The 57,495-nt window shown below is 71.0% G+C and carries 46 protein-coding genes, 1 tRNA gene, 1 rRNA gene and 1 pseudogene (1 of these 49 only partly in view); 27 read left to right on the forward strand and 22 right to left on the reverse strand.

What is annotated here, in order from left to right; genetic code table 11:
- The 3 genes from rrf to ACZ67T_RS36205 form a co-directional block, all read left to right on the forward strand.
- A 5S ribosomal RNA gene (gene rrf / locus ACZ67T_RS36195) occupies positions 1 to 94 on the forward strand; the annotation flags it as partial.
- A 114-nt stretch (positions 95 to 208) separates the two neighbouring features.
- Entirely contained in the window at positions 209 to 871 is a 663-nt protein-coding gene (locus tag ACZ67T_RS36200; RefSeq protein ID WP_469990061.1) for a DegT/DnrJ/EryC1/StrS family aminotransferase, read from the forward strand.
- Between the two features lie 85 nt (positions 872 to 956).
- Positions 957 to 1,029 (forward strand) — tRNA-Thr (locus ACZ67T_RS36205).
- A 52-nt stretch (positions 1,030 to 1,081) separates the two neighbouring features.
- On the opposite strand, the gene ACZ67T_RS36210 is transcribed toward ACZ67T_RS36205, so the two are convergent.
- Positions 1,082 to 3,706, reverse strand: coding sequence for a SpoIIE family protein phosphatase (locus ACZ67T_RS36210; protein ID WP_469989941.1), 2,625 nt, complete (start codon positions 3,704 to 3,706; stop codon positions 1,082 to 1,084).
- A 325-nt stretch (positions 3,707 to 4,031) separates the two neighbouring features.
- Here ACZ67T_RS36210 and ACZ67T_RS36215 point away from each other — a divergent pair, with 325 nt between their 5' ends.
- The 8 genes from ACZ67T_RS36215 (at position 4,032) to ACZ67T_RS36250 (ending at position 17,958) form a co-directional block, all read left to right on the forward strand.
- Positions 4,032 to 9,545: a HAMP domain-containing protein gene (locus ACZ67T_RS36215; RefSeq protein ID WP_469989942.1), complete on the forward strand. Its 5,514-nt coding sequence runs from the start codon at positions 4,032 to 4,034 to the stop codon at positions 9,543 to 9,545.
- 274 nt (positions 9,546 to 9,819) lie between these two features.
- Complete coding sequence (locus ACZ67T_RS36220) at positions 9,820 to 10,503, forward strand: response regulator (RefSeq protein WP_469989944.1); 684 nt, start codon at positions 9,820 to 9,822, stop codon at positions 10,501 to 10,503.
- Between the two features lie 115 nt (positions 10,504 to 10,618).
- Complete coding sequence (locus tag ACZ67T_RS36225; protein WP_469989946.1) at positions 10,619 to 13,447, forward strand: DNA translocase FtsK; 2,829 nt, start codon at positions 10,619 to 10,621, stop codon at positions 13,445 to 13,447.
- 279 nt (positions 13,448 to 13,726) lie between these two features.
- Positions 13,727 to 14,608 (forward strand): helix-turn-helix domain-containing protein, encoded by an 882-nt coding sequence (locus ACZ67T_RS36230; protein ID WP_469989948.1) that lies wholly within the window; start codon positions 13,727 to 13,729, stop codon positions 14,606 to 14,608.
- A 78-nt stretch (positions 14,609 to 14,686) separates the two neighbouring features.
- Positions 14,687 to 16,147 carry a 30S ribosomal protein S12 methylthiotransferase RimO gene (gene rimO / locus ACZ67T_RS36235; RefSeq protein ID WP_469989950.1) on the forward strand — a complete coding sequence of 487 codons (1,461 nt, stop codon included), beginning with the start codon at positions 14,687 to 14,689 and terminating at the stop codon, positions 16,145 to 16,147.
- Positions 16,144 to 16,824, forward strand: coding sequence for a CDP-diacylglycerol--glycerol-3-phosphate 3-phosphatidyltransferase (gene pgsA / locus ACZ67T_RS36240; RefSeq protein WP_469989952.1), 681 nt, complete (start codon positions 16,144 to 16,146; stop codon positions 16,822 to 16,824). The genes rimO and pgsA overlap by 4 nt, the downstream gene beginning before the upstream one ends.
- Entirely contained in the window at positions 16,821 to 17,474 is a 654-nt protein-coding gene (locus ACZ67T_RS36245; RefSeq protein ID WP_469989954.1) for a CinA family protein, read from the forward strand. Before pgsA ends, ACZ67T_RS36245 begins: the two co-directional genes overlap by 4 nt.
- A gap of 109 nt (positions 17,475 to 17,583) precedes the next feature.
- Positions 17,584 to 17,958, forward strand: a complete 375-nt coding sequence (locus ACZ67T_RS36250) for a helix-turn-helix domain-containing protein (protein ID WP_100591071.1) — start codon at positions 17,584 to 17,586, stop codon at positions 17,956 to 17,958.
- A gap of 696 nt (positions 17,959 to 18,654) precedes the next feature.
- On the opposite strand, the gene ACZ67T_RS36255 is transcribed toward ACZ67T_RS36250, so the two are convergent.
- The 3 genes from ACZ67T_RS36255 to ACZ67T_RS36265 all read right to left on the reverse strand — a co-directional run bounded on the left by ACZ67T_RS36255 (position 18,655) and on the right by ACZ67T_RS36265 (position 25,400).
- On the reverse strand, positions 18,655 to 19,431 hold the full coding sequence (locus tag ACZ67T_RS36255; protein WP_469989955.1) for an SDR family NAD(P)-dependent oxidoreductase: 777 nt from the start codon (positions 19,429 to 19,431) through the stop codon (positions 18,655 to 18,657).
- An 80-nt stretch (positions 19,432 to 19,511) separates the two neighbouring features.
- Positions 19,512 to 20,345, reverse strand: a complete 834-nt coding sequence (locus ACZ67T_RS36260; RefSeq protein WP_469989957.1) for an Fpg/Nei family DNA glycosylase — start codon at positions 20,343 to 20,345, stop codon at positions 19,512 to 19,514.
- A gap of 147 nt (positions 20,346 to 20,492) precedes the next feature.
- On the reverse strand, positions 20,493 to 25,400 hold the full coding sequence (locus tag ACZ67T_RS36265) for an ATP-dependent helicase (RefSeq protein WP_469989958.1): 4,908 nt from the start codon (positions 25,398 to 25,400) through the stop codon (positions 20,493 to 20,495).
- A gap of 111 nt (positions 25,401 to 25,511) precedes the next feature.
- On the opposite strand from ACZ67T_RS36265, the pseudogene ACZ67T_RS36270 reads away from it, so the two are divergent.
- From ACZ67T_RS36270 to ACZ67T_RS36280, 3 genes and pseudogenes are all read left to right on the forward strand, one after another.
- Positions 25,512 to 26,267 (forward strand): annotated as a pseudogene (locus ACZ67T_RS36270) (AraC family transcriptional regulator); the annotation flags it as partial.
- Between the two features lie 197 nt (positions 26,268 to 26,464).
- Positions 26,465 to 27,301, forward strand: a complete 837-nt coding sequence (locus ACZ67T_RS36275; RefSeq protein WP_469989959.1) for an AzlC family ABC transporter permease — start codon at positions 26,465 to 26,467, stop codon at positions 27,299 to 27,301.
- Positions 27,298 to 27,606: an AzlD domain-containing protein gene (locus ACZ67T_RS36280; protein ID WP_326773814.1), complete on the forward strand. Its 309-nt coding sequence runs from the start codon at positions 27,298 to 27,300 to the stop codon at positions 27,604 to 27,606. Before ACZ67T_RS36275 ends, ACZ67T_RS36280 begins: the two co-directional genes overlap by 4 nt.
- Before the next feature lie 13 nt (positions 27,607 to 27,619).
- Here the strand turns inward: ACZ67T_RS36280 and ACZ67T_RS36285 are convergent, their stop codons facing one another.
- Complete coding sequence (locus tag ACZ67T_RS36285; protein WP_469989961.1) at positions 27,620 to 29,011, reverse strand: alkyl sulfatase dimerization domain-containing protein; 1,392 nt, start codon at positions 29,009 to 29,011, stop codon at positions 27,620 to 27,622.
- A gap of 164 nt (positions 29,012 to 29,175) precedes the next feature.
- On the opposite strand from ACZ67T_RS36285, the gene ACZ67T_RS36290 reads away from it, so the two are divergent.
- Entirely contained in the window at positions 29,176 to 30,360 is a 1,185-nt protein-coding gene (locus ACZ67T_RS36290) for a PucR family transcriptional regulator (RefSeq protein ID WP_469989963.1), read from the forward strand.
- A gap of 19 nt (positions 30,361 to 30,379) precedes the next feature.
- On the opposite strand, the gene ACZ67T_RS36295 is transcribed toward ACZ67T_RS36290, so the two are convergent.
- Positions 30,380 to 31,333 carry a hypothetical protein gene (locus tag ACZ67T_RS36295; RefSeq protein ID WP_469989964.1) on the reverse strand — a complete coding sequence of 318 codons (954 nt, stop codon included), beginning with the start codon at positions 31,331 to 31,333 and terminating at the stop codon, positions 30,380 to 30,382.
- A 79-nt stretch (positions 31,334 to 31,412) separates the two neighbouring features.
- Between ACZ67T_RS36295 and ACZ67T_RS36300 the strand changes: the two genes are divergently transcribed.
- On the forward strand, positions 31,413 to 31,607 hold the full coding sequence (locus tag ACZ67T_RS36300; protein WP_100591081.1) for a DUF3046 domain-containing protein: 195 nt from the start codon (positions 31,413 to 31,415) through the stop codon (positions 31,605 to 31,607).
- 59 nt (positions 31,608 to 31,666) lie between these two features.
- Positions 31,667 to 32,947, forward strand: coding sequence for an AI-2E family transporter (locus ACZ67T_RS36305; RefSeq protein WP_469989966.1), 1,281 nt, complete (start codon positions 31,667 to 31,669; stop codon positions 32,945 to 32,947).
- A gap of 25 nt (positions 32,948 to 32,972) precedes the next feature.
- Here the strand turns inward: ACZ67T_RS36305 and ACZ67T_RS36310 are convergent, their stop codons facing one another.
- Positions 32,973 to 33,791, reverse strand: coding sequence for a hypothetical protein (locus ACZ67T_RS36310; RefSeq protein WP_469989968.1), 819 nt, complete (start codon positions 33,789 to 33,791; stop codon positions 32,973 to 32,975).
- Positions 33,791 to 34,192 carry a hypothetical protein gene (locus ACZ67T_RS36315; RefSeq protein WP_469989970.1) on the reverse strand — a complete coding sequence of 134 codons (402 nt, stop codon included), beginning with the start codon at positions 34,190 to 34,192 and terminating at the stop codon, positions 33,791 to 33,793. The genes ACZ67T_RS36310 and ACZ67T_RS36315 overlap by 1 nt, the downstream gene beginning before the upstream one ends.
- Before the next feature lie 424 nt (positions 34,193 to 34,616).
- On the opposite strand from ACZ67T_RS36315, the gene recA reads away from it, so the two are divergent.
- The 4 genes from recA (at position 34,617) to ACZ67T_RS36335 (ending at position 40,097) form a co-directional block, all read left to right on the forward strand.
- Complete coding sequence (gene recA / locus ACZ67T_RS36320) at positions 34,617 to 35,741, forward strand: recombinase RecA (protein WP_326773806.1); 1,125 nt, start codon at positions 34,617 to 34,619, stop codon at positions 35,739 to 35,741.
- 3 nt (positions 35,742 to 35,744) lie between these two features.
- A complete protein-coding gene (gene recX, locus ACZ67T_RS36325; protein ID WP_469989972.1) occupies positions 35,745 to 36,512 on the forward strand; it encodes a recombination regulator RecX in 768 nt (255 codons plus the stop codon).
- Positions 36,513 to 36,750: 238 nt separating this feature from the next.
- Complete coding sequence (locus ACZ67T_RS36330; RefSeq protein ID WP_469989974.1) at positions 36,751 to 37,560, forward strand: ArsR/SmtB family transcription factor; 810 nt, start codon at positions 36,751 to 36,753, stop codon at positions 37,558 to 37,560.
- A complete protein-coding gene (locus ACZ67T_RS36335; RefSeq protein WP_469989976.1) occupies positions 37,557 to 40,097 on the forward strand; it encodes an FtsX-like permease family protein in 2,541 nt (846 codons plus the stop codon). Before ACZ67T_RS36330 ends, ACZ67T_RS36335 begins: the two co-directional genes overlap by 4 nt.
- A 77-nt stretch (positions 40,098 to 40,174) precedes the next feature.
- Here ACZ67T_RS36335 and ACZ67T_RS36340 read toward each other — a convergent pair whose 3' ends face one another.
- From ACZ67T_RS36340 to ACZ67T_RS36370, 7 genes are all read right to left on the reverse strand, one after another.
- The gene (locus ACZ67T_RS36340) at positions 40,175 to 40,597 is read right to left on the reverse strand and encodes a rhodanese-like domain-containing protein (RefSeq protein WP_469990062.1); all 423 of its coding nucleotides are present in this window, start codon (positions 40,595 to 40,597) and stop codon (positions 40,175 to 40,177) included.
- A gap of 56 nt (positions 40,598 to 40,653) precedes the next feature.
- Positions 40,654 to 41,181: a cupin domain-containing protein gene (locus ACZ67T_RS36345; protein WP_469989978.1), complete on the reverse strand. Its 528-nt coding sequence runs from the start codon at positions 41,179 to 41,181 to the stop codon at positions 40,654 to 40,656.
- A gap of 218 nt (positions 41,182 to 41,399) precedes the next feature.
- Positions 41,400 to 43,007, reverse strand: a complete 1,608-nt coding sequence (locus ACZ67T_RS36350) for an FAD-dependent monooxygenase (protein WP_469989980.1) — start codon at positions 43,005 to 43,007, stop codon at positions 41,400 to 41,402.
- A gap of 225 nt (positions 43,008 to 43,232) precedes the next feature.
- The gene (locus tag ACZ67T_RS36355; protein WP_469989982.1) at positions 43,233 to 44,126 is read right to left on the reverse strand and encodes an amino acid ABC transporter permease; all 894 of its coding nucleotides are present in this window, start codon (positions 44,124 to 44,126) and stop codon (positions 43,233 to 43,235) included.
- Complete coding sequence (locus ACZ67T_RS36360; protein ID WP_469989984.1) at positions 44,123 to 44,770, reverse strand: amino acid ABC transporter permease; 648 nt, start codon at positions 44,768 to 44,770, stop codon at positions 44,123 to 44,125. Before ACZ67T_RS36360 ends, ACZ67T_RS36355 begins: the two co-directional genes overlap by 4 nt.
- A gap of 135 nt (positions 44,771 to 44,905) precedes the next feature.
- A complete protein-coding gene (locus ACZ67T_RS36365; protein WP_469989985.1) occupies positions 44,906 to 45,826 on the reverse strand; it encodes a glutamate ABC transporter substrate-binding protein in 921 nt (306 codons plus the stop codon).
- 62 nt (positions 45,827 to 45,888) lie between these two features.
- Positions 45,889 to 46,665 carry an amino acid ABC transporter ATP-binding protein gene (locus tag ACZ67T_RS36370; RefSeq protein WP_469989987.1) on the reverse strand — a complete coding sequence of 259 codons (777 nt, stop codon included), beginning with the start codon at positions 46,663 to 46,665 and terminating at the stop codon, positions 45,889 to 45,891.
- 292 nt (positions 46,666 to 46,957) lie between these two features.
- On the opposite strand from ACZ67T_RS36370, the gene ACZ67T_RS36375 reads away from it, so the two are divergent.
- Together ACZ67T_RS36375 and ACZ67T_RS36380 are read left to right on the forward strand one after the other, a co-directional pair.
- The gene (locus ACZ67T_RS36375; RefSeq protein WP_469989989.1) at positions 46,958 to 47,644 is read left to right on the forward strand and encodes a response regulator transcription factor; all 687 of its coding nucleotides are present in this window, start codon (positions 46,958 to 46,960) and stop codon (positions 47,642 to 47,644) included.
- Between the two features lie 9 nt (positions 47,645 to 47,653).
- The gene (locus tag ACZ67T_RS36380; RefSeq protein ID WP_469989991.1) at positions 47,654 to 49,060 is read left to right on the forward strand and encodes a HAMP domain-containing sensor histidine kinase; all 1,407 of its coding nucleotides are present in this window, start codon (positions 47,654 to 47,656) and stop codon (positions 49,058 to 49,060) included.
- An 18-nt stretch (positions 49,061 to 49,078) separates the two neighbouring features.
- Here the strand turns inward: ACZ67T_RS36380 and ACZ67T_RS36385 are convergent, their stop codons facing one another.
- The gene (locus ACZ67T_RS36385; protein ID WP_469989992.1) at positions 49,079 to 50,074 is read right to left on the reverse strand and encodes a TAXI family TRAP transporter solute-binding subunit; all 996 of its coding nucleotides are present in this window, start codon (positions 50,072 to 50,074) and stop codon (positions 49,079 to 49,081) included.
- A gap of 147 nt (positions 50,075 to 50,221) precedes the next feature.
- On the opposite strand from ACZ67T_RS36385, the gene ACZ67T_RS36390 reads away from it, so the two are divergent.
- Entirely contained in the window at positions 50,222 to 50,680 is a 459-nt protein-coding gene (locus tag ACZ67T_RS36390; protein ID WP_326710817.1) for a nuclear transport factor 2 family protein, read from the forward strand.
- A gap of 97 nt (positions 50,681 to 50,777) precedes the next feature.
- On the opposite strand, the gene ACZ67T_RS36395 is transcribed toward ACZ67T_RS36390, so the two are convergent.
- From ACZ67T_RS36395 to ACZ67T_RS36410, 4 genes are all read right to left on the reverse strand, one after another.
- Positions 50,778 to 50,927, reverse strand: coding sequence for a hypothetical protein (locus ACZ67T_RS36395; protein WP_326710816.1), 150 nt, complete (start codon positions 50,925 to 50,927; stop codon positions 50,778 to 50,780).
- 65 nt (positions 50,928 to 50,992) lie between these two features.
- Positions 50,993 to 51,925, reverse strand: a complete 933-nt coding sequence (locus ACZ67T_RS36400; RefSeq protein ID WP_469989994.1) for an MBL fold metallo-hydrolase — start codon at positions 51,923 to 51,925, stop codon at positions 50,993 to 50,995.
- The gene (locus tag ACZ67T_RS36405) at positions 51,922 to 52,476 is read right to left on the reverse strand and encodes a flavin reductase family protein (protein ID WP_469989995.1); all 555 of its coding nucleotides are present in this window, start codon (positions 52,474 to 52,476) and stop codon (positions 51,922 to 51,924) included. The genes ACZ67T_RS36400 and ACZ67T_RS36405 overlap by 4 nt, the downstream gene beginning before the upstream one ends.
- A gap of 71 nt (positions 52,477 to 52,547) precedes the next feature.
- Positions 52,548 to 53,333: an SDR family NAD(P)-dependent oxidoreductase gene (locus tag ACZ67T_RS36410; RefSeq protein ID WP_266559239.1), complete on the reverse strand. Its 786-nt coding sequence runs from the start codon at positions 53,331 to 53,333 to the stop codon at positions 52,548 to 52,550.
- Between the two features lie 206 nt (positions 53,334 to 53,539).
- Here ACZ67T_RS36410 and ACZ67T_RS36415 point away from each other — a divergent pair, with 206 nt between their 5' ends.
- The 3 genes from ACZ67T_RS36415 (at position 53,540) to ACZ67T_RS36425 (ending at position 56,600) form a co-directional block, all read left to right on the forward strand.
- Positions 53,540 to 54,031: an SRPBCC family protein gene (locus ACZ67T_RS36415; RefSeq protein ID WP_469989997.1), complete on the forward strand. Its 492-nt coding sequence runs from the start codon at positions 53,540 to 53,542 to the stop codon at positions 54,029 to 54,031.
- On the forward strand, positions 54,028 to 55,176 hold the full coding sequence (locus ACZ67T_RS36420) for an acyl-CoA dehydrogenase family protein (RefSeq protein WP_469989999.1): 1,149 nt from the start codon (positions 54,028 to 54,030) through the stop codon (positions 55,174 to 55,176). Before ACZ67T_RS36415 ends, ACZ67T_RS36420 begins: the two co-directional genes overlap by 4 nt.
- Before the next feature lie 158 nt (positions 55,177 to 55,334).
- Complete coding sequence (locus tag ACZ67T_RS36425; protein ID WP_469990001.1) at positions 55,335 to 56,600, forward strand: cytochrome P450; 1,266 nt, start codon at positions 55,335 to 55,337, stop codon at positions 56,598 to 56,600.
- An 84-nt stretch (positions 56,601 to 56,684) separates the two neighbouring features.
- Here ACZ67T_RS36425 and ACZ67T_RS36430 read toward each other — a convergent pair whose 3' ends face one another.
- Both ACZ67T_RS36430 and ACZ67T_RS36435 read right to left on the reverse strand, forming a co-directional pair.
- Positions 56,685 to 57,260: a hypothetical protein gene (locus ACZ67T_RS36430; RefSeq protein ID WP_469332473.1), complete on the reverse strand. Its 576-nt coding sequence runs from the start codon at positions 57,258 to 57,260 to the stop codon at positions 56,685 to 56,687.
- Positions 57,253 to 57,495: the final stretch of an NAD(P)/FAD-dependent oxidoreductase gene (locus tag ACZ67T_RS36435; RefSeq protein WP_469990003.1), read on the reverse strand. The gene runs 1,074 nt beyond the window's last position; only the last 243 of its 1,317 coding nucleotides appear in the window; the start codon falls outside the window, past its right edge; it ends in the stop codon at positions 57,253 to 57,255. Before ACZ67T_RS36435 ends, ACZ67T_RS36430 begins: the two co-directional genes overlap by 8 nt.

Genomic DNA, 57,495 nt, shown 5'->3' on the forward strand with positions numbered 1-57,495 from the left:
AACGCCCGGTTACATTCCGAACCCGGAAGCTAAGCCTCACAGCGCCGATGGTACTGCAGGGGGGACCCTGTGGGAGAGTAGGACGCCGCCGAACTCCTTTTATAGAGCTGGTCCCTGAACTTCGGTTCAGGGACCAGCTCTTTTTTGTTTTGTGTCACTTGTCGTTCACGTTGCGCAGCCAACATCCCGTGTCATGGGGACAGTTGCAATGCTGAGGGCCGCCGGTATCGGAACCGGTGACGAGGTCATCGTGCCCGCCTACGGAAACGTCGAGGTCGCGGAGGCCGTCGAACTGGCCGGAGCCAGGCCCGTGTTCGCGGACATAGATCCGGACACGTACTGCCTCGCCCCCGCCTCGGTCGAGAGCGGCGTCAGCGCACACACCGCGGCGATCATCGCCGTGCACCGCTTCGGGCAGCCGGCCGATGTGGCGCGGCTTCGGGAGATCGGTGGGCGGCGCGGGCTGCTCGTCCTGGAGCAGGGCGAATCGGAGCAGCCGCACGACGGGCTCGCCGAGCGGCGGGCGCACGCCGGATATCTGAACGCGCGGCTCAGCGGCGTACAGACACCCGCCTGGAGCGAGCGGCACACCTACCAGCAGTACGTCGTCCGGGTGCCCGGCAACGGGCGGCCCGACCGTGACGCGTTCGCGCATGCCGTGCGGGCCAGGGGGGTTGAGTGTCGCGTGCCGGTGAAGACGCCCGTGCACCGGCTGCCGCGGTTCCGGCGTGACGTCGCGTTGCCGGAGACCGAGCGGGCCGCCGACGAGACTCTGGCGCTGCCCGTCAGTGCCATGCTGTCGCGGCGCGAGCTGCAGAAGGTCGTCTCCGCGTGCAATGCGCTCGGCGGGCTGCTGCAGCCTGCTTTCTGACGCGCAGGCGGGGCGGTTCGAACCGAGCTGAAGTTCGGGTATGCTTAATTCCGTTGCTGCGGGGGAAACCCCGGGAAAGCAACAGGCCCCTATAGCTCAGTCGGTAGAGCGTCTCCATGGTAAGGAGAAGGTCAGCGGTTCGATTCCGCTTGGGGGCTCAGACATAAAGGCCTCCGCCCTTTCGGGCGGGGGCCTTTTGCGTTGGGCCTCTCAGTCCTTCTGGAGTTCCGGGACGCGCATCGTCAGGATGGCCATGTCATCCGAAGGGGCGTCAGACGCGAATCGCTCGACCGCGCGCATGATGCGGGCCGCCACCGCGCCGGCCGTCAGGCCCGTACAGGTCGTCAGGACGTCCGCCAGGCCGTCGTCGCCGAGCATGCGGATGCCTTCGCGGCGCTCGGTGATGCCGTCCGTGACGCAGAGGAGGACGTCGCCCGGGTCGAGCGTCATCGTCTGCTCGTAGAGCTCCAGGTCCTCCATGACGCCGAGGAGCGGCTGCGGCTCGGCGTACGGCTCGACCGTGCCGTCCTGGCGCAGGCGCAGGGGGAGCGGGTGGCCGGCGCACACCATCTTCAGGACCGCCGAGCCGTCCTCCTGCGGCCACAACTCGCCGTAGAGGAGGGTGAGGAAGCGGCTGCGGGCGCCCTCGTCGAGGATCGCGGCGTTCAGGCGCTCCAGGACCGCGGGGCCGCCGAAGCCCTCGCGGGCCAGGAGGCGCAGGGCGTGACGGGCCAGGCCGGTCACTGCCGCGGCCTCGGGGCCCGTACCGCAGACGTCGCCGATGGCGAAGCCGTAGGCGCCGTCGCGGATCGGGAACAGGTCGTAGAAGTCGCCGCCCACCTCGTTGCCCTCGCCGGCCGCGCGGTAGATGACCTCTACCTCGACGCCCGGGATGTGCGGGAGCTCCGGTGGGAGCAGGCTTCGCTGGAGGGACTGGCTGATGGCCATGCGCTCCGAGTAGAGGCGCGCGTTGTCCAGGGCGAGCGCGGCACGGCGGCTCAAGTCCTCGGCCAGTTCAAGGATTTCCTGGCGGAAGTGTTCGTCGGACGGCTTGCCGAGCGTGAGCATGCCGATGACGCGGTTGCGGGCGACCAGGGGGAGGACGACCGTCTCGCCGCCGACCGCGGAGGCCGTCGCGAGGGTGGTGCCGATGCCCGAGCTGACGCTGGCGGGTGCGCCGAGGCCGAGGCTGCGCATGGACGTCCGCAGAGCCGCCTGGTGGGCCGCCTCGGCGGGCGCCGCCCAGACGCGGGCTCCTGGGGTGGGGACCGGGTCGGGCGGGGCGATCTTGGAGAGGAGTGCCTTGAGGCCGTCGATGCGCTCCTCGTCCTCGTGCAGGACGTACGAGAGGTACGGCTCCGAGGACTGGTCGGCGATCGTGTAGACGGCGCACCAGGTGGCGAGCGTCGGGACCGTCATCTGGGCCATCAGGGCCAGGGTCTGGTCGCGGTCGAGGGTGCCGGCGAGGAGGTCGGAGGCCTCGACGAGGAAGCTGAGCGAGCCGCGGCGGAGCTTTTCGAGCTCGCCGAGGCGGGCCGACTCGACGGCCAGTGCGATGCGGTCGGCGGCGAACTGGAGGCGCAGGGCCTCCTCGTTCGAGTACCGGTCGGGTGCCTCGGCTGCGACGCCGAGGGAGCCGGTGAGGCGGCCCTCGACCTTGAGCGGGACCGTGACGACCGAGCGCATGCCCGTGCCGTTGAGGAGCGGGACGGCGCCGGGGACGACCGTGAGGTCCTCGTGGACGGCCGGCATGCGGGCCGAGCCGTAGCGGCCGGGGCCCACCTCCACGGGGACGCGGGCGAAGCGCTGGCGGGCCGAGGGAAGGCCTGTGGAGGCGCGGACCTCGAGTTCGGTCTCGTCGTCCGTCGCGAGCAGGAGGAAGGCGGAGTCGCCGTCGAGCATGTCGCGGGCGCGTTCGACCGTGCGCTGGAGCAGGCCGTCGAGGTCGTCGGGGGCGGGTGAGCCGATGAAGACCTGGAACGGGTCGGACGCGTTGCCCTCGGACAGCGTGCCGGTCTCCGAGGTGGTCTGGCCGCGCAGCGGGGTCTGGAGGACCGCGCGCTCGTGGTCGCGTACCAGGAGGCAGACCGTGGAGGGATCGCCGTTGGCGTCGCGGACGCGGAGGTGGGACGCGTAGACGGGCGTCACGCGGCCGTTGGCGCCGCGGATGCCGTAACTGCCCTCCCAGCGCGAGAACTGCAGCGCGTCGGCGATTCCCGTGCTCGTGCCGGGGGTGTGCGGCCAGGCCGCGAAGTCGGTGAGGGGTTTGCCGACGACTTGTTCGGCGACATATCCGAACAGGTGCTCCGCGTCCTCGCTCCAGGCGGCGACGGCTCCCGTGCGGTCGATCTGCACGACGGCGACCCGGACTCTGCCGTCGGCCAGCGGCAGGAGGTCGGTGGGGAGCGCGGGGCCCGCGGTGCGGGTGCCCACCGAACGCTGGGGAAGGGCGAGTTGGAACCAGACGAGTTTGTGCGTCGGCGTGTAGTCGACGCCCCAGCGGGTGGCGAGGGCCGCGCAGAGCTGGAGGCCGCGGCCGCCCTCGCGGTCGGGGCTTCCCATGTTGATCGCGGACTGCTGGAGCGGAATCTCGCGCTCCGGATAGCGGTCCGCGACCTCGATGCGTACGCCTTCGTCGGTGCGCAGGCACAGGACCTCCGCGGAGGTGCCGGCGTGCACCACGGCGTTCGTCACGAGCTCGCTGGTCAGGACGACCGCGTCGTCGATGATGTCGGGGAAGCCCCACCCCTGGAGGGTGTCGCGCACAAAGGCGCGGGCGGTCGCGACGGACCGCCCGACGGGGTCGAAGGTGGCAGCCGCGCGAGCGGTGATCACAGAACTCCCTGTATCAGTCGTACGAGTCTCGACGCCCAGGTCTCCCGAACTCATGGCGCGGCCGCCCCCTCCGATGCCCGTAGTCCTCGTGCCACCGCCCTGGCCGGGCGGACCGGGGTGGGTGGACAGCCGCATGCAAGGTTACTTACCTTCGCCGTCCATGCGGATGCCGGTCGCCAGTGTTTCCGCCCGGAGGGTGTGCGGACGGTGTGCGAAGCTGCCGAACTGTTATGGCCTGGTTCTGCCATGGTGAAACACTGGGCAGGCTTCCGAAGAGAACCCGAGCAATCCGAGCAGTACGGCCGACCCTTGCGGGAGGGACACAGTGGAGTCTGGCGCAGCGTCGCGAGGCACGAATACGCGCGCAAAGGGCGGACAGTCCCTGGCGAAACAGCGTAAACCGCGCAATGGGACCACAGCGGTGGACACCGCTGCCCTGAACAGACTGCTCGCCGGGCTTGTGGCGATGCGGGACGGCAACTTCCGCAAGCGGCTCACGGTGTCGGGCGACGGCCTCATGACCGAGATCGCGGCGGTCTTCAACGAGGTCGCGGACCGGAATCTGCACCTCACCGGCGAGCTGTCGCGGGTGAGGCGGATGGTCGGGCGTGAGGGAAAGCTCACCGAACGGCTCGAGACGGGCGCCTGTGAGGGCTCCTGGGCCGCGGCGATCAACGCCTCGAACGCGCTGGTCGACGACCTCGTACGCCCGGTCTCCGAGGTCGGACGGGTGCTCACGGCGGTCGCCGAGGGTGATCTGTCGCCGCGCATGGAGCTGCGCTCGCAGGTGCCGGACGGCAACGGCCATCCGCTGCGGGGCGAGTTCCTCAAGGTCGGGCGCACCGTCAACAACCTGGTGGACCAGCTGTCGACGTTCACCGACGAGGTCACGCGCGTGGCCAGTGAGGTGGGCACGGAGGGCAAGCTGGGCGGTCAGGCCCGGGTGCGCGGTATGTCCGGTTCGTGGAAGGACCTCACGGATTCGGTCAACACCATGGCGTACCGGCTGACGGCCCAGGTGCGTGACATTGCTCTCGTGACGACCGCGGTGGCGAAGGGCGATCTGTCCCGGAAGGTCACGGTTCACGTCGCGGGCGAGATGCTCGAACTGAAGAACACCGTCAACACGATGGTGGACCAGCTGTCGTCGTTCTCCTCCGAGGTGACCCGAGTGGCCCGCGAGGTGGGCACGGAGGGCGAGCTCGGCGGCCAGGCGCAGGTGCCGGGTGTGGCGGGAGTGTGGAAGGACCTCACCGATTCCGTAAATCTTATGGCCGGCAACCTGACGGCCCAGGTGCGCGGGATCGCCCAGGTCACGACGGCGGTCGCCAACGGCGATCTCTCGCAGAAGGTGACGGTGTCGGCACGCGGCGAGGTCGCCCAACTCGCCGAGACGATCAACCAGATGACCGAGACGCTGCGCACGTTCGCCGACGAGGTCACGCGCGTGGCCAACGAGGTCGGTGCGGAAGGGCAGCTCGGCGGCCAGGCGAATGTGCCGGGTGCGGCGGGAACGTGGAAGGACCTCACCGATTCGGTGAACACGGTCTTCCGGAATCTGACCACTCAGGTGCGCGACATCGCGACCGTCACGACGGCGGTGGCGAACGGTGATCTCTCGCAGAAGGTGACCGTCGATGTCGCCGGTGAGATGCTCGAACTGAAGAACACCGTCAACACGATGGTCGATCAGCTCTCCGCGTTCGGCTCGGAAGTCACGCGCGTGGCGCGGGAGATCGGTGTCGAGGGTGAGCTGGGCGGCCAGGCGCACGTGCAGGGCGCGGCCGGTACGTGGAAGGACCTGACGGACTCCGTCAACACGGCCTTCCGCAACCTGACGGGCCAGGTCCGCAACATCGCGCAGGTGACGACGGCGGTGGCCAACGGCGACCTGTCGCAGAAGGTCACCGTCGACGTGTCCGGCGAGATGCTCCAGCTGAAGAACACCGTGAACACGATGGTGGACCAGCTGTCGTCGTTCGCCGACCAGGTGACGCGCATGGCGCGCGACGTGGGCACCGAGGGCCGCCTCGGCGGTCAGGCGCGCGTGGACGGCGTGTCCGGTACCTGGAAGGAACTCACGGACTCCGTCAACTTCATGGCGGGCAACCTGACTTCGCAAGTGCGTCAGATCGCGCAGGTGACCACGGCGGTGGCGCGGGGCGACCTGTCGCAGAAGATCGACGTGGACGCGCGCGGCGAGATCCTCGAACTCAAGAACACCATCAACACGATGGTCGACCAGCTCTCCGCGTTCGCCGACCAGGTGACGCGGGTGGCCCGCGAGGTGGGTACGGAGGGCCGGCTGGGCGGTCAGGCGCAGGTGCCCGGCGTCGCCGGTGTGTGGCGCGACCTGACCGACTCCGTGAACGGCATGGCCGGCAACCTCACCGCCCAGGTGCGCAACATCGCCCAGGTCGCCACGGCGGTGGCGCGCGGTGACCTGTCGCAGAAGATCGACGTGGACGCGCGCGGCGAGATCCTGGAGCTGAAGAACACCCTCAACACGATGGTGGACCAGCTCTCGAACTTCGCCGAGCAGGTCACGCGGGTCTCCCGCGAGGTGGGTACGGAGGGCATCCTCGGCGGACAGGCCGAGGTCCAGGGTGTCTCCGGCACCTGGAAGGACCTCACGCAGTCCGTGAACGGCATGGCCAACAACCTGACCCTCCAGGTGCGCAACATCGCCGAGGTCACCACGGCCGTCGCGCGGGGTGACCTGTCCAAGAAGATCACCGTCGACGCGAAGGGCGAGATCCTCGAACTCGTCACGACCGTCAACACGATGGTGGACCAGCTGTCGTCGTTCGCCGAGCAGGTGACCCGAGTGGCCCGCGAGGTGGGTACGGAGGGCCAGCTGGGCGGTCAGGCGCGCGTGCGGGGCGTCACAGGCATCTGGAAGGACCTCAGCGACAACGTCAACCTGATGGCCAACAACCTGACCAGCCAGGTGCGAAACATCTCGCAGGTCGCGACGGCCGTCGCCAACGGAGACCTCACCAAGAAGGTCACGGTCGAGGCGCGCGGAGAGGTCGCGCAGCTCGCCGACACGGTCAACACCATGGTGACGACGCTGAGTTCGTTCGCCGACCAGGTGACCCGGGTGGCCCGCGAGGTGGGCACCGACGGCATCCTCGGCGGTCAGGCGCGCGTACCGGGAGTCTCCGGCACGTGGAAGGACCTCACCGAGTCCGTGAACGGCATGGCGTCGAACCTGACCGGACAGGTCCGCAACATCGCGATGGTCACGACCGCCATCGCCAAGGGCGACCTGACCAAGAAGATCGACATCGACGCCCGGGGCGAGATCCTCGAACTCAAGACGACCATCAACACGATGGTCGACCAGCTGTCCTCGTTCGCCGAGCAGGTGACGCGGGTGGCCCGCGAGGTGGGTACGGAGGGCCAGCTCGGCGGTCAGGCGCGCGTGCGCGACGTCGACGGCACCTGGCGCGACCTGACCGAGTCCGTGAACGAGATGGCCGGAAACCTGACCCGTCAGGTGCGCGCCATCGCGGCCGTCGCCACGGCGGTGACCCGCGGCGACCTGAACCTCAAGATCGACGTCGACGCGGCGGGCGAGATCCAGGTCCTCCAGGACAACATCAACAAGATGATCTCCAACCTGCGCGACACCACGATCGCCAACGAGGAGCAGGACTGGCTGAAGGGCAACCTGGCGCGCATCTCCGGCCTCATGCAGGGCCGCCGCGACCTCGAAGACGTGGCCTCGCTGATCATGAGCGAGCTGACGCCGGTCGTCTCCGCCCAGCACGGCGCGTTCTTCCTGGCGCTGCCGACGGACGAGGCCGAGGCCGGTTCGTCGCCCGAGGACGCGTACGAGCTGCGGATGCTCGGCAGTTACGGCTACTCGATGGGGTCCATGCCGACCTCGTTCCGGCCCGGTGAGACGCTCATCGGGACCGCGGCCCAGGAGAAGCGCGCGATCCTCGTGGAGAACGTGCCGCAGGGCTATCTGAAGATCGCTTCCGGGCTCGGGGAGGCGCCGCCCGCACACGTCATCGTGCTGCCGGTGCTCTTCGAGGGGACGGTCCTCGGTGTGATCGAGCTGGCGACGTTCCAGCCGTTCACGCAGATCCAGAAGGACTTCCTGAACCAGATCGCCGAGATGATCGCGACGAGCGTGAACACCATCTCCGTCAACACGAAGACGGAGGTGCTGCTCAAGCAGTCGCAGGAGCTCACCGAGCAACTGCGTGAGCGCTCGGCGGAGTTGGAGAACCGGCAGAAGGCGCTCCAGGCGTCCAACGCGGAGCTGGAGGAGAAGGCCGAGCTGCTCGCTCAGCAGAACCGCGACATCGAGGTCAAGAACACCGAGATCGAAGAGGCCAGGCAGGTCCTGGAGGAGCGCGCCGAGCAGCTCGCGGTCTCCATGCGGTACAAGTCCGAGTTCCTGGCGAACATGTCGCACGAGCTGCGTACGCCGCTCAACTCCCTGCTGATTCTGGCCAAGTTGCTCGCCGACAACGCGGACGCGAACCTGACCCCGAAGCAGGTCGAGTTCGCCGAGACGATCCATGGCGCCGGTTCCGACCTGCTCCAGCTGATCAACGACATCCTCGACCTGTCGAAGGTCGAGGCGGGCAAGATGGACGTGTCGCCGACCCGCATCGCGCTGGTGCAACTCGTCGACTACGTAGAGGCCACTTTCCGCCCGCTGACCGCGGAGAAGGGGCTCGACTTCTCCGTACGGGTCTCTCCCGAACTGCCCGCGACGCTCCACACGGACGAACAGCGCCTGCTCCAGGTGCTGCGCAACCTGCTGTCCAACGCGGTCAAGTTCACCGACTCCGGAGCCGTCGAGCTGGTCATCAGGCCGGCGGGCGCGGACGTGCCCAACGCCATCCGTGAGCAGCTCCTCGAGGCGGGCTCCCTGCGGGAGGCGGACGGCGACCTGATCGCCTTCTCCGTGACCGACACCGGCATCGGCATCGCGGCCAGCAAGATGCGGGTGATCTTCGAGGCGTTCAAGCAGGCCGACGGGACGACGAGCCGCAAGTACGGCGGTACGGGCCTCGGCCTGTCCATCAGCCGTGAGATCGCGCGGCTCCTCGGTGGTGAGATCCACGCGCAGAGCGAGCCGGGCCGTGGCTCCACGTTCACGCTGTACATGCCGCTGCACGCGAGCGAACTGCCGCCGCAGGGCTACCCGCAGCTCGCGCCCACCATCGAGCCGGGGATGCACGCCGTGCCGATGGAGGGTGCCATGCCGCCCGAGGCGTCGATGCCGCCGGAGGTCAGGTCGTACCAGGACACCCAGCACGGTCCCGCCGCGCTCTTCAGGCGGCGCCGCAAGCAGGTGGCCGCGCGCGAACAGCGGCCGGCGCTGCCGGGGCAGCCCGGGCATCAGGCGCCGGTGGCACCCGCGCAGGACCGTGCCCAGGAGCAGTGGGCGGGGACCGGACAGGAAGGGGCGCCGCAGGAGCGACGGACGTTCCTCTTCGGTGGCGAGAAGGTGCTCATCGTCGACGACGACATCCGTAACGTCTTCGCGCTCACCAGCGTCCTGGAGCAGCACGGTCTGTCCGTGCTGTACGCCGAGAACGGCCGGGAGGGGATCGAGGTCCTCGAACAGCACGACGACGTGACGGTCGTCCTGATGGACATCATGATGCCGGAGATGGACGGCTACGCGACGACGACGGCGATCCGCAGGATGCCGCAGTTCGCCGGGCTGCCGATCATCGCGCTCACGGCGAAGGCGATGAAGGGCGACAGGGAGAAGGCCATCGAGTCCGGGGCCTCCGACTACGTCACGAAGCCGGTCGACCCGGATCATCTGCTTACGGTGATGGAGCAGTGGATGCGCGGGGAGTGACCGGGGAGGTGTGCGTTACTGAGCAGTTGTTGACTGACTGTGGCCGAAGCCGTGTAGAAGTGCGGTATCCGGGGAACCTTCTGGTCTCCCACTGCGTTTGTGCTACGTGCACAGTGACATCGCGGTGACAGGGTGTGGCGACAGGCGGGGTGCGGCTACCATGACCGGCACAAGGACGGGCGACGCAAGGGAGTCGCCCTCTGGGGCGGCTTCCGGAGCCGTCCCAAGTCCTGCGGACAGGGGCGGCCCCATGCCGGGGCGAGGAGGGCGGGCCATGGTGCAGAAGGCCAAGATCCTCCTGGTCGATGACCGGCCGGAGAATCTGCTGGCGCTGGAGGCCATCCTCTCCGCGCTCGATCAGACACTGGTGCGGGCATCGTCCGGGGAGGAAGCACTCAAAGCGCTACTCACGGACGATTTCGCGGTCATTCTGCTGGATGTTCAGATGCCGGGAATGGACGGTTTCGAAACCGCGGCGCACATCAAGCGCCGTGAGCGGACACGCGACATCCCGATCATCTTCCTCACGGCCATCAACCACGGCCCGCACCACACGTTCCGTGGGTACGCGGCCGGTGCGGTGGACTACATCTCGAAGCCGTTCGACCCGTGGGTCCTGCGCGCGAAGGTCTCGGTCTTCGTCGAGCTGTACATGAAGAACTGCCAACTGCGGGAGCAGGCCGCCCTGCTGCGGCTCCAGCTCGAGGGCGGCGGGAAGTCCGACGTCGGCGACGCGAAGGAGCCGGCCGGGCTGCTGGCCGAACTCTCCGCGCGGCTCGCGGCCGTTGAGGAGCAGGCCGAGGCGCTCTCGAAGCAGCTCGACGACGAGTCGGCGGACGCCGCCGCGGTCGCCACGGCAGCTCATCTCGAGCGCAAACTCACCGGACTACGGCGCGCTCTTGACGCCCTGGAGCCCGGCGCGGGAAGCGGCGCACCGTCACTTCCCTCGCAGAACTGAGCAGCAGCCCGCCTTTTGAGGAAACGTCACCTTCGGGCACACCGATCCGCGACACGGACGGGTGAAGCAGTAGGCACACGTGTCCGCGGTGGTCTCCACCGGTAACCTCACACCCATGGCCTCACGTCCCGCAGCCAAGAAGTCGCCCGCGAAGAAGGCGGCCGCGCCGACCAAGGCTCCGGCGAAGAAGGCCCCTGCCAAGAAGGCGGCCGCGAAGAAGCCCGCGGCCAAGAAGGCGTCCCCGAGGAAGGCCGCGGCGAAGAAGCCCGCGCCCAAGCCGGCGCCCAGCCCCACCGGGGGCGTGTACCGGCTCGCACGCGCGCTCTGGCTCGGCGTCGCGCACAGCGTGGGCGCGATGTTCCGCGGCATAGGACGTGGCGCCAAGGGGCTCGACCCGGCACACCGCAAGGACGGCCTCGCACTCCTGCTCCTCGGCCTGGCGCTGATCGTCGCGGCGGGCACCTGGTCCAATCTGCGCGGACCCGTCGGTGACCTCGTCGAAATGCTCGTCACGGGCGCGTTCGGCCGCCTCGACCTGCTCGTACCGCTGCTGCTCGGTGGCATCGCCGTACGCCTCATCCGGCACCCCGAGAAGCCCGAGGCCAACGGGCGCATCGTGATCGGCCTGTCCGCGCTCGTCATCGGCGTGCTCGGCCAGGTCCACATCGCCTGTGGCTCGCCCGCCCGCACCGATGGCATGCAGGCCATAAGGGACGCCGGAGGGCTCATCGGCTGGGGCGCCTCCACGCCGCTGAGCTTCACCATGGGAGAGGTGCTCGCGGTACCGCTCCTCGTCCTGCTCACCGTCTTCGGACTGCTTGTGGTCACCGCGACGCCCGTGAACGCGATCCCGCAGCGGCTGCGGCTGCTCGGCGTGAAGCTCGGCGTCGTCCATCCGGACCCCGAGGACGACCTTCTCGGCGCCGACGGCGCGACGGACGACGACGAGCGCTACGACGACCAGTGGCGCGAGTCCCTGCCTGCGCGCTCCAGGCGGCGCCCGGCAGGCCCGGAGGCGTACGACCCCGACCAGGCGGAGCAGGAGGCGCTCTCCAAGCGGCGCAGGCCCCGGCGCACGCCTGTGCAGCCCGTCGTGACCCGGCCCATGGACGCGGTCGACGTGGCCGCGGCGGCCGCTGCCGCGCTCGACGGGGCCGTGCTGCACGGCATGCCGCCGTCGCCGCTCGTCGCCGATCTGACGCAGGGGGTCGGTACGGAGCGGGGGAGTGCTCCGGAGCGCACGGCGCCGGTGCCGACCGCGCGGGCGAAGACTCCGGTGAAGGATGCCGGCGAGGCGGCTTCGGAGCCCGCGGCTGCGGCCGCGGCGGCCAAGGCCGGTGTGCCCGACCTGACGAAGTCGGCCCTCGCGTCCGCGGCGGCCAAGGCCGGCGTGCCCGACCTGACGAAGTCGGCCCCCGAGGCCCCGCGCGACCTCCCGCCGCGCGCCGAGCAGCTCCAGCTGTCCGGCGACATCACCTACGCGCTGCCCTCGCTCGACCTCCTGGAGCGCGGCGGCCCCGGCAAGGCGCGCAGCGCGGCCAACGACGCCGTCGTCGACTCGCTGTCGAACGTCTTCTCCGAGTTCAAGGTCGACGCCGCCGTCACCGGCTTCACGCGCGGCCCGACGGTCACGCGCTACGAGATCGAGCTCGGCCCCGCCGTGAAGGTCGAGAAGATCACGGCGCTGGCGAAGAACATCGCCTACGCCGTCGCGTCCCCGGACGTCCGGATCATCTCGCCCATCCCCGGCAAGTCAGCCGTCGGTATCGAGATTCCGAACACCGACCGCGAGATGGTCAACGTGGGCGACGTGCTGCGCCTCGCCGACGCGGCCGAGGACGACCACCCGATGCTCGTCGCGCTCGGCAAGGACGTCGAGGGCGGCTACGTCATGGCCAACATGGCGAAGATGCCGCACATCCTCGTCGCCGGCGCCACCGGCTCCGGAAAGTCCTCGTGCATCAACTGCCTGATCACCTCGATCATGTGCCGGGCGACCCCCGAGGACGTGCGCATGGTCCTCGTCGACCCCAAGCGCGTCGAGCTGACCGCGTACGAGGGCATCCCGCACCTGATCACGCCGATCATCACCAACCCCAAGCGGGCCGCCGAGGCGCTGCAGTGGGTCGTGCGCGAGATGGACCTGCGCTACGACGACCTCGCGGCGTTCGGATACCGGCACATCGACGACTTCAACCAGGCGATCCGCGACGGCAAACTCAAGACGCCGGAGGGCAGCGAGCGCGAGCTGAAGACCTACCCGTATCTGCTGGTCATCGTCGACGAGCTCGCGGATCTGATGATGGTCGCGCCGCGGGACGTCGAGGACTCGATCGTGCGCATCACGCAGCTCGCGCGCGCGGCCGGCATCCACCTGGTGCTCGCCACCCAGCGCCCGTCGGTGGACGTCGTCACCGGCCTCATCAAGGCCAACGTGCCCTCCCGGCTCGCCTTCGCCACCTCCTCCCTCGCCGACAGCCGCGTCATCCTCGACCAGCCGGGCGCCGAGAAGCTGATCGGCAAGGGCGACGGGCTCTTCCTCCCGATGGGCGCGAACAAGCCCACCCGTATGCAGGGCGCGTTCGTCACCGAGGACGAGATCCACGCCGTCGTCCAGCACTGCAAGGACCAGATGGCGCCCGTCTTCCGGGAGGACGTCACCGTCGGGACCAAGCAGAAGAAGGAGATCGACGAGGACATCGGCGACGACCTCGATCTGCTGTGCCAGGCCGCTGAGCTGGTCGTTTCCACGCAATTCGGGTCCACGTCGATGCTCCAGCGCAAGCTGCGCGTCGGCTTCGCGAAGGCCGGGCGGCTCATGGACCTCATGGAGTCGCGGAACATCGTGGGCCCGAGCGAGGGTTCGAAGGCACGTGACGTTCTGGTGAAGCCTGACGAACTCGATGGAGTGCTCGCCGTGATCCGCGGGGAGGCTCAACCCTGAGGCGCGCGTCGCAAGTGCAGCGCGTGCCCCGCAGTAAGAACGGACGGCTCACACTCGCGATCGACGCTCACTCGTAAGGGAGCGTGAGGCAACCGTTTCCCCTCCTTGTACGTCAAGTTGAGGGAGGGGCCAGGTAGGTGTCCCAGCATCGGGACGACCGGCCGTTGTGTCCGGCCATTCCGATGGCGTACAAAGTCTGACCGCCCGGTTGCCCCACCCTTTCGTACCCCCCCTAGACTGAACCTCCAGCAGGTGGTTACACGCTCGAAAGGCGCCCCCGTGTCCATCGGCAACTCCCCTGAAGACGACCGTCCTTCGGATGACCTCCACGCGACGCCCCCACCGGCCGTCGAGCAGGCGCCCGCGCCCGCGGACGACCGTCCCTCGATCGGACGCGTCCTCCGTCAGGGGCGCGTCGACGCCGGGATGACCGTCGACGAAGTCAGTACGTCCACGCGGGTGCGCGTCCCGATCGTGCACGCGATCGAGGAGGACGACTTCTCCCGGTGCGGCGGCGACGTCTACGCCCGCGGTCACATCCGGACCATCGCGCGCGCCGTGGGCGTCGATCCCGTGCCGCTTCTCGCCCAGTTCGCCGACGAGCACGGCGGGCGGCCCGCGCCGACCCCGGCCGCTCCGCTCTTCGAGGCCGAGCGGATCAGGTCCGAGCCGCGCCGGCCGAACTGGACGGCGGCCATGGTCGCCGCGATCGTCGCGGTGATCGGCTTCGTCGGGTTCACCGCGTTCGGCGGCGGCGACGACGGCGGTGCCAAGCAGCAGGCTGCCGAGGGTGCGACACCGGCCACCGGCAAGCCGAAGCCCACGCAGACCCCCAAGCCCACCAAGCCCACCGATCCCAAGCCCGAGCCGTCCGACAGCGCGATCGCGGCCGCGCCCCGGGACAAGGTCACCGTCAAGATCAACGCGGCGGACGGCCGCAGCTGGATCTCCGCGAAGGACCACAACGGACGCATCATGTTCGACGGCCTGCTCGAACAGGGTGAGTCGAAGACGTTCCAGGACAACCAGAAGGTCGACCTCGTCCTCGGCGATGCGGGCGCCATCCAGCTGTACGTGAACGGCAAGCAGGTGGACAACGAGTTCGAGCCCGGACAGGTCGAGCGCCTTACCTACACCAAGGGTGATCCCGAGGTCGGATGAGCGGGAGGTTGCCCGGCGATGATCTCCGGGTAACCCTCGCGGGCGGGGCTGTCGGTGGGACGAAGTAGTCTTGAGTCCATGCCCGAACGCCGTACCGTCGCCCTTGTCACTCTTGGCTGCGCCCGTAACGAGGTGGACTCGGAGGAGCTCGCAGGCCGCTTGGAGGCGGACGGCTGGGAGCTCGTCGAGGACGCCGAGGCCGCAGACGTCGCTGTCGTCAACACCTGTGGCTTCGTCGAAGCCGCCAAGAAGGACTCCGTCGACGCCCTTCTCGAAGCCAATGACCTCAAGGGCCATGGCAGAACCCAGGCCGTCGTGGCCGTCGGCTGCATGGCCGAGCGGTACGGCAAGGACCTGGCGGAAGCTCTCCCCGAGGCCGACGGCGTGCTCGGCTTCGACGACTACGCCGACATCTCAGACCGGCTCCAGACCATTCTCAACGGCGGCATCCACGCCTCCCACACCCCGCGTGACCGGCGCAAGCTGCTGCCGATCAGCCCTGCCGAGCGGCAGGACGCGGGCGCCGAGGTGGCGCTCCCCGGACACGCCCCCGTGGACCTGCCCGACGGTCTCGCGCCCGCGTCCGGCCCCCGTGCCCCGCTGCGCCGCCGCCTCGGGTCGAACCCCGTCGCCTCGGTGAAGCTGGCGTCCGGCTGCGACCGCCGCTGCTCGTTCTGCGCCATCCCGTCCTTCCGCGGCTCCTTCATCTCGCGCCGGCCCAGCGATGTCCTCGGTGAGACGCGCTGGCTCGCCGAACAGGGCGTCAAGGAGGTCATGCTCGTCTCCGAGAACAACACCTCGTACGGCAAGGACCTCGGCGACATCCGACTCCTGGAGACGCTGCTGCCCGAGCTGGCCGCCGTCGATGGGATCGAGCGGGTGCGCGTCAGCTACCTCCAGCCCGCCGAGATGCGCCCCGGCCTCATCGACGTCCTCACGGGCACCGACAAGGTCGTCCCGTACTTCGATCTCTCGTTCCAGCACTCGGCGCCCGCCGTGCTGCGCTCCATGCGGCGCTTCGGGGACACCGACCGGTTCCTCGACCTGCTCTCCACGATCCGGGACAGGGCGCCGCAGGCCGGTGTCCGGTCGAACTTCATCGTGGGCTTCCCCGGCGAGAGCGAGGCCGACCTGGCCGAGCTGGAGCGCTTCCTCACCGGCGCCCGCCTCGACGCGATCGGCATCTTCGGCTACTCCGACGAGGAGGGCACCGAAGCCGCGACGTACGAGCACAAGCTCGACGAGGACGTCGTCGCCGAGCGCCTCGCGCGCGTGTCGAGGCTCGCCGAGGAGCTGGTCTCGCAGCGCGCGGACGAGCGCGTCGGCGAGACGGTCCACGTGCTCGTCGAGTCCATCGACGACGAGGACGGCGCTGTCGGGCGCGGAGAGCACCAGGCGCCCGAGACGGACGGACAGGTGCTGCTCACGAGCAGCGAGGGCCTGAGCGTGGGTCGTATCGTCGAGGCAAAGGTGATCGGCACCCAGGGCGTGGACCTGGTCGCCGAGCCGCTCGGGTGTTCTGAGGAGGCGGGCAGATGACCGGAGTCCCGGCGTCCGCTACGGGCGGTTCCGGTAGGCCGGCGCCCGGCGGGAAGCTGGGTGCTGCGGCCGTCAACCAGGCCAGCCTGTGGAACATCGCGAACATCCTGACCATGGTCCGGCTCCTCCTGGTGCCGGGTTTCGTCGTGCTCTTGCTCGCCGACGGCGGTTACGACCCCGTCTGGCGCGCCTGGGCCTGGGCGGCCTTCGCCGTCGCCATGATCACGGATGTCTTCGACGGGCATCTGGCGCGCACGTACAACCTGGTCACGGACTTCGGGAAGATCGCCGACCCCATCGCCGACAAGGCGATCATGGGGGCGGCCCTCCTCTGTCTCTCCAGCCTCGGCGACCTCCCCTGGTGGGTGACGGGAGTGATCCTCGGACGTGAGCTCGGGATCACCCTGCTGCGCTTCTGGGTCATCCGGTACGGGGTGATCCCGGCCAGCCGCGGCGGCAAGATGAAGACTCTCGCGCAGGGCACGGCGGTCGGGATGTACGTGCTGGCGCTGACCGGGCCGCTGGCCACCTTCCGGTTCTGGGTGATGGCGGTGGCGGTCGCGCTGACCGTGCTCACCGGCCTCGACTACGTGAAGCAGGCCGTGGTGCTGCGGCGGCAGGGCATGGCGGACGAGCGTGCCGCCCGCGACGAACGTGAGGCGGCGGCGGAGCAGTGACGTCCGGAGCGGTCGGCGGTGGCGGGGCGGACGGCCTCGCCACCGCCGCCGTGGTGCTCCGGCTGCTCACCGAGCGCGGCGAGACCCTCGCGGTCGCCGAGTCGCTCACCGGCGGCCTCGTGGCGGCCGGCATCACCTCGGTGCCCGGCGCCTCACGCGTCTTCCGCGGGTCCGTGACCTCGTACGCGACCGAGCTGAAACGGGACGTCCTCGGCGTCGACAGCACTCTCCTGGCCGAGCGAGGGGCGGTTGATCCCGAGGTCGCCCTGCAGATGGCGACCGGGGTGCGCAGGGTCCTCGGCGCGGACTGGGGAATCGCGACCACAGGGGTGGCCGGACCCGACGAACAGGACGGACAGCCGGTGGGGACGGTGTTCGTGGCCGTCGCCGGCCCGGGGGATTCCACGTCCTTCGAGGCGGGCTCCGGAGGGGCTGACGCGGGAGCCGGCGCCGGGGTTGAGGGCTTCGGGGCCCAGGCCGGCAGTTTCGCTCGTAGCCGGAAAGTGGCCGCGTTGCGGTTGAACGGCGACCGTTCGGAAATCCGTATGAAGAGTGTACGGAGTGTGCTTGAGCTGCTGCTCGAGCGGCTCTTGAGCGAACGCGCAGAGAATGAGCGGGCACAGGATACGGAACAGAACGGGGGGTTTTGATGTTTACAGCCCTGAGTGAACACGACATCGCTCCCCGCACGGCCGCGGCGCAAGGCGGTACGGTGGGGCGTGAAGGATGCGGCTACGCGGTCCGAGGAGGGAGCCACCGATGATTCTGCTCCGTCGCCTGCTGGGTGACGTGCTGCGTCGGCAGCGCCAGCGCCAGGGCCGTACTCTGCGCGAAGTCTCCTCGTCCGCCCGAGTCTCGCTCGGCTATCTCTCCGAGGTGGAGCGGGGGCAGAAGGAGGCATCCTCCGAGCTGCTGTCCGCTATTTGCGACGCGCTTGACGTACGGATGTCCGAGCTCATGCGCGAGGTGAGCGACGAGCTCGCTCTCGCCGAGCTGGCCGAGTCGGCAGCGGCTACTGATCCGGTGCCCGCACCGGTTCGCCCGCGGCTCAATTCTGTCTCCGTGGCCGGTGTCCCACCGGAACGGGTGACCATCAAGGCGCCTGCGGAAGCGGTGGACGTCGTCGCTGCGTGAGTTCGCGCGGCGTGATGCCTCGTGCAGGTGTCACTCATAAGTGTGTGAAAGCCCCGGCCGGGAGATCGGCCGGGGCTTTTGCACGTCGAGGGTGTGGGTGGCGGATGCGGGGTGTCAGGGGGCGGACGGGGGTCCTTGGAGTGGTGGGCCAGGGGGCGGGAGAGGCTCGACATGCCCGCATCAGGGCATTCGTGCCATGGTGAAGGGGATTTCGACGTGCGCGGGAGCGCCTTCGGTGTGCGGGAACGCCTCCGGAGCGCCCTGCCGCCGGGTGGCGCCGGCGTTCGGGTTCGATCCGATCCGGCATCGGGCAGGAGGTGGCGGCCGTGGCGTGGCGGACCGTGCGCGGAATACCGGCCGGGGTGTGGCGGAACGCGCGCTGGATACCGGCCGTGGCCTTCGGGGCGCTGTGGTGGTGGGGCATGCTGCGGCTGGCCTTCTCGCCGGACGCGGGAGCGTTCGAGGGGGCCGTGGCGGCCGGCGGGTGGGGGCTGAGCCTGCTGCCGGTGCACTGTGTGCCCAAGGCCCGGGCCGAGAGGGAGGTGGGGGCCGTGAGGCGGGGCGGGACTTCTGTGGGGGCGAGGCGGTCTTCTGAGGCGGCTGTGGGGGCGAGGCGGCCATCTGGGGAGGCTGTGGGGGCGACAGGGACCGATGGGGCGGGGATGAGAGCGAGGCGGTCCGCGAGGGCCGGCCTGCTTACCAGGGCATGGCGACGCCGCCGTTCGGGCGGAGGATCTGGCCCGTCGTGAACGATGACGCGTCCGACGCCAGGTGCAGGACGGCGTGGGCGATGTCGTCCGCCTCGCCCACGCGGCCCAGCGGGGACATCCGGACCATCAGAGCCTCGGTGTGCGACTGCTCCGACGCGTCGTGGCGGCCGGTCATGGGCGTACGGATCCAGCCGGGCGCGACCGCGTTGACGCGGATGCCCTGCGGGCCGACCTCGGTCGCCAGGGTCTTCGTCAGCTGGACGACCGCGGCCTTCGAGACGCCGTAGCAGAGCAGTCCGGGGCCGCCGGTGTCCACGGCGCCCGACGCCATCGTGACGATGCTGCCGCGAGTGCCTGTCGCGATCATGGCGCGGGCGGCCTCCTGGCAGGCGTACAGCACCCCCTTGAAATTGATGCCGAGGACGCGGTCGAGGTCCTCGTCGCGGGTCTCCAGGACGGGGCTGCTGTGCATGATCCCGGCGATCGCGGCCATGACGTCGAGACGGCCCGTCGCATCGACGGCCGCGGCCACCGCTTCGGCGAGCTGGGTGCGGTCCGCGACGTCGAGGGCGTGAGTGCGCGCCGTGCCGCCCCTGGCCTTGATCAGCGTCTCCGTCTCGTGCAGGCCCTGCGCGTCGCGGTCGGCGCAGTGCACGGTGGCTCCGGCGTCGGCCAGGAGCAGGGCGGAAGCGCGTCCGATGCCGCTCGCGGCGCCGGTGACGAATGCGGTGCGTCCGGTGAGGTCGTACGCGGTGACGGGCATGAGGGGACCGTACGAGCATTTCTGACGCATCGTCAATTAGCTTGTACGGGCTATCTGGTGTCGTTCCGCTGAGGGCTGAGCTATCTGGCGCGCGCGGGCTTCTTGGCGTACGGGCGTGGGGCCGGGCCGTGTTGGCAGGAGGGGCACCAGTAGGTGGGGCGGTCGCGGGAGCCGTCGCCCTGGTCGGCCACGCGGATCGGGGTGCGGCAGCGTAGACAGGGGCGAGGCGCCCGGCCGTAGACGTAGAGCCGCTGGCCGGGGCGGCCGCTGCCGGTGGTGACGCGTGCGGGGCGGTCGCGATTGGCTTCGAGGAGCTCCTTGGCGAGCTCGGGGAGTCGAGCGGCGGTGTCGTCGGGGAGGTCGCCGACGGGCAGCCATGGGGTGACCCGGAGGAGGAAGCACAGCTCGGACTTGTAGACGTTGCCGATGCCCGCGAGATTGCGCTGGTCGAGGAGTGCCTCGCCGAGGGGGCGGGCCGGGTCGCTGAGCAGATTGCGCAGGGCCGTTTCGGCGTCCCAGTCCGGGCCGAGCAGGTCGGGGCCGAGGTGGCCGACCACCTTGATCTCGTCGGCCGTGCGCATGAGTTCGAGGACGGGGAGGCGGTAGCCCACGGCGGTGCGGGTGGCGTTGCCGAGGATCGCGCGGATCTGGTGGCCGGGGCCGCCGGTCCACCGCTCGCCGAGTGCGTAGACCTTCCAGGAGCCGTCCATGCGGAGGTGCGAGTGCAGGGTGAGGCCGCCCTCGATGCGGGTGAGGAGGTGCTTGCCGCGCGGGATGACGTCGAGGACCGTGCGGCCGGTCAGGTCGGCCGTCGCGAAGCGGGGCACGCGCAGGTCGGAGCGGATGAGCACCTGGCCCGCGAGGGCGGTGTGCAGACGCCGCGCGGTCTGCAGGACGGTGTCTCCTTCGGGCATGGGTCAAGGGTGGCACGGGTGACAGCAGTGGGGTGGTCGGCGTGGGCCGGCGTGAGGAGCGGGGCCGGCATGGGGGAGTGGTGGGCCGGTGCGGTTTGGGGTGACGTCGTGGGGGATCGGGTGGGCGCCTTCCGCGCGGGGTCGGGTCTACGCGCGCAGGCGTAGGCCTCGCGGGGTTGCGTGGAAGCCGGCCGTTTCCAGGAGGGGCGAGAACGGTGAGGTCAGAGCCGCGGAGCCGTTGATCCGCTCCACGGTGATCGTGCCGAGGGAACCCGCTCTGGCGGCGTCGGCCAGTGCCTCCGCGGCGGCGGGCAGCCGGGAGTCCTCGGCGACCTCGGCCGCGGAGAGCGCGCCGGCGTCGCCTTCGGACGCCGGCCAGGCCAGCAGGGTCTTGCCGCCGCGCTCCATGTAGAGGGTCAGCTCGCCGTCGACGAGCACGACCAGGGAGCCCGCCTTGCGGCCCGGCTTGTGTCCGGCGCCGGTGGGGGAGTCGGGCCAGGTCAGGGCAGCGCCATAGGCGTTCGCCGGGTCCGCGGCGGCGAGAACGATGGCTCTGGACGCGGCTCTTCGGCGGCGCGGGGTGCGATCGGGGCCGGGGCGGCCGTGTGCGGGCCAGGCGTTGTGTTCCGCGAAGTCCGGGGGGAAATCCGGGACGGCGTCCGGGGAGAGGCCGGGGGGCAAGTCCGGGGGGAAGTCCGGGATGGGGTGCGGTCCGGTGGCGGTGGACCACGACGGATCCCAGGCCGCCGACGGGTCGGTCGCGGAGTTCACGGGAGCCCCGGGCGGACCGGCGTAGGGGTCGGGCGGGGTGTCCCCGCGGTCGCGTGCGTTCGCGGCCGCGCGCAGGCGGTCCACCGCGCCGTCCATCGCGAACTGTGCGGCGCCGAGGCCCTCGACGACGTACCCCCGCCGGGCCTGGCCGCTCTCCTCGAAGGCGGACAGGATGCGGTACACCGCGGAGAAGCCGCCCTCCACGCCCTCCGCGGCGACGGCGCCCCGGGTCACGACGCCGTGCCGGTCGAGGAGCGTGCGGGCCAGGGCATGGGCGCGCACGGTCGGGTCGGGGTCGACTGTGGGCAGCAGCGACCAGCGGCCCGCGACGGTCGGCGGGCCCGAGCGGGAGGCGGTCCGCGCGGCGGCGGTGAGGCCCCCGTAGCGGCCGCGCGGGATCGCGCGGCGGGCGCGATGAGCCGTGGATCCCGCGGTGCGGCCCGACCCGAGGAGCGAGCGCATCGGGGCCAGCGTGTCGTTCGTGAGCCGCCCGGACCAGGCGAGATCCCAGAGTGTGTCCGCCAGTTGAGGATCGGTGGCGTCGGGGTGCGTCGTCGCGCGGACCTGGTCGGCGATCTGGCGGAAGAACAGGCCGTAGCCGCCGGAGAGCGTGTCCAGGACGGACTGGTGGAGAGCGGTGAGCTCCAGGGGGTGCGGTGCGGGGAGCAGCAGGGGTGCCGTGTCGGCCAGGTACAGGGAGACCCAGCCGTCCTTGCCGGGCAGGGAGCCCGCGCCTGCCCAAACGACTTCGCCCGACGCCGTGAGTTCGTCGAGCATCGCGGGCGTGTAGCCCGAGACCCGGGACGGCAGGACGAGCTTCTCCAGGGCGGACGCCGGTACGGACGCGCCCTGCAACTGCTCCACCGCGCGCACCAGACCGTCGACACCGCGCAGTCCGTGCCCGCCCAAGTGCTGCCACTGGGGCAGGAACTGGGCGAGGGCGGCGGGCGGGACCGGCTCCAGCTCGTGCCGCAGGGCCGCGAGCGAGCGCCGGCGCAGTCGGCGGAGCACCGTCGCGTCGCACCACTCCTGGCCGATGCCGGCCGGATGGAACTCGCCCTGCACCACCCGCCCGTTCGCCGCCAGGCGTTGCAGTGCGCCGTCCGTGACCGCCGCGCCGAGGCCGAAGCGGGTGGCGGCCGCGGCCGAGGTGAACGGGCCGTGCGTGCGCGCGTACCGGGCGAGAAGGTCGCCCAGAGGATCCTTGACGGGCTCCGTGAAGGCCTCGGGCACGCCGACGGGCAGCGCGGTGCCGAGCGCGTCCCGCAGCCGGCCCGCGTCCTCGATCGCCGCCCAGTGGTCGGCTCCCGCGATACGGACCCGGATGGCGCGGCGGGCGGACGCCAGCTCCTCGGCCCACCCCGGCTCGGCGCCCCGGTCCGCCAACTCGGCGTCCGTGAGAGGCCCGAGGACGCGCAACAGGTCCGCGACGCCCTCGACGTCCTTGATGCGGCGGTCGTCGGTGCGCCACTGGAGCTCCTGCTCCAGTTCGGCGAGCACGTCCGCGTCGAGGAGCTCGCGCAGCTCGGCCTGGCCGAGCAGTTCGGCGAGCAGCCGCGAGTCCAGCGAGAGCGCCGCGGCGCGCCGCTCGGCGAGCGGGGAGTCGCCCTCGTACAGGAACTGGGCGACATAGCCGAACAGGAGGGAGCGGGCGAACGGAGAGGCCTCCGGGGTCGTCACCTCGACGAGGCGGACCTTGCGGGACTCGATGTCACCCATCAGCTCGGCGAGGCCGGGCACGTCGAAGACGTCCTGGAGGCACTCCCGTACGGCTTCGAGGACGATCGGGAACGAGCCGAACTCGCTGGCCACCTGGAGGAGTTGGGAGGCGCGCTGGCGCTGCTGCCACAGGGGGGTGCGCTTGCCGGGGTTGCGGCGGGGCAACAGCAGCGCGCGGGCCGCGCACTCGCGGAAGCGGGCCGCGAACAGGGCCGAGCCGCCGACCTGGTCGGTGACGATCTGGCTGACGTCGCCCTTGTCGAAGGAGACGTCGGCGGCCCCGAGGGGCGCCTGGTCGGCGTCGTACTCCGAACCGGCCTTCGAGGGCTCCTGGTCCAGGAGGTCGAGGCTCATGAGGTCGGCGTCGGGAAGGCGCAGCACGATGCCGTCGTCGGCGTGCATCACCTGGGCGTCCATGCCGTACTTCTCGCCGAGCCTGGCGCCGAGAGCGAGCGCCCAGGGGGCGTGCACCTGCGCGCCGAAGGGGGAGTGCACGACGACCCGCCAGTCGCCCAGCTCGTCACGGAACCGCTCGACCACGATGGTGCGGTCGTCCGGGATGTGGCCGCAGGCCTCGCGCTGCTCGGACAGATAGGCCAGCACATTGTCGGCGGCCCACGCGTCCAGGCCCGCCGCGAGCAGCCGGAGCCGCGCGTCCTCCGTGGACAGGGAGCCGACCTCGCGCAGGAACGCGCCCACCGCGCGCCCCAGTTCGAGCGGGCGGCCGAGCTGGTCGCCCTTCCAGAACGGGAGCCTGCCCGGGACGCCGGGCGCGGGGGAGACCAGCACGCGGTCGCGCGTGATGTCCTCGATGCGCCAGGAACTCGTACCGAGGGTGAACACGTCGCCCACCCGGGACTCGTAGACCATCTCCTCGTCGAGCTCACCCACCCGGCCCCCGCCCTTCTTGGGGTCGGATCCGGCGAGGAACACCCCGAAGAGGCCGCGGTCCGGAATCGTGCCCCCGGAGGTGACGGCCAGGCGCTGGGCACCGGGGCGTCCGGTGACCGTGCCGGCGATGCGGTCCCACACCACGCGTGGACGCAGCTCGGCGAACGCGTCGGAGGGATAGCGGCCCGCGAGCATGTCGAGAACGCCGGTGAACGCGGACTCCGGAAGCGATGCGAAGGGGGCCGCACGGCGGACGAGCGCCAGCAGGTCGTCCACCTGCCAGGTGTCGAGCGCCGTGATCGCGACGAGCTGCTGGGCCAGCACGTCCAGGGGGTTGGCGGGGATGCGGAGGGACTCGATGGAGCCCGTGCGCATCCGCTCGGTGACCACCGCCGCCTGGACGAGGTCACCCCGGTACTTCGGGAAGACGACGCCTGTGGAGACCGCGCCCACCTGGTGTCCCGCACGGCCCACGCGCTGGAGGCCGGACGCCACGGAGGGCGGGGACTCCACCTGGACGACGAGATCCACCGCGCCCATGTCGATGCCCAGCTCGAGGCTGGACGTGGCCACCACGGCGGGCAGCCGGCCCGCCTTCAGGTCCTCCTCGACGAGGGCGCGCTGCTCCTTGGAGACCGATCCGTGGTGGGCGCGGGCGATGACCGCCGGCGCTCCGTTCGCCGCGCCCGAGCCGCCCATCAGCTCGGCCGGTGCGTGGTCCTCGGGGAGGGCCTCGCCCGTCGCCCGCTCGTACGCGATCTCGTTCAGCCGGTTGCACAGGCGCTCGGCCAGGCGGCGGGAGTTGGCGAAGACGATCGTCGAGCGGTGCGACTGGACCAGGTCGGCGATGCGCTCCTCGACATGCGGCCAGATGGACGGCCGCTCCGCGCCCTGGTCGGAGTCCGCGACGGGTGAGCCGCCGAGCTCGCCCAGGTCCTCCACGGGCACGACCACCGAGAGGTCGAACTCCTTGCCCGAGCGCGGCTGGACGATCTCCACCTTGCGCTGCGGCGACAGATAGCGCGCCACCTCGTCCACAGGGCGGACCGTCGCCGACAGTCCGATCCGGCGGGCGGGCCGGGGGAGCAGCTCGTCGAGGCGCTCCAGGGACAGCGCGAGATGGGCGCCGCGCTTGGTGCCCGCGACCGCGTGCACCTCGTCGAGAATCACCGTCTCGATGCCCGTGAGCGCGTCACGCGCGGCGGAGGTGAGCATCAGGAACAGCGACTCGGGCGTCGTGATCAGAATGTCCGGCGGCCGGGTCGACAGGGCGCGGCGCTCGGCCGGGGGAGTGTCCCCGGAGCGGATGCCGACCTTCACCTCGGGCTCGGGCAGTCCCAGGCGCACCGACTCCTGCCGGATACCGGTGAGCGGGCTGCGCAGATTGCGCTCCACGTCTACCGCGAGGGCTTTGAGGGGCGAGACGTACAGGACGCGGCAGCGCTTCTTCGGGTCGGCCGGCGGTGGCGTCGACGCCAGCTGGTCCAGGGCGGCCAGGAACGCGGCCAGCGTCTTGCCGGAACCCGTCGGCGCGACGACCAGCACGTCCGAGCCCTCGCCGATGGCCTGCCACGCCCCGGCCTGCGCGGACGTGGGCGCGGAGAACGCCCCCGTGAACCAACTGCGGGTCGCGGGGGAGAAACCGTCGAGCGGGCTGCGTGCGGACCTGACCATGCACCCATCGTGCACCTCCCCACTGACAACGGCCCGGACCTGCGCAAACGCTCCGCGTCCTGCACCCGGCGGCGGGGCGGTGAGGCCCGCTCGTGGCGCAGAATGGAACACATGGCGGGGTCGGGGACGAAGGAATGGGCCAGGCACTGGCGCTACGAACAGCTGCCGGGCCTCGACCTGCTGCGGGCGCGCTACGTCCGCCACACCTTCCCCCGCCACAGCCATGACGGGTACGTCTTCGGTGCGGTCACCAGCGGGGTCGAGGACGTGGGCCTGCCCTCGGGCACGGTGCACGCGGGCCCCGGCACCGTCGTCATGATCAACCCCGAGGTGGCACACACTGCGCGGGCGGGGGAACCCGGAGGGTGGGCCTACCACACGCTCTACCCGTCGGCCGATGTCATAGCCGAGATCGCGGGCGAGACCATGGCGGTCCGCGGGACCGCCGCGTTCGCCGAGCCGATCGTCGCCGACCCACACGCGGCCCACCTCATCCGCGAGGTGCACCGCGCCGCGGAGGAGGGCAACGCGCTCGCAGCCGACAGCCTGCTGCGCATCGTGGTCGCCCGGCTGCTGCGCGCTCACGGGCAACCCATGACCGCGCGCCCCGTGTGGTCCGCCGGCGCCTCGATCGCGGCACGCGCGCGTGCCGTGCTCGTCGAGCGGATGGCCGAGCCGCCGTCCCTGGAGATCCTCGCCACCGAACTCGACACCAGTCCGTTCGCTCTGCTGCGCGCGTTCAGGGACGCGTACGGCATGCCGCCGCACACCTGGCTCACCGACGCGCGCGTGCGGGCCGCCCGCCGCCTCCTGGACGGCGGCACGGCACCGGCCGACGCGGCCGTGACGGTCGGCTTCACGGACCAGCCGCACCTGAACCGGCACTTCACGCGGATCGTCGGCGTACCGCCCGGCGCCTACCAGCGGGAGCGCAAGAACGTACAAGACCCGGCCGCGCGCTCCCTCGTACCGTCGGAGGCGTGGCAGAACAGACAACATCCGCAGCGATACGCACCGGATCAGGACGCGCCGGGTCAGCCCGGGAGCCGAGCGAGCCTGGGCAAGTGGGGACTCCCGGGGAGGGCAGGCTCGCAGCAGGTGGGCCCGGGAGCGGAGGGCCTGGGAGCGGAGGGTCTGGGAGCGGAGGGTCTGAGAAGGCCGATTCCGCCGTCGTCCGGGACGCGCTCGGCGTCGGCGTCGCTGTCGGACTCTCCGGATTCGCCTTCGGCGTGACCTCGGCCGGCAGCGGCCTCAGCGTGCTCCAGACCTGCGCACTCAGCCTGCTCGTGTTCACCGGGGCCTCGCAGTTCGCCCTCGTCGGCGCGATCGCGGCCGGCGGCAACCCGCTCACCGCGGCGGCGGGCGCCTTCTTCCTCGGGGTGCGCAACTCCTTCTACGGGCTGCGTCTGTCCCAACTGCTGGCCCTCCCGCGCGTGCTGCGCCCCTTCGCCGCGCACTGGGTCATCGACGAGACCACGGCCGTCTCTCTTGCCCAGCCCACGCGCCGCAGCGCCCGTATCGGCTTCACCGTCACGGGACTCACCCTTTACGTGCTGTGGAACCTCACGACCCTGCTCGGGGCGCTCGGCGCGGAGGCTATCGGCGACACCGACGCCTGGGGCCTCGACGCGGCCGGACCAGCGGTCTTCCTGGCGCTGCTCGCGCCGATGCTGCGGACATCGACGGAACGGGCCGTGGCCGGTATCGCCGTCATTCTGGGCCTCGGGCTGCTGCCCGTCCTGCCGGCCGGCGTCCCGGTCCTGGTGGCCGCACTCGCCGCGCCGGCCGTGCTCTACGCAGAGGGGCGCCGGGCGGCACGGAAAGAGACCAAAGAGAGCCCGCACGAGAGCTCACGAGCGACCTCGCAGAAGGCCGACAGCCGACAAGGAGTGAGCCGATGAACATCTGGATCGCGGTCGCGGTGACCGCAGTCGGCTGTTACGCCGTCAAGCTCATCGGCCTCCTCGTGCCCGCCGGCGTCCTGGAACGGCCACTGGTCCGACGACTGGCGGCGCTGCTGCCCGTGGCCCTGCTGGCCGCGCTCACGGCCCAGCAGACCTTCGCCGAAGGCACCACGCTCGTCCTCGACGCGAAGGCGGCCGGGCTGGCCGCGGCGGCGGTCGCGCTGATCTTGCGCGCGCCGTTCCTGGTCGTCGTCGCGGCGGCCGTCGTGGTCACGGCGGGGCTGCGCGCCGTCACGGGGTGAACCCCACCCGCGGTCAGCAGCAGCCGTCCTCGTCGTCGACCACACCGACGCTGATCGCCCCTTCGGCCCGCTTGCGTCCCGCCGGGGAGCGCGTCAACTCCGTCTGCACGTCCGTGCCGGCGGCCACGGCCGCCGATTCGGCCGCGGCCCAGTGGAAGACACCCCGAGCCATGGTCGACGTCTCCTGGAGGGCACGACGTGCGAACACGTCGGCACGCACGCGTGCCACCTCCTGGTCGGCGGGCGCCGCGAGGGCCGCGGTCTCCGCCAGATGCGAGGCGAGGCGCAGTTCCCCGGCGGCGAGGAGCTCGGAGGCACGCAGCGCCAGCGCGGACGCCCCGCCCGCTGCCCGTGCGAACTCGGCCGCGACGTCCGCCTCCGGGGCGGGCTTGAGGTGCGCGGGGTTCTGGTCGTACCAGCCGCCCCACAGCCGCCACAGGTTGCGCACGACGAACTCCGGCTCGTCGTAGGCCGGGTGGAGGTACGGCTTCGCCAGCAGGTCCTCCGGAGCCTTCACGCCGTGGATGACCGCGTCGAGGCGATGGCCCGCGTTCATCAGCTCCCTGGTCTGCTCGCACAGCGACTCCAGGAAGCCCGCGGTGTCGTCCAGAGCTTGGTGCACGCGGTCGGAGCCGACGACGGGAACGCCGTGCCCGGGCAGGAGGAGTTCGGCGCCGAGCCCCTGCATCGCACGCAGGGCGCGCGCCCAGTCCTCCGGATACCGCTGCACCTTCTGGGGGTTGCCGGCGTTCGGCGTGTTCCAGATGAACAGGTCGCCCGTGCACAGCGTCCTGAGCTCGGGGATCCATACGTAGGTGTGGTCGTCGGTCTCCCCGCGCGCGTGCACGAGCTCGAACGTCAGCTCCCCGCGCCGCACGGTGAGACGGTCCCTGTAGACGACGTCCGGATAGCGGTACGTGGTGGGCCACTCCAAAAAGGGCACTCCGAACTGCTTGCGATTGATCCAGGAGTTGTAACCCGCCGTCCGGATGTAGCGGTCGAACCGCGCGGGGACGGCCTCGTGGGCGATCACCTCGGGGCGCGGTCCGCCCCTCTCGTCGGCCTCCTGGTCGAAGGGGGCCACTCCGAAGACGTGGTCCACGTGACCGTGCGTGTACACCACGGAGCGCACCGGTCCCGCGCCGAACCCTGCGACCGCCTCGTGCAGTTGTCCCGCCGTACGGAAGTCGCCCGAGTCGACGAGGACCACGCCGTCGCCCGTATCGAAGGCCGCCACGTTGGCGAACGCCGGGAAGAAGCCCACGCGGTCACGCAGGCGCACCAGTTCGCTCCCGGAGTGCGCGCCCGTCAGATGAGGCAGCAGCGTCTCGGCGCCCTGCCAGACCCGGTCGATGTAGTCGGCGTACGCGGCGTGCTGGGCGTCCCGCTCTTTGTGTTCGGTCATGTCCTCGGCTCCTTGTGGGCAATGCCGTCGATCGCCACCGACCACGAGTTTCGGCCCCCGATGTGAGATCGAACACCGCCTCATGTCACATGTCCCACCCGTGGGTAATGTGACGCGTCACAAACGCAGTGTCCGGTCCACGTCCATGGGGGAATGGAGGAACAGTGGCCCTGTCGCCCGAAGCCCGCTCCCTCGCCGCGCGCTGCGAACCGAGAGTCAACGAACTCGCCCGCCGCATGGCCCGCGAGTCGTTCGAGCAACTGCCCGGATACGCGGAACTCCCCGACGACGTGAAGGACTTGGAAGTCGCCGCGACCGCCCGGCACGGCGTACGGCTCTTCCTGCGCAGTGTCAGCGAGCCCGACCTGGTCCAGAGCGGCAGCCACCGGCTGTTCCGTGAGCGAGCCGCTCAACGGGCCGAGGAGGGCATGCCGCTGCACCTCCTCCTGCGCACCCACGCGCACGGCGTCTACGTCCTGTGGCAGGCCTTGCGTGACGCTGCGGGCCCCGGTGAGGAAGGCGCGCTGGTCGAACTCGTCGACGTACTGCTGCGGTCGCACCCGGGGATCGTGGGAGCCGTGGCCGAGACGTATCTCGACGAGCGGTCCGCCCTGGAGGCCGAACAGCGGGCCCGGGTCCGCTCCCTGGTGCGCGGCCTGCTCGACGGGATGGTCCCGCCCGGGCACGTCCTTCTGGAGCAGCTCCGCCTCGAAGGGCCCGCGCTCGTACTGGCCCTCGGCCTCCACACGGATCCCGCCGAGGGACCGGTCGCCGTGCGGCGCAGGCTGCGTCGGGTGCAGACCGCCCTGGACCATGCCTTCGGAGTGGAAGTGTTCGCGCTCCTGGAGGCCGACGGCGGGCGGGTCATCGTGCCCAAGGACTGCCCGGCCCCCGACGATCTGGCCGGCCGCCTCGCCAAGGCCGGCGGGTTCGAGGTCCGGGTGGCCGCCGTGCAGGCGGCCGTACCCGAGGAGGTGCCCCCGGCGGCCCGCACCGCCACCGAGATCCTTCGCATCACGCGCGCGTGCGGCATCCCGGCCGGACTGCACCGCCTGGACGACGTGCTCCTGGAGTACCACCTGTCCCGTCCCAGCGCGACGAGCCACCGGATAGCGGCTCTCCTGGAACCGGTGGCGGACCGGCCCGAACTCCTGGAGACGCTGCGGACCCATCTCGCCCACCAGCAGGACCGCAGGGCGACAGCCGCCGAGCTCGGCCTGCATCCCAACACGGTCGACAACCGGCTTGCCCGCATCGGCGAGCAGACGGGCATCGACCTGTCGGCCCCGCGCGGGACGGCACTCGCCATCGCCGCGCTTCTCCTGAGGGACGCGGCCGGCACACCCTGAGGCGCTGTCCACGAAGGCGTCAGGCGATGGGCCGCCCGTACGCCCGCAGCGTGCGCAGCGCCTCGACCGTCACCATCGGGCGCGCCTCCAGCGCGACCGCCGGAGCCCACTGGCGCCAGCGGATCGGCCACCCGCCGTCGTCCTGCTGCTCGCCCGCGAGGAAGTCCAGCGAGCGCGCCATCTCCTCATCCGTGAACCACGCGCGCGCCAGCGACTCCGGAGTCTTCGCGTAGTCGTGCGGAAGGTGGTGCTCACCCGGCGCGTACCCGGGCGCTACGGGGTACTCCCCCGGCCGCTCGGGATCGAGTAATGCAAGCCGCTGCTCGCGCACGAGTCGGCCGAGCCGGTCGGCGGCCGCCTCCGCCCGCGGGCGGTCGGGCGCGCCGTCCAGGAAGGCCACGGCCGCCTCGATCTCGTAGGGATGGGACTTCTTCAGGGACTCGACCGCGGCCCAGCAGAAGTCGGTCGCCCGGAACAGCCACGCGTGCCACACCTGGTTGCGGTGCAGCAGGCCGACCACGGGGCCCGTGGCGAGCAGCTCGCTCGGCGGGTCGTCCACCACCGGCACGAAAGGCGCGCACGGGTAGCCGCGCTGGCTGGGATGGATCGCCGGGAGAGCGCCCTCCGGGGTCGACACGGACGTCAGATAGCGGCACACGCGCTCCACCCGCTGGCCGCTGCAACGGCCGATCGAGTCGAGGACACGCAGCGCGTGACCGGTGTGCAGCGGCTGGCTCACCGGGCCGCGGAGATCGGGCTCGAGGGCGTGACCATAACCCTCGTCCTCGTTGCGGTAGGCGGCGAGGGCGGTCTCGACGGCGTCCGCGCCCGCCCGGCCCGCGCCGAGGAAGTGGTAGGCGAAGCGGCGCTGATCCAGCACGCGCGCGGTCAGCCAGATGAAGTGCTCGGCACGGGAGAGCGGGGAGGGCGCCGAGGTGGTCTGAGGGAGTGGGGATGCTCCGTTTTCGGCCATGCACCGACGGTAGGACGGAAAGCGTTCTCGGTGAGCCTTCCGTGCCGGGCTGCACTCTCAGGGGCGGGATACTGGTGTCATGCGGTTGACGGTCTTCTGGCAGCGGATGGCGGATCACTTCGGTCCTGGCTACGCCGAAACATTCGCGCGTGATCATGTGATGACGGAACTCGGTGGGCGCACGGTGCACGAGGCGCTCGATGCCGGCTGGGAGGCGAAGGACGTGTGGCGTGCGGTGTGCGCCACGATGAATGTTCCGTCGGAGAACCGCTGACCTGCTCTGACGAGCGGGGGCGGTGCCCGGCTGTCAGTGGCGTGGGCGAGACTGGCTCCGTGGCACCCACAGACGAGACCTTGCAGGCGGCAGCCGACGCCTCCCCGCCCGGCCGGACGCCCCCGGGGGGCGGGGCCGCGAGCGGGCGTGCGCGGATGCCGGGCTGGCTGCCGCGGGCCATGGTCCTCGCCCTGGCCCTCATCGCCTGCTTCCAGCTGGGCAGTTGGGCGTTCCACCAGCTCACCGGGCTGTTGATCAACGTATTGATCGCGTTCTTCCTGGCCCTCGCCGTAGAGCCGGCGGTCAGCTGGATGGCCGGGCGCGGCATGCGCCGGGGGCTGGCCACCGGGATCGTCTTCCTGGGCGTCACGATCGCCGGCGCGGGTTTCGTGGTCCTGCTCGGCTCGATGCTCGCGGGCCAGATCGTCAGCATGGTCGAGGACTTTCCCGCCTACCTCGACTCGGTGATCAACTGGATCAACCACACGTTCCACACGGAGCTGAGCAGGGTCGCGGTCCAGGACAGCCTGCTGCGCTCCGACTGGCTCCAGAGGTACGTGCAGAACAGCGCGAGCGGCGTCCTCGACGTGTCGGGACGGGTCCTCGGAGGCCTGTTCCAGCTGCTGACGATTCTGCTGTTCTCGTTCTACTTCGCCGCCGACGGCCCCCGGCTCCGGCGCGCGCTGTGCTCGGTGCTGCCGCCCGCCAGGCAGGCCGAGGTGCTGCGCGCGTTGGAGATCGCGGTCGACAAGACCGGCGGCTATCTCTACTCGCGCGGCCTGATGGCACTGATCTCCGGGATCGCGCACTACATCCTGCTCGAGGCCCTGGGCGTGCCCTACGCGCCCGTGCTCGCCGTCTGGGTCGGCCTCGTGTCCCAGTTCATCCCGACCATCGGCACGTATCTGGCGGGCGCCCTGCCGATGCTGATCGCCTTCACGGTCGACCCCTGGTACGCGCTGTGGGTGCTGATCTTCGTAGTCGTCTACCAGCAGTTCGAGAACTACCTGCTCCAGCCCAAGCTGACCGCGAAGACCGTGGACATCCACCCGGCGGTCGCCTTCGGATCCGTCATCGCGGGCACTGCACTCCTCGGCGCGGTCGGCGCGCTGATCGCCATCCCCGCGGTGGCGACGCTGCAGGCCTTCCTCGGGGCGTACGTGAAGCGCTACGCCGTCACGGACGACCCGCGGGTGCACGGCCATCGGACCAGATCCGGTTCGTCCCTCCTCGCGCGCATACGGGCCGCACTGCGCAAGCCGGACGACCCGAGGGGCGAAGCGGCATCCGGGCAGGAACCGGAAGAGGACGCGGACGATACCCGCGACGGCTCTGAGTAGGCGTCCCAGGTGGGCCTCCTAAGCCTCAGTAAGTGATCGCCGCCCAGATCCCGGCGGCGGCGACGGCTGCCGCGTAGCAGGCGACCGCACCCCGCATCACGCCGTTTTTGGTCCTCTCGCTCCATGCCGTACGGGACATCAGCCAGGCCAGCGCGGGCAGGACGAGCACGGCGTGCAGGCTGACGCCGTGCAGCGGCTTGAGGGGCGCGGTCGAGTGGTAGGCCGCCTCCTGGTGGCCGGTCTTCGTGAGGATCACCCCGCGCGCGATCATTGCGGCGCCGGACGCCAGCGCGACGAGCAGAATCGCGAACCCGGACCACAGCGCGAGTGGCATCCCCGTGGGCCCCGACGGCCGGCGCCGGAACGAGGCGACCGCGAACACGGCGAGCAGCACGACCAGGATCCCGCCGCCCACCGCGAGGGACATGGACACGGCGGTGTTGAAGCCGGACTCCATGTTGAGATGCGACGGCACCCGCCGCCATGCCTGAAGGGTGATACCGCCGACCTCCAGGACGCAGTCGGCGGCGAACACGACGAGCAGTACGTGCCTGACGCGGGTGCCGATCCGCAGATACGACGTCACCCAGGTGAGCGCGATCAGCGTCAGGCCGAAGGAGACGCCGAACGTGACCGGCTTGCGCCACGAGACAGGGCCGTCCCAGGGCCCTCCGTCGACCGCGAAGACCAGCAGGTGGGCGAGGCCGGAGAGGGCGAGTACGGAGCCGGTGGCGTAACAGAGGCGCTCGGAGGGGCGGGCGGCGCGCCACAGGTCCCCTACCGCGCCGGTCAGGGCGGGGCCTGTCGGGCTCGACAGGGGAGCGGCTGTGGTGGGCGAGGGCATCAGACACGCACCTCCTCGGGACGGCCGAACCGCAGTACGGACACGGCGCCGGCCACGACCATGCCGGCGAGGGCGAGGAACTCGGCCAGAGTGGAGACGATCAGCAGGGAGTCACCGGAGGAGAGGTGGTCGCCGCTGTTGGGGGTGACGACTGCGCCGACACCGATGAACAGGCCGGCAGCCAGGGCGAGCCCGGCGGCCACCACCGGGATGACGAGGCCGGGCGGCACCGCGGGGTAGTCCGCGCCGGCCGCGATCTGGCCGACGATCGACAGGACGAGCAGCGCCAGGGCGGCGAGCGTGACGACGACGGCGGGGCGCCGGACCGGGCGGCGGTCTCGTGAGTGCTCCAGGTGCTGGTCCTGCGGGATCCCCGGGGGGTGGTTCTGCGCGTTCTCCATGACGCAAGCCTCGCGAACGGGGGACGCGCCGTCGTCCCCCGGCCGAAGACACCGCCTGTACGCCGGGGGGAGTATCCCTGGCGGGGGAGTGGCCGGTGGCCTGCCGGGACGGCCTGGCTTCAGGCTGGGCCGCCGGTCGGGACCGGGCTCTCGGGAGGAGCCACAGGTCACCAGCACGCCGTCGTGAGCTTCCGCATCGCAGGGCGCGCGGTGCGCGTGGTGCGCTTGACATCAAAATCGAACATCCATTCTTATGGAGTGTCTGGCGGCTCTCTCCCCAGTGTTTCCGGGGATTTCGGCGAGAGCGGCAGGGCTGTGAGCCTCGAGTTATCCACAGGCGGACGGGCGCCGAGGCCGATTGTCAGTGGCAGGCGCTAGCGTCATTGACGTGAAGCGATCGACTCAAGCAAATCGGGTGGAACCCATGGCAGGTACTGACCGCGAGAAGGCGCTCGACGCCGCGCTCGCACAGATTGAACGGCAATTCGGCAAGGGCGCAGTGATGCGCATGGGCGAGCGGCCGAATGAGCCCATCGAGGTCATCCCCACCGGGTCGACCGCGCTCGACGTGGCCCTCGGCGTCGGCGGTCTGCCGCGCGGCCGTGTGGTGGAGGTGTACGGGCCGGAGTCCTCCGGTAAGACGACCCTGACGCTGCACGCCGTGGCCAACGCGCAGCGGGCCGGCGGCGCAGTGGCGTTCGTGGACGCCGAGCACGCGCTCGACCCGGAGTACGCGAAGAAGCTCGGCGTCGACATCGACAACCTCATCCTGTCCCAGCCGGACAATGGTGAGCAGGCGCTCGAGATCGTCGACATGCTGGTCCGCTCCGGCGCGCTCGACCTGATCGTCATCGACTCCGTCGCCGCCCTGGTGCCGCGGGCGGAGATCGAGGGCGAGATGGGCGACTCGCACGTGGGTCTGCAGGCCCGCCTGATGAGCCAGGCGCTCCGGAAGATCACCAGCGCGCTCAACCAGTCGAAGACCACCGCGATCTTCATCAACCAGCTGCGCGAGAAGATCGGCGTGATGTTCGGCTCCCCGGAGACGACGACCGGTGGCCGTGCGCTCAAGTTCTACGCCTCGGTGCGACTCGACATCCGCCGTATCGAGACGCTGAAGGACGGCACCGACGCGGTGGGTAACCGCACGCGCGTCAAGGTCGTCAAGAACAAGGTCGCGCCGCCCTTCAAGCAGGCCGAGTTCGACATCCTCTACGGCCAGGGCATCAGCCGCGAGGGCGGCCTGATCGACATGGGCGTGGAGAACGGCTTCGTGCGCAAGGCCGGCGCCTGGTACACGTACGAGGGCGACCAGCTCGGCCAGGGCAAGGAGAACGCGCGCAACTTCCTGAAGGACAACCCCGACCTGGCCAACGAGATCGAGAAGAAGATCAAGGAGAAGCTGGGCGTCGGTGTGAAGCCGGAGGCGCCCACGGCCGAGCCCGGTGCCGACGCGGCGGGTGCCACCCCCGCCGAGGACGCGGCCAAGACGGTGCCCGCACCCGCGGCCAAGGCCACCAAGTCCAAGGCCGCGGCGGCCAAGAGCTAGTCCGTGACGCGACGAACCGACTGGGCCGATCACGCCTACTCAGCCTCCCCGGCGGACCTGGGCGGCGGGGGCCCGGGTGACCTGGACGGGCACGGGGAGCCGCGTGACGGCGACGGACCGAGTGACGGCGACAGACCACGGGCCGGCGGCGGTACGCGTGACGGCGGGCGCAGCCGTGGCCGTCGGCGCGGCGGCTTCGGTGAAGCGGCCGGAGGGCGACAGGGCGGCGGCTCCCCATCCTCGTCGAGGGCCGAGAAGGGGGAGCCGCCTGCCGACCCGGCGGAGCGGGCGCGCGGCATCTGCCTGCGCCTGCTCACCGGCCAACCGCGTACGCGCAAGCAACTCGCCGACGCGCTGGCGAAGCGGGACATCCCCGATGAGGTGGCGGAGGAAGTGCTGTCCCGCTTCGAGGAGGTCGGCCTGATCAACGACGGCGCCTTCGCGGACGCCTGGGTGGAGTCGCGGCACCACGGCCGGGGGCTGGCCCGGCGGGCGCTCGCCCGGGAGCTGCGTACCAAGGGGGTGGACTCCGCGGTGATCGACGAGGCCGTCGGGCAGCTCGACTCCGAGCAGGAGGAGGAGACCGCCCGCGAGCTCGTGGCCCGCAAGCTCCGCTCCACACGCGGCCTCGACCGCGACAAGCGCCTGCGCCGCCTCGCGGGCATGCTCGCCCGCAAGGGATACCCGGAGGGCATGGCGCTCAGGGTGGTCCGCCAGGCGCTGGAGGAAGAGGGCGAGGAGATTGAGGACCTCGGGCTGGGGGACTTCTAGCCCCCCCGGGTGAGGACTCTGAGCTTCGCTGGGTAAGGGGCTGAGCTCTGCCGGGTGAGGGAGCTGGTGAGCTCTGCCGGGTGAGGGGACTGGTGAGCTCCGCCTGGTGAGGGGGAGGGCGGCGTCGGTACGGGGGTCCGACGCCGAACTCGCCCTCACCCAGGTGGGGTTAACCCCCGGGTCATGACGCCTGGTCACCGCAGTGCACAGGGATGTGTGCACAGGCGACTGTGTACGCATGACACCGGAACCCGGCTCCGCCGCTCCCGCCGGCGCCCAGGAGCTGAGTGATCTCAGCGCTCTGAAGGCGCTGGCTCAGCCCCGCCGCCAGCAGATCCTCCAGCACCTCACCCTCCACGGCCCCGCGACCTCGGCGATGCTGGCCCGCGACCTCGGGCTCAACAGCGGCGCCACCAGCTACCACCTGCGTGAGCTGGCCCGCTACGGATTCACCGAGGAGAGCTCGCCGCAGAACCAGAGTGTCGGCGGGCGCGAGCGCTGGTGGCGAGCCGTCCCGGGCGACCGCCGCTTCCCGCCCCGCAGCCGCCAGAACCCCGAAACCCGGCTCGTCATGGACGAGTTGAACCACCTCTCGTACGCCGCCGACCTCGAACTCTTCGAGCGGCTCCAGCGGCAGAGGCAGGACCTGGGGGAGTGGGCCGACGCCTTCCCGTACTCACGCGGCACGATCCGACTCACGCTGCCCGAACTCCGCGCGTTCTTCGAGGAGTTCATCGCGCTCCTCAACCGCTACAAGCGCCCCGACAGCGAGACTCCGGACGGCGCACGCACCGTCCTGACCCGCCTGCTCGCCTTCCCCACGCCGGCCCGTCCCGACGACGACGCCCGTCCCGACGACACCAGCCCCAATCGCGCCCGCCCCGACGACACCAGCCCCAATGACGCCCGCCCCGACGACACCAGCCCCAATGAGGCCCGCCCCGCCGACGCCCAGGCCTCGACGCGCCGGGCTCAGGTCGACGGGCATCAGGCCCCGGCCGAAGGAATCCAGGCTCTCGACAACACCGCAGAGACGGACACGCCATGATGCTGCGCTACGCACTGCACACCGTCCGGGACCGCAAAGGGGGGTTCCTCGGTGCCTTCCTCGCCCTCATGTGCGCGGCCGCCCTCATCACGGCCTGCGGCACCCTTCTGGAGACCGGCCTGCGCGGCACCGTCCGCACCGAGCGGTACGCGGCTGCCCCCGTGGTCGTCTCCGCCGACCAGAACGTCCACAAGACCACGGTCAAGCACAAGAAGGGCAAGACCAAGGTCAAGCACAAGGCCAAGCCGATCGCGGAGCGGGCCTGGCTGCCTCAGAACACAGCGCGACGGCTCGGCGGCCTCCCGGGCGTCGAGCGGGTCGTCCCCGAACTCACCTTCCTGGCCCAGCCCTTGTCGCCAGGAGCCGCCGACCCAGACAGGCCCGCGTACGGGCATGCCTGGGACTCCGCCGCGCTGACCCCCTACGCACTGACAGCCGGCACCGAACCCACCGGGCCCCAGGACCTGGTCGTGGACCGGGACCTGGCCGACCGTGCCCACCTCGCGCCCGGAGACAGCCTCACCGTCCAGTCCACCCAGGCACCGTGCACCTACCGCGTCACCGGAATCGTCGCGCCCGCCGGGCACGCGTCAGTGACCCACCAGACCTCCCTGTTCTTCACCACCTCAGAGGCCCGGCGCCTCGCCGGCCACCCCGGCCAGGTCACCGCCCTCGGGGTCATCCCCGCCCCCGGCCAGAAGCCGGCAGAGCTGGCGCGTGCCGTCGCGAAGGCTCTCGGCGACACGACCGCCCAGGTCACCACCGGCGACGCCCGAGGCCCCGTCGAGTTCCTCGACGCGGCAGGGGCCCGCATCAAGCTCGTCAGCATGGGTGGCGCGATGGGCGGCACCTCCCTCCTCGTCGCCGTCCTGGTCGTCGTCGGCACCTTCGCGCTCTCCGTCCAGCAACGCCACCGCGAACTCGCCCTGCTGCGCGCCATCGCCGCCACGCCCGGGCAGATCCGAAAGCTCCTCGGACGTGAGGCGCTCATCGTCGGCGCCGCCGCGGGAGTCCTCGGCTCCCTCGCTGGGCTCCCCCTCGGAGGATGGCTGTACCACCGCTTCGTCGAGCTCGGAGCGGTGCCGCCGACCCTCGAACGGACCGTCAGCGTCTTCCCCCTGTTCGCGGCCGTCGGCGTCACGCTGCTCGGCGCCTGGGCCGCCGCCCGGATCTCGGCCCGCCGCATCGCCCGTATCCGCCCCGCCGAAGCGCTCACGGAGGCCAGGGTCGAGCGTTCTCGGCCCACCTGGGGACGCATCGCAGCCGGAATCACGCTTCTCGCGGGCGGCGCCGTCCTCGTTGCCGTACTCAGCTTGCTGCGCACCGAGCCCGCGTCAACTCCTGTTACGTTCCTTTCCGTTGTTGTCCTCTCCTCGTCTGTCGCGCTGCTCGGCCCGCTCCTGGTGAAGGGCGCCGCGGCCCTCCTCGCCGGACCGCTGGGCCTTGCGGGGCCCGGCGGCAAACTGGCCGCCGCCAACCTCCGCGGCAACGCGGCCCGGATGGCCGCCGTCGTCACCCCGCTCGTCCTCCTCATCGGCATGACCTGCACCGTCCTCTTCGCTCAGCCGACCCTGGGCAACGCGGCCCGCGCCCAGGCACGCGAAGGCATCCGGGCGGACTGGATCGTCGCGGCGGAGGGTCCCGGTGTGCCCGCCGAGGCCGCACGCGAGATCCGCAAAGCCGAGGGCGCCGTCGCCACCGAGGTCGTCCGCACCACCGTGCGCGTGGGACTTGCCAAGTACCCGGCTCAGGGAGTCACCCGGGAGGGCCTCACGCGCACGTGGGACCCGGACGTCACTGCGGGATCGCTGAAGCATTTCCGGCAGGACGGCGTCGCCGTCAGCGAACTCGCCGCCGACCAGCTCCACCTGAGGCCCGGGAGCAGGCTGAAGCTGACGCTCGGGGACGGCACACCGGTCACCCTCACCGTGGCGGCCGTCTACGCGAAGGGTCTCGGCTTCGGCGATCTGACCCTGGCCCATGACCTGGTGGCCCGGCACGTCGACAATCCCCTCGCCTCCTCCGTACTCGTCAGGACCAGCCGTACGGAGAAACAACTCGCGAGCACCGTCCGGGAGTTCCCGGGTCTGCGCGTCCTCGCCCCCGCGGCGGCCGACGACCTCCAGGCCGAACGCCAGCAGGGCAACGCCGAAGTCAACCTCCTCGCCATGGGCCTGATCCTCGCGTTCACCGCGATCGCCGTCGTGAACACCCTTGCGATGTCGGTGTCCGAACGCATCCGGGAGTTCGCGATGCTCCGCCTTGCCGGCGCCACCCGCCGTCAGGTCCTGCGGATGCTGCGCATCGAGGCTCTCGCCGTGCTGCTCATCGGCACGACCCTGGGCAGCGGCATCGCGCTGGCCGTCCTGACGGCGTTCAGCGTCGGCATGACCGGCAGCGCAGCCCCGTCTGTCACACCCCTCGTCTACGTGACCGTGGTCGCCGCCGCCGGAGTCCTCGCGCTCACCGCGACCGCGCTGCCCGGCCGCGCCGCCCTGAAGCCCCGCCCGGTCGAGGTGGCAACAGCCAAGGAGTAAGGGGCACTACGCAATGGTGGGCGCCCCTTACCTCGGGGGCGCCCACCGTCACGTACACCTACAACCTCATACGACCGTCACTCGGCCACCGGCAGCCCCGCCGCCTTCCACGCCTGGAAGCCGCCCACCAGATCGGTGGCCCGGTGCAGCCCCAACTGCCGCAGGGAGACGGCGGCGAGGCTCGACGCGTAGCCCTCGTTGCACACGACCACGACGCGCAGGTCGTGGCTCGTCGCCTCGGCTGCGCGATGGCTGCCCTGGGGGTCGAGCCGCCACTCCAGTTCGTTGCGCTCCACCACGAGCGCCCCGGGGATCAGCCCGTCCCGCTCCCGCAGCGCCGCGTACCGGATGTCCACGAGGAGCGCGTCGCCCGCCGTGGCGGCCGCGTACGCCTCACCGGCCTCGACCCGGTCCAGACCCAGGCGCACCCGATCGAGCAACTCGTCGATTCCCTCAGGCCGTTCACTCCGTGAGCCGTTCGAGCCGCCCGCGTCACCCACGCCGCTCACGCCGTCACCCACCCCAGTAGTCACGTCACCCACCCTGCCCCCTCCACTCACTGCCAGTCCTCCGGCCGCTCCACCGTCTCGAGCCGCAGCACCGCGCCCGCGCGGCTGTAGCGGCGGATCTGGGGGAGCGGCGGGTAATAGGCGTGCACGGAGATCGCGTGCTCGCCGGCGGACTCGTTGAGGACCTCGTGCACATGGTGCTGTCCGAAGGCCCTGCCCCGGCCCGCGGCCAACGTCCGTTCGCGGTCCACGTCTTCGGACAGCTCAAGCGTCTTCCAGCCGTCGGCGGGCAGCCGGGCCGCGAGCGAGTTCTCCTTGAGTTCGCCCGACGCCGTGAGGAAGGCGCCGACGGATTCGGCGTGGTCGTGCCAGCCGGTGCCCGTGCCGGGCGGCCAGCCGATGAGCCATGCCTCGCTGCCGCCGGGCCCTTCGAGCCGCACCCACGTGCGGCCCTCGGGGTCCAGCGGGAGCGAGGCGATCAGTTCGTGGTCCTCGGCGGTACGGCGCACGAAGTCGAGGAGGTCACGCTGCGTGGGCGCGGCGGCCGCCAGGGAAGGGGAGGGTGAGGCAGACACGGATACCGTCCTGAAGGTTCGCGGAGAGCGCGCGAGAAGCCCCGGAAGAACCGGTGAACCCGGGGAAAATGGGGGATCGCGCAGAGGGAAGAGGCGAATTCAGCAGGACGGGCGACACACGCAGCCCACATAGCGGACGAGGTCCATATGGACCCTCCGCCACAGGCGCACATCGGTGTCGGTCACGCTCCGGAGTACACCATGGCGGAGGGGGTCGGTCAACTCGTTCCGGCGGTGCTCCCGGCCTTCGCGCCGTTCTCCACGGGCCCCCCGAGCGCGGCTCGCGCGGCCGCGTACAGCTGAGCGGGATGCACCCCGCTCAGGGCTGTGACCAGGTGGCCGTCCGGGCGCACAAGCAGCACGGAGTGCGCCGGGGCACCGGGGTAACTCTCCGCGACGAGCAGCTCCGCCTCGTGCGGCAGCGCCGTGACGGCGGCCGCGAGCCGTGGCATCACCCCGGCCGAGACCCAGTGCCGCCGCTCCCACACACCAGTGCCCGGCGCGATCAGAACGACGAGCAGGCGCCCGAGGCCGAGCCGCTCCCGCAGCCCGACGAAGGACCCGTCGGGCGCCGTGACCCGCACGTCCCGGACAGGGGCGCCCGGAGCCGTACCCACGTCGACCTCCGCTTCGGAGGGCTCCGGCGCCAGCGGCGACTCGGCGTACGCCCCCGGCGCGCCCAGCGGCCCGTGCCCCAGATGACCGTCCGTGAGGAGCACATCATGGCCGCGCGCGGATCCGGCGACGTACGAGCGCAGCCCTTTGCCGCCCCGCAGTATCGGCAGCGCCTGGTCGGCGGCGCGCAGCCGGCCCGCGACGACCGCGCGGCGCTCGGCCTGATAGCTGTCGAGGAGCGCCTCGTGAGGGCCCTCGTGCCAGGCGAGGGCCAGTTTCCAGGCGAGGTTGTCCGCGTCCCTCAGGCCCTCGTCGAGGCCCTGGGTGCCGAGCGCGCCGAGCAGGTGCGCCGCGTCACCGGCGAGGAAGACCCGGCCGACCCGCCACCGCCGGGCCAGGCGGTGGTGAACCGTGTGCACCCCCGTGTCCAGCAGCTCGTACGGCGGTGTCGAGCCGGCACACCAGCCGGCCAGCGTCTCCCGGATGCGGGTCACCAGGATGTCGGGCGTCACCAGCTCGCTGCGGGGCGGCAGCAGCCAGTCGAGGCGCCAGACGCCGTCGGCGAGGGGGCGGCCGACGACCTCCCCGCCGGACGGGCCCGACGTCCGCCAGGGAAGGCTCCGATGAAGCAACGCCTCGCCGGGCCAGGGAAGTTCCGTGCGCAGCGCGGCGACGGCGTGTCGCTCGACGGACGTGCGGCCGGGGAAGCGGATGTCGAGCAGCTTGCGGACCGTGGAGCGTGGACCGTCGCAGCCCACCAGGTAGCTCCCGCGCCACCACGTGCCCTTCGGGCCGCGGGTGTGCGCGGCCAGGGCGCCGCTCTCCTGCTCGATCGAGTCGAGGCGGCTGTTCACGGCGACCTTGATGAGCCGTTCGTCGGCGGCGGCCTCCCGCAGGGCGCCCGTCAGTTCGTGCTGGGGCAGATGCAGCGGCGAGGGCATCTGCTCACCGAAGGTGAGCTCCCGCATCACCTGTTTGCGCCGCAGGGAACGCCAGCCGGTCCAGCGTGAGCCGGTCGCGTCGAACGACGTCCGGGCGAGCCGCTCCACGAGGGCGGCGGTGTCTTCGCGGAGAATCACGGTCCGTGCGGGCCGCTGTTCGTCCTTGCCGGGACCCTCGTCGAGCACGACGGAGGGCACGCCGTGGCGGGCGAGAGCCAGGGAGAGCGTGAGCCCGACGGGCCCGGCGCCGACGACGATCACCGGGTCCACGGCGCGGCTCCTCCTGCCCCGGGGAGTGCTGTGGGAGGCGTACAAGAAAGGGCAGTTGGAGCGGGGTGCGCGATCACAGAACGTATGCAACCCATTGCGGGTGCTTGCGTCAAGTGACGGAGGCAGTGGCGATCATGCCACTGCCTCCGTTTGCTCACATCTCGTCAGTTCTTCTGCAGAGCCGCTCGGTCGGTCCCGTCCACGACGGCGGGTGCCTGAGTGCGCTCACGGTGCCACGGGAGCCTCGGCCGCGGCGGGCTCTGCGGCGGCCGCCACCGCGATACCGGTCTTCGCGCGCCGGCCGCGCCGCTCGATCCAGGTGGCGAGCCCTGCCAGGGCCAGACACAGCGCCACGTAGATCGCGCCGACGACGATGACCACCGCGGTGATCGGGTTCTCGCCGTTGACGATGATGTTGCTGGCCATCGTGCGGGCCGCGAACAGGAGCTCGCTGTACGTGATGATGTAGCCGAGCGAGGTGTCCTTGAGGGTCACCACGAGCTGGCTGATCATCGTCGGCAGCATGGACCGTACGGCCTGCGGCAGCAGCAGCATCGTCATGACCTGCGACTTGCGCAGCCCCAGTGCGTACGCGGCTTCCACCTGTCCGCGCGGCACGGCGTTGACGCCCGCCCGGATCACCTCGGCCTGCACGCAGCCGTTGTAGACGGTCAGACCGATGACGAGCGCCCAGAAGGCGGTGTTGTCCCCGACGACGCCGAGGCCGTTCTTGTAGGTCAGGAACAGGAACCACAGGGCGTAGATCGTGATCAGCAGCGGGATCGCGCGGAACAGTTCGATGAAGCCCGTGGCGGCCCAGCGGACCGTCTTGTGCTCGGACAGGCGGGCGACGGCCAGGAGCAGGCCGAGCACCAGGGAGAGCACGCCGGCGACGGCGAACACCTTCAGCGTGGTGAGCACGCCGTCGCGGATGCTGGTCCGCACACCGGCGTTGTTGAAGATGTTCCAGACCTCGGGCTCCAGCTGCCCCTTGACGTTCATCCGGTAGAGGGTGAACGCGATCAGGCCGAGCACGGCCAGGGAGCCGACGACCGTGTAGATGCGGTTGCGCACCCGGGCCTTGGGGCCCGGTGCGTCGTACAGGACGCTCGAACTCATCGTGCGACCCCCATGCGCCGCTCGAGCAGCCGGAAGAGACCGCTGATGGTGAAGGTGATGACCAGGTAGCCGAGAGCCACCCAGAGGAAGATCCAGGCGATGGCGAAGCCCTGGTCGCTGAGCAGCTTCTGCACGCCGAACAGCTCGGTGACACTGAACGCGCCCGCGATCGCCGAGTTCTTCGTCAGCGCGATGAAGATCGAGCTGAGCGGCGGCAGGACGGTCCGGGTGGCCTGCGGAAGGATGATCAGGCGCAGCGTCTGGGAGAAGGTCATCCCGATGGACCGGGCGGCCTCGGCCTGTCCCAGCGGCACCGTGCTGATGCCGGACCGGACGGCCTCGCACACGAACGCCGAGGTGTAGAAGCCCAGCGCCATGAGGGCCTTGGCCCACGGGCTGAGGCCCGGCATGAAGATGACCGGAACGACGAACCACGCCACAAGGAAGAGCAGGGTCAGCGGGGTGTTCCTGAAGAGCGTGACCCAGGCGGTACCGAAGATGCGCAGCGGGGGCACGGGTGAGACACGGAACCCGGCGATGATGACACCCAGGACCATCGCGAGGAGCCCGCTGGCCAGGGTCAGCAGGACGGTGCCTATGAACCCCTCGCGGAATTCCGCGAGATGGTCGAGCAATACGTTCACGGGGATGTCCTCGTGGGCGGCGGCGGACAGGCAGCGAGGGCCGTGCCACGGGCGCACTGTGCGGTTGCGCCCGTGGCGGGCCGGTCACTGCCGGGGGGTCGTACGGTGCGGGCCGGGGCCCGCACCGTCAGCGCGTCAGTAGCGCTCGAGGGCCGGCGGCGCGATGTACGCGGACTTGGACAGGCCGAGCGTCGCGTCGTACGCCTTCTTGTAGTCGCCGTTCTTCTCGTGCGCCTCGATGGCGTCCGAGACGGCGTCGCGCAGCGCCTTGTCGTCCTTGTTCATGCCGACGCCGTAAGGCTCCTCGGTGAACGGCTTGCCCACGACCTTCAGCTTGCCCGGACGCTGGGCGGCGTAGCCCTTGAGGATCGCGTCGTCGGTGGTGACGGCGTCGACCTCGTTGTTGAGCAGCTGCTGCACGCACTCGGAGTACTTGGACAGCTCGACGGTCTTGGCGCCGTACTTGGGCTTCTTGATCTCCTGGAGCGGGGTCGAGCCCTTGATGGAGCAGACCGTCTTGCCCTTGACGGAGTCCGGGCCGGTGATGCCCTTCTCGTCGCCGCGGACGAGGAGGTCGGCGCCGGCCATGAAGTACGGGCCGGCGAAACCGACCTGCTTCTTGCGCTCGTCGTTGATCGTGTACGTGCCTACGTAGAGGTCGACCTCGCCCTTGGAGATGGTCGTCTCACGGACGTTCGAGTCGATGGTCTTGAACTCGATCTGCGACGGCTTGAAGCCGAGGTCGGCGGCGACCATCTTGGCGATCTCGATGTCGAAGCCCGAGCGCTTGCCGTCGGTGTCCTGGAAGCCCAGGTACGGCTGGTCGTTCTTGGCGCCGATGACGATCTTTCCGGCCTTCTGCGCCCGCTTCAGCGTCGCGGAGTCCAGCTTCACGCCCGAGGCGACCGTGTACGTGGGCAGCTTCGGCTGGTCCTTGCCGCCGGTGCCGCCGGCGGGCTTGTCACCGGCGTTGCCGGAGTCGCCGCCACACGCGGTGGCGGTGAGGGCGAGCACGGCGACAGTGGCCGCCGCGGCGGCGGACTTGCGGAGCTTCATGGTGAACATCCTTCGTGTCGGCAGATTTCGGCCGTGAAAAGTCAGACGCCTGTGCGTCAGCGTCAGTGGTGCAGGATCTTCGACAGGAAGTCCTTGGCCCGGTCGCTGCGCGGGTTGCTGAAGAACTGGTCGGGGGTGGCCTCTTCGACGATCCGTCCGTCCGCCATGAAGACCACGCGGTTGGCCGCCGAGCGCGCGAAGCCCATCTCGTGCGTGACGACGATCATCGTCATGCCGTCGCGGGCGAGCTGCTGCATGACCTCGAGGACCTCGTTGATCATCTCCGGGTCGAGGGCTGACGTCGGCTCGTCGAAGAGCATGATCTTGGGGTCCATCGCCAACGCCCGCGCGATCGCGACGCGTTGCTGCTGCCCGCCGGAGAGCTGCGCCGGGTACTTGTCCGCCTGCGTGCCCACGCCCACCCGGTCGAGCAGGGTGCGTGCCTTGGCCTCGGCCGCCTTCTTGTCCGTCCTGCGGACCTTGATCTGCCCCAGCATCACGTTCTCGAGCACGGTCTTGTGCGCGAAGAGGTTGAAGGACTGGAAGACCATGCCCACGTCCGAGCGGAGGCGGGCCAGCTCCTTGCCCTCCTGGGGCAGCGGCTTGCCGTCGATCGTGATGGCACCCGTGTCGACGGTCTCCAGGCGGTTGATCGTGCGGCACAGCGTCGACTTTCCGGAGCCCGAGGGTCCGATGACGACGACGACCTCACCACGCGCGATGGTCAGGTCGATGTCCTGGAGCACGTGCAGCGCGCCGAAGTGCTTGTTGACTTGGTTCAGCACGACCAGCTCGTCGGCCGCGGGAATGGCGTCCTTGGTCACCGATACATCGGTCATCGGGGTCTTGCTCCATCCTCCTCGGTTGGGAGGACAGTAGTAATGCCGTACAACCAGCGTCATTACATCTGAGGGGAACTTGAGCATCACGATCCGGCCTCGACCGGCCACGATGCGTGAAGAGGGAGCCCGTGCGCGTACCGGCTGGATAACGGAAGGCGTCGGTGACCGGAACGCTCTTGACGGCGTCCTTATGTTTCGGAGTGGATGCCCTGTGTGCCGCACACGCGTGCACGGACAGCGCCCGCCGGCGTGCCGGGGCCGAACGACCGATGAACCGAAGGGGGCCGTGATGAGACTGCTTCTCGTCGAGGACGACGACCATGTCGCCGCCGCTCTGTCGGCGGTCCTCGCCCGGCACGGCTTCGACGTGACGCACGCCCGCAGCGGCGAGGAAGCGCTCCGGGCGCTCGTCCCCGAGGCGGACGTCTTCGGAGTCGTACTTCTCGATCTCGGCCTGCCCGACCAGGACGGCTACGAGGTGTGCGGCAAGATCCGCAAGCGCACGTCGACACCCGTGATCATGGTGACCGCGCGCTCGGACGTACGTTCCCGCATCCACGGCCTCAACCTCGGCGCCGACGACTACGTGGTGAAGCCGTACGACACAGGGGAGCTGCTCGCCCGCATCCACGCGGTCAGCCGACGCAGCGTGCCGGACGAGGCCTCGACGCCGGCCGAGGACGGTCTGCGGCTCGGTTCCGTGCGCATCGAACTGCCCACCCGCCAGGTCAGCGTGGACGGTTCGGTCGTCCAACTGACCCGCAAGGAGTTCGACCTCCTGGCGCTTCTCGCGCAGCGCCCCGGGGTGGTGTTCCGCCGGGAACAGATCATCAGCGAGGTCTGGCGCACCAGTTGGGAGGGGACGGGCCGCACGCTGGAGGTGCATGTCGCGTCCCTGCGCTCCAAACTGCGCATGCCCGCCCTCATCGAGACCGTGCGCGGCGTCGGGTACCGGCTCGTCGCACCGGCCGCCTAGAGGCCGCGGGTGCGCGCTCGCCTCCTCCCGCTGCTCATCGTCCTCATGGCGGGCGTGCTGCTCGCGCTCGGCTTCCCGCTCGCCGCGAGCGTGGCGGCCGCCCAGCAGCAGAAGGTCGTCGTCGACCGCATCGACGACACGGCACGCTTTGCCGCGCTGGCCCAGTTCGTCACCAAGCGCTCGACGGGCTCCCGCGTACGCGTCACGGACGAACGCCAGCAGACCCTGCAGAACGAACTCACGCGCTACTACGAGGTGTACGGGATCCGCGCGGGCGTCTTCTACCGCAACAGTGACCCCATGGGGCGCGCCCCGGACGACTGGCAGCTGCCCCGCGACGGAGCCGTGCGCGAGGCCTTCGACGAGGCCCTGTTCTCGCGCGGCAGCCACGACCCGCAGCAGGTGTGGCCCTGGAGGCGGGGCCGGCTCGTCGTCGCGTCACCGGTCATCAGCGACGGCGATGTCGTCGCGGTCGTCGTCACCGACTCACCCACCGGCAAGATGCGCTCCAAGACGCTTCAGGGGTGGCTGCTCATCGCGGCGGGCGAGGCGGCCGCGATGCTTCTGGCCGTCGGCGCGGCCCTGCGGCTGACAGGCTGGGTCCTGCGGCCCGTGCGGGTCCTCGACGCGACCACCCACGACATCGCGACCGGACGCCTGAAGTCCCGCGTCGCCTCGGCCGGGGGGCCGCCGGAACTCCGGCGCCTGGCCCGGTCGTTCAACGAGATGGCCGACAACGTCGAGGACGTCCTGGAGCAGCAGCGCGCCTTCGTCGCCGACGCCTCGCACCAACTGCGCAATCCGCTCGCCGCCCTGCTCCTGCGCATCGAGCTCCTGGCTTTCGAACTGCCCGAGGGGAACGAGGAGATCGCCTCCGTACGCACGGAGGGCAAGCGGCTCGCCTCGGTCCTCGACGACCTGCTCGACCTGGCCCTCGCCGAGCACACCGAGGCGGATCTGCGGCTCACGGACATCGGCGAGCTGGTGACCGAACGCGTGGGCGCATGGCGGCCGGTCGCCGACGAGAAGGGCGTGACACTGACCGATGACTGCCCCGCGGTCACCGGCTGGGCGGACCCCGTGACGCTGTCGAGCGCCCTGGACGCTGTCATCGACAACGCCCTGAAGTTCACCCCCTCCGGCGAGGAGGTACGGGTCTGCGTCGCCCGTAACGGAGAGTCCACCGAGATCGTCGTCGCGGACCGGGGTCCGGGCCTGCGCGAGGACGAACTCGCGCGGATCGGAGACCGGTTCTGGCGCAGCGCCGGCCATCAGAACGTGAAGGGCTCGGGCCTGGGCCTGTCCATCTCGCGGGCGCTGCTCGCGGCCGGCGGCGGCTCCATCACGTACGCCCCTCACGAGCCTCACGGGCTGTGCGTGACGGTGGCGGTGCCCCGGACCCACCGGGAAGGCTGAGGCGGCGAGCCAAGGGTCCTAGGGCTTCGCCGAGCGGTAGTAGCGGCGGGCGCCCTCGTGCAGCGCCAGCGGATCCGTGTAGAGCGCCGTCCGCAGGTCCACGAGCTGCGCCGCGTGCACCTCTGTGCCGATGCGGTCGCGGCTGTCTATCACCGTGCGCGTCAGCGCCTCCGTCAGGCGGGGGTCGGCACGGTCCGTGGTCACCAGCAGATTCGCCACGGCCAGCGTGGGCACCGAGACACCCTGCTGCGCGTCCGGATAGGCGTCCGCGGGCATCACGGCGGCCCGGTAGTAGCGGGACGCGCCGCCCTGCTTGTGCAGGGCGTCGACGAGGTCGCCGAGCTCGACGAGACGGATGGGGTAGTTCTCCGACAGCTTGCGCACATGGGTCGTCGGCAGGCCGCCCGACCAGAAGAAGGCGTCGATGGCGCCGTCCTTGAGCGCCTGGGGCATGCCGTCGATCCCCGTGGAGAGCGGCTTCATGTCCTTCTCCAGGTCGAGGCCGGCGGCCTCGACCACGCGCTCCGCGATGAGCCGTACCCCGGAGCCCCTGCCGCCCACGGCGACCCGGAGGCCGCGCAGGTCCTGGACCGACCTGATCGACGACGAGCGGGGCACGACCAGCTGCACGTAGTCGTCGTACAGGCGGGCGCAGCCGCGCAGCCGGTCCCCTCCGGCACCGCCCTGAAGCTTGTACTTCTCCACGGCGTCGGCGGCCGCGATCGTGAAATCGGCCTTCCCCGTGGCGACCCGCTCGACGTTCTCCTGGGACCCCTCGCTGTTCGTCAGGCGCACGTCGAGGTCCGGCAGGTCGTGGCCGAGCGCGGTCTTGAGCAGGTTGCCGTAGCGCTCGTACACCCCGGTCCGCTGACCCGTACTGATGGTCACGCTGCCCCCCGGCCTCCCGTCGTCCAGCGGCAGCAGCCACCACAGGAGCAGCCCGAGGACCACGAGGGCGGCGGCCGAGCCCTCCAGGGCTCGGCGCCTGCTGATACGGGGAAGGGCCTTGGGCATGCGGGCGATCCTGCCATTTCACTCACCGTGCTGGCCAGGGGCGCCGGCTGGTCACCGCGAGCGCCTCTCCAGTGACGCTGCAGCCGCGCCCGGCAGGCTGATGCCGACGACGGGCGGCCGGAAGGGCCGCCGCGAAGGGAGTTCGCCATGTCTCAGTCCGTCGGGACCCTCCGCCAGCAGGTCACGGGTGACCTGTACGCCGAGGTGCAGACGTTCTACGCCCAGCAGATGCGACGGGTCGACGCCCTGGACATCGAGGGCTTCGCCGACACGTTCACCGACGACGGGGAGGTCGTCCACGCGGGCGGTCAGCGTCAGAGCGGCCGGGTGGAGATGATCGCCGGGATGCGCGCCAACCTGCCGCGCTACAAGGACATCGCCGTACGCCACTGGTTCGGCCACCTCCTCATAGAGGCCGACCCCCAGGACGGGGACACCATCCGGGTCTCCTACTACACGCTGGTCACCCAGACCGACCGCGAAGGGAAGGTCTCCTTCCAGCCGACGTTCACCGTCGACGACGTGCTCGTGCGCCGCGACGGCGGGCTGCTGACCCGCTCCCGCGTCATCCACCGCGACAGCCCGGTCGCCCCGGCTGCTTCCTGACCGGCCGGTACCCGGACATCCGGCACATGGCCGAGGGGCCCCTCGACAGGGGCCCCTCGGCCATGTGCCGGACCGGTGACTCGTCCGGGGCGGCAGCTCAGTCGATGCTCCGGCAGATGTGCGGTTCACTCCCGTCGTCGTCGAGGTCCCCGGCCAGCAGCAGAGGTATCCGGCACGGCACTCCATGGAGCTCGAGGTACGACGGCAGTGCTACCTGCGTCTCGCGGTCCAGCAGAATCGTCTCCATCGACGACCCCTTTCAGTACGGCGGTTTCGGCTCGGTACGTGGGTTTCGGCCTCTCGGGTGTGCGGTCAGGCGTGGCAGGACGGCAGAGCGCCGTGGAAGGCGACCATCTCCTTGAAGGACGCCGCGACCTCGATACGGGCGCCGGGGGCCAGGCCCTCGAGTTCGGCGTACGCGCGGTGCAGGTTTCCGACCAGGCGTTCGGAGTCCAGGAGCCCGGCGAACGCGCCGAGGTCCGCGTCCCGGGCCGCCTGGAGCGGGCCCACGCCGCGCCGCAGGCCGTCCCGCGCGAGGTCCTGGAGCCAGTGGACGTAGGCCTCCGTCGCGTCGAGGAGCTCGGGGCCGCCGACCGGACCGTGCCCGGGGACGACCACGGAGGCACCGAGCGCGCGCATGCGCTCCAGGGCCCGCAGCGACCCGGTGACGGAGCCCATCAGGAGGTACGGGGTCACCCCCGACCACACCACGTCCCCGGTGAACAGCACGCCGCGCTCCGGCACCCACGCGATCACGTCGTTCGCGGTGTGGGCGGGGCCCACGTGGAGCAGCTCGGTGCGCAGGCCGCCCTCCGCGTGCAGGGTGAGCTCGTCCCGGAAGGTGAGTGTGGGCAGGGTCAGCGGGGTCTCGCCCCACTCGACGTCCGGCCACAGGTGGCGCAGGCCGAGGCCCGCCTCCTGCGTGTCGGACCGGGTGCCCGCGTGCGCAACGACGGCGGCACGCGGCGTGAACTGGCCGTTGCCGAACGTGTGGTCGCCGTGGAAGTGGGTGTTGACCACGTAGTCCGGGCCGCCCGGCACCACGCGCTCCACCTCCTCGCGCAGCCTGCGGGTGCGGGACTCGGTCGCCACCGTGTCGATCAGGACCGCCTGGCCGCCGCCGGCGACGAGGCCGGCGTTGTTCAGGCACCAGCCGCCTTCCGGCTGGACGAAGGCGTACACCCCGTCGGCGACCTGCCGCAGGCTGCCGGGCGCAGCCACCGAGGACGCAGTGGTCGCACTCACGCGGCCGCCTCCCTCTGCTCGGCGGACGAGGCGGGCGACAGCCGGCCGAACTTGCCCTGGTGGAACAGGAGCGGGTCCGGCTCGGACGACCCGCCGGACAGGGCGACGACCCGGCCGATCAGCAGCGTGTGGTCGCCGGCCGTGTACTCCGCGTCCAGCACGCACTCGACGTACGTCTCCGCGGCGGGCAGCACGGCGTTGCCGGTGACGCCCTCCTCGGCGGACAGGCGCAGCATCGCGGCGCGGCCCTCCGGCCGGTCGGGCCGGCAGAACTCCAGCGCCAGATCCAGCTGCGCCTCGGTGAGCACGCTCACGGCGAAGCTGCCCGCCTGCGATATCCGCGGGCGCATCCGGCCGGACGCCTTGACGGAGACGAGGATCAGCATCGGGTCGAGCGAGACCGAGGTGAGGCTGTTCAGGGTCATCACGATGGTCTCGTCGCCGCTTCCCTGGGTGAGCAGGGTGACGCCCGTCGGGAATCGGCCCATCGCGGCCCGGAAGGCGGCCACGTCGGGTTCGGCGAGAGTTGCGCCGGCGGTCACAGCAGTCATGTCAGGTACTCCGTTTCTGCTCGTCGTCAGGGCCGTCGCAGGCGTCGCCGGGATCGGCGGCACCGGGGCCATCAGTAGTTGCCGAGCCCACCGCAGACGTTCATGGCCTGGGCGGTGATGGACCCGGCCGGGTCCGACGCGAGGTAGCCGACGAGCCCGGCGACCTCCTCGGGGGTGGAGTAACGGCCGAGCGGGATCTTGGCGTTGAACTTCTCCTGGATCTCCTGCTCGCTCACTCCGTAGTGGCCCGCGTAGCCCTGCCGCACGCGCTGGGCCATGGGCGTCTCGACGTACCCGGGGCAGACGGCGTTCACGGTGATGCCGGTCGCGGCGAGCTCCTTGCCGACGGCCTTGGTGAAGCCGATCACTCCGTGCTTGGAGGCGGAGTAGGGAGCGGCGAGCTCGACGCCCTGCTTGCCGCCGGTGGAGGCGATGTTGATGATCCGTCCCCAGGACCCCTCGCGCATCAGGCCCGTGCTGAGCACTTCCCGGGTGACTCGGAAGGTGCCGTTCAGGTTGGTCTCGATCACGTCGTCCCAGAGCGCGTCGGGCAGCTCCGCGGTCACCCCGCCACCGCCGCGGCCCGCGTTGTTGACGAGGATGTCGATGCGGCCGTACTCGGCCACGGCGGCGGCCACGGCCTCCTGGATCTGCGCCACGGACGTCACGTCGCACACCGTGCCGGCCACCTCGTGGCCCTGCTCGCGCTGCGCCTTGACCATGGTGCGGACGTTCTCCGCGTCCCGTGCCACACCGAACACCGCGACGCCCTGCCGGGCCAGCAGCTCGGTCACGGCCAGGCCGATCCCGCTGGTCGCCCCGGTGACGAAGGCCACTCGTCGTCCCGCGTCTGTCATCGTGCTCTCCCCATCGCTCGTGTCGATCCGGTCCACGTCGGCTCGACGGTGGGCCCGTGGCCTTGCGGGTTTCTCGCCCCCGGGTGGAGCCGCGGTGGAGGCCGGCTGTTCGAGCCGTACTCGACACGGGGCCTAGCGCGGGCCGTCAGCTTGGGTGCATTCGATGCCGTGGCCGGGCGGATACCTGGCCGGAGCGAGGAGGCCCCGTGCCCGAGCAGACGCAGACCCTGCCCGACGTCAGGAAGTCGGTGACCGTGGCGGCGACGCCCGACGAGTGCTTCAAGGTCTTCACCGAGCGCCCGGCGGACTGGTGGCCGCCGAGTCACATCCTGGTGCGCAAGGAGCGGGCCGGCCTCGCCTTCGAGGCGGGCGTCGGCGGGCGCTACTACGAGTGGGACGTGGAAGGCACCGAGATCGCCTGGGGCCGCGTGCTGGAGTGGGTGCCGGGCCGCCGCGTCGTCATGACCTGGCGGATCGACCCCAACTGGCAGTCCATTCCCACCGACGACGGCGCCAGCCAGATCGAGGTCGACTTCGAGGCCGTCGACGCGGGACGCACCCGTGTCTCGCTCGCCCACGTCAAGCTGGACCGCCACGGACCCGGCGCCGAGCGGATCTTCAAGGCGCTCGACGGGCCGAGCCCCGGCGAGACGCTGGAGCGCTTCGCCCGCGCCCTCACGGACGGGTCCGGATCGTGAGCGTCGACCTCGGCGTCCTCGCCGCTCCCGACGCCGGCCCGGCGGTCCCCGCCACCGGGCTCGTCGCCGCCGCCGACGGGATACGCCTGCTCGCGGCGCGCCACGCGGCGGACGCGGACACGGGCCGCAGCCTGTCCCGCGAGGTCACCGACGCGATACGGGAGGCCGGGTTCGCCCGGCACTTCGTGGCCGCGCGGTTCGGTGGCACGGAGGGCTCGTTCACGGACCTGACGCGGGCCGTCATGTCCGTCGGCGAGGGCTGCGCCGCCTCGGCCTGGTGCGCCTCGCTCGCGGCGTACTCGGCCCGCTTCGCCTCGCACCTGCCCGAGCAGGGGCACCAGGAGCTGTGGGGCGCGGGCCCCGACACGGTCGTGGCGACCGGTCTGATGCCCGCCGGGCGGGCCAGGCAGGCGGACGGCGGCTGGCGGGTCACCGGCGAGTGGGCCTACGTCAGCGCCGTCGACTTCGCCGACTGGGTGATGGTGTGTGCGGCCGTCGCGGGCGGTGAGGGACCACCGCAACTGCGCTTCTTCACCCTGCCGCGGGGCACGTACACCGTGCGCGAGACCTGGGACAGCATCGGGATGCGGGCCACCGGCAGCCACACGGTCGTCGTCGACGACGTGTTCGTACCGGCGCATCTGACCTTCGACCGCACCGACATGCTCACCGGCCGCAACGGCGCCTCGCGCGTGTCCGCGCACAACGTGCCCTTCCAGGCGGTGGGCGGCCTGACCTTCATCGCCCCCGTCGTCGGCGCCGCCACCGGCGCGCTGGCCGCCTGTACGGGATCGATCCAGGGGCGCCGGCGCAACCAGACCGCAGAACTGACGGTCGTGCGTGCCTCCGGGCGGATCGACGCCGCACGCCACCTCGTCATGGAGAACGCCCAGGTCCTCGACCAGCGCCTCTTCACCCCCGAGCACATGGCGCGCAACGAGCGGAACGCCACCTTCGCCGCCGAGATCCTGCGCGAGGCCGTGGCCCTCCTCGTGGGCGCGGCCGGGACCGGCGGCCTCGGCGAGGGGCATACGCTCCAGCGCTTCTGGCGGGACATCACATCGGCGACGAGCCATGTGGCGCTGCAGTACGACACCGCCGCCCGCAAGAACTACTCCGCGGTGCTGCTCGGCCCGGAGGGCTGATCCGTACCGCACGGCGAGGGGGCGTCCGGCACCATGGACGCCCCCTTCGCCATGTGCAGCGGAGCATCTCAACTTGCTCTAGTTCAGGGCGACTTGCCCTCGATCGGCCCTCCGTACGGTGAGTTCCGACCCGTAACGTCCCAAGCGGAGGATCTATCGTGACAGTCACCCAGGAGACAGTCAGCCAGGAGACGGCGCCCCAGGGCGCCGGCTGCCCGGTGGCGGGCGTGTTCCCCTTCACCGGTTCCAGTTACCGTGGCCCCGCCCCGGCGTACGCCGCCCTGCGCGCCGAACAGCCGGTGGTGAAGGTGCCCACCGCGGGAGGTGTGGACGCCTGGCTGATCACCCGTTACGAGGATGTGCGGCGGCTCTCCGCCGACCCCCGGCTCAGCCGGGCCCAGGCCTGCGGCGAAGGCGCCCCCCGCGTGGGCGGCACGATGCACACGACGCCGGAGATGATCATCTCGCTCGACGCGCCGGAGCACTCCCGGCTGCGGAAGCTGGTGGCCGGCGCGTTCACCATGCGGCGGGTCGAGCGGATGCGGGACAACGTCCAGAAGGTCACCGACGAACTCCTCGACGACATGGCGGCCAAGGACGGGGTCGTGGACCTCGTGCAGCAGCTCGCGGTGCCGCTCCCGCTGACCGTCATCGGGGAGCTCCTGGGCGTACCGCCCCAGGACCTGCGGGAGTTCGAGCAGTGGGCGCGCGCCTTCGCCACGGTCGACGACCGGGCCGGCGGCGAGGAGTCGCTGCACGCGCTCGGCAAGCTCAGCGAGTACATCGTCGGGCTCGTCGCCGAGAAGCGCGCCAACCCCGCCGACGACATGCTGTCCGAGCTGATCGCGGCCCGCGACGACAACGACCGGCTCAGCGAGCCCGAGCTGGTCACCTTCGGCTTCACGCTGATCGGCGCCGGCTTCGACACGACGGCGAACCAGCTGGCCAACTCCGTCCTCGCGCTCCTCGTGGACCACCAGGACCAGTGGAACTACCTCGTCGAGGACCGCTCCCGCATCCCGCGCGCCGTCGAGGAACTCCTGCGCCACGTCAACCTGTTCGCCACCGACACCTCCGGCTTCCCCCGGATCGCGGCCGAGGACATCGAGGTCGGCGGCGTGACGATACCCAAGGGCGACGCCGTGCTCCTCTCGCTCGCGTCGGCTAACCGCGACGCCGAGGTCTTCGACGAGCCCGACCGGCTCGACCTGGCCCGCGAGCGCAACCCGCACATCTCCTTCGGCCACGGCATGCACTACTGCCTCGGCAAGCACCTCGGCCGGATGGAGATGGAGATCGCCATCGACGGCCTCGTGCGGCGCTTCCCGGACCTGCGGCTCGCGGTCCCCGAGAGCGAACTGCCGTGGCACGAGGGCGAGATCAACCACACGCTCACCAGCCTGCCGGTCGTCCGCGGCGCCTGATCCCGTACGCGGGACGCACCTACGGGAAAGGTCCCGGTCCCCCTCGGGGGACCGGGACCTTTCCACGTGCTCGGCGGGCGTACGTCAGGCCGTCGGAGCCGAGGAGACCCACGTGGCAGTGGAGTCGACGTCGATCGGACCGATCGGGGCGGCGCCGGGCGTTTCGGTGACGAAGGCGTACGCGACCGTCTTGAACGTCTTCCCCGTTATCCGGCCCAGGTGCACGGCCTCGACGGTGCCGGGGATGGCGCCGCCCTCGGACGCGCCCTGGTGCGTGATGTAGAACGAGATGGTGCCGTCCGCCTTCTGGTTCCAGTAGCCCTTGGCGACGTACAGCGGCGCACCGGTCGAGTCCGGCGGGCCCTGGGCCGACAGCTTGTGGTCCGGGTTGAAGGTGAAGCGCGGAGTCGTCACCGAGGTGCCGCCGTCAGGGGTGTGGACCGTCACCGTGAGGTCCCACACGCCGACGAGCGAGACGTTCGCGCCGGGACGGGCGGCGTCGCCCTCCGCGGCCGCGGCCGAGGCGACACCGAAGCCGGCCAGCACCGCGAGCACGGCCAGCCAGACGCCGATGGTCCGCAGCGTGAACGGATGCTTCGACCGGGACGGCTCGGGAGCGGTGAGAGTCGTGCCCTCGGGTGCCGACGTGGTTTCAGGCATGGATGGACAGCCTTTCCTGAGTGGTTGAACGGGATGGTGACGGTGTGGGGGAGGTGGGGGAGTTCTGGGAGCCGGCGGGCATGCGGGGGAGCTTCTTGAGGTCGAAGCCCGGCTCCCGGGCCGCCGCCGGTGGCAGGTCGGTGCCGTGGGTGAGGAGCCGGCGCGCGATGCCGTGGTCCGCCGGACGGTTCACGGACTCGACGCCGATCAGCCGGCCGCCTCGGAAGCACAGGAC

Source organism: Streptomyces sp. NPDC107517, from assembly GCF_055582645.1.

Excerpts from the sequence above, each read along its gene's own strand:
- ACZ67T_RS36200 (WP_469990061.1), top strand. The coding sequence starts at position 209 with ATGCTGAGGGCCGCCGGTATCGGAACCGGTGACGAGGTCATCGTGCCC.
- ACZ67T_RS36220 (WP_469989944.1), top strand. The coding sequence starts at position 9,820 with ATGGTGCAGAAGGCCAAGATCCTCCTGGTCGATGACCGGCCGGAGAAT.
- ACZ67T_RS36225 (WP_469989946.1), top strand. The coding sequence starts at position 10,619 with ATGGCCTCACGTCCCGCAGCCAAGAAGTCGCCCGCGAAGAAGGCGGCC.
- rimO (WP_469989950.1), top strand. The coding sequence starts at position 14,687 with ATGCCCGAACGCCGTACCGTCGCCCTTGTCACTCTTGGCTGCGCCCGT.
- pgsA (WP_469989952.1), top strand. The coding sequence starts at position 16,144 with ATGACCGGAGTCCCGGCGTCCGCTACGGGCGGTTCCGGTAGGCCGGCG.
- ACZ67T_RS36250 (WP_100591071.1), top strand. The coding sequence starts at position 17,584 with ATGATTCTGCTCCGTCGCCTGCTGGGTGACGTGCTGCGTCGGCAGCGC.
- ACZ67T_RS36255 (WP_469989955.1), bottom strand. The coding sequence starts at position 19,431 with ATGCCCGTCACCGCGTACGACCTCACCGGACGCACCGCATTCGTCACC.
- ACZ67T_RS36260 (WP_469989957.1), bottom strand. The coding sequence starts at position 20,345 with ATGCCCGAAGGAGACACCGTCCTGCAGACCGCGCGGCGTCTGCACACC.
- ACZ67T_RS36265 (WP_469989958.1), bottom strand. The coding sequence starts at position 25,400 with ATGGTCAGGTCCGCACGCAGCCCGCTCGACGGTTTCTCCCCCGCGACC.
- ACZ67T_RS36280 (WP_326773814.1), top strand. The coding sequence starts at position 27,298 with ATGAACATCTGGATCGCGGTCGCGGTGACCGCAGTCGGCTGTTACGCC.
- ACZ67T_RS36285 (WP_469989961.1), bottom strand. The coding sequence starts at position 29,011 with ATGACCGAACACAAAGAGCGGGACGCCCAGCACGCCGCGTACGCCGAC.
- ACZ67T_RS36295 (WP_469989964.1), bottom strand. The coding sequence starts at position 31,333 with ATGGCCGAAAACGGAGCATCCCCACTCCCTCAGACCACCTCGGCGCCC.
- ACZ67T_RS36300 (WP_100591081.1), top strand. The coding sequence starts at position 31,413 with ATGCGGTTGACGGTCTTCTGGCAGCGGATGGCGGATCACTTCGGTCCT.
- ACZ67T_RS36310 (WP_469989968.1), bottom strand. The coding sequence starts at position 33,791 with ATGCCCTCGCCCACCACAGCCGCTCCCCTGTCGAGCCCGACAGGCCCC.
- ACZ67T_RS36315 (WP_469989970.1), bottom strand. The coding sequence starts at position 34,192 with ATGGAGAACGCGCAGAACCACCCCCCGGGGATCCCGCAGGACCAGCAC.
- recA (WP_326773806.1), top strand. The coding sequence starts at position 34,617 with ATGGCAGGTACTGACCGCGAGAAGGCGCTCGACGCCGCGCTCGCACAG.
- ACZ67T_RS36330 (WP_469989974.1), top strand. The coding sequence starts at position 36,751 with ATGACACCGGAACCCGGCTCCGCCGCTCCCGCCGGCGCCCAGGAGCTG.
- ACZ67T_RS36335 (WP_469989976.1), top strand. The coding sequence starts at position 37,557 with ATGATGCTGCGCTACGCACTGCACACCGTCCGGGACCGCAAAGGGGGG.
- ACZ67T_RS36355 (WP_469989982.1), bottom strand. The coding sequence starts at position 44,126 with ATGAGTTCGAGCGTCCTGTACGACGCACCGGGCCCCAAGGCCCGGGTG.
- ACZ67T_RS36365 (WP_469989985.1), bottom strand. The coding sequence starts at position 45,826 with ATGAAGCTCCGCAAGTCCGCCGCCGCGGCGGCCACTGTCGCCGTGCTC.
- ACZ67T_RS36370 (WP_469989987.1), bottom strand. The coding sequence starts at position 46,665 with ATGACCGATGTATCGGTGACCAAGGACGCCATTCCCGCGGCCGACGAG.
- ACZ67T_RS36375 (WP_469989989.1), top strand. The coding sequence starts at position 46,958 with ATGAGACTGCTTCTCGTCGAGGACGACGACCATGTCGCCGCCGCTCTG.
- ACZ67T_RS36385 (WP_469989992.1), bottom strand. The coding sequence starts at position 50,074 with ATGCCCAAGGCCCTTCCCCGTATCAGCAGGCGCCGAGCCCTGGAGGGC.
- ACZ67T_RS36390 (WP_326710817.1), top strand. The coding sequence starts at position 50,222 with ATGTCTCAGTCCGTCGGGACCCTCCGCCAGCAGGTCACGGGTGACCTG.
- ACZ67T_RS36395 (WP_326710816.1), bottom strand. The coding sequence starts at position 50,927 with ATGGAGACGATTCTGCTGGACCGCGAGACGCAGGTAGCACTGCCGTCG.
- ACZ67T_RS36405 (WP_469989995.1), bottom strand. The coding sequence starts at position 52,476 with ATGACTGCTGTGACCGCCGGCGCAACTCTCGCCGAACCCGACGTGGCC.
- ACZ67T_RS36410 (WP_266559239.1), bottom strand. The coding sequence starts at position 53,333 with ATGACAGACGCGGGACGACGAGTGGCCTTCGTCACCGGGGCGACCAGC.
- ACZ67T_RS36430 (WP_469332473.1), bottom strand. The coding sequence starts at position 57,260 with ATGCCTGAAACCACGTCGGCACCCGAGGGCACGACTCTCACCGCTCCC.